This window comes from Pseudomonas sp. GW456-L13, assembly GCF_017350115.1.
GTDB lineage: Bacteria > Pseudomonadota > Gammaproteobacteria > Pseudomonadales > Pseudomonadaceae > Aquipseudomonas > Aquipseudomonas jessenii.
Genome location: NZ_JACNAS010000002.1, coordinates 2,126,057 through 2,182,662, shown reverse-complemented (window position 1 = coordinate 2,182,662; position 56,606 = coordinate 2,126,057). Strand labels below are relative to the sequence as shown.

Here is a 56,606-nt window from a genome sequence, read left to right as displayed (position 1 = left end):
AGCAATAATACCGGGGTGCTTCATGTCTCGCCTGCCGATAATCGGCGTCACCGACTGCTCAAGACAGGTCGGTCGGCATGCTTATCACATCAGTGATGACACGTCCGTCCGTTCCGTGGCCCCGGCGGTTCTGGTGATCCTCCCATCCGTGACGGTTCAACCGTCCCCGTCCGATATTCTGGACGGTCGCGATGGCACCCCCATTACGGTTACTCCATTCAATATAGAACCGATTCACAATAGCGGCCTGACCATTGTTCAGGGCACCGCTCGCGATTCTGCACGCCCGGCCTCTGCAGCCGTGTTGCCAAGCACGATAATCTGCCGCGCAAACGCTCTACAACGCGACGCCGATGCGTCAAACAACGCCTGACCTCAAAAGGGTCAGACAACTCAAGCCTAGAGGCATTTATGAGTAACAACCTCGACCAGCTCACCGATTGGTTGAAAAACCACAAGATCACAGAAGTCGAATGCATGATCGCCGACTTGACCGGGATTACCCGGGGCAAGATTTCGCCGACCAACAAATTCATCGCCGAAAAAGGCATGCGCCTGCCAGAAAGCGTTCTGTTGCAGACAGTGACCGGCGACTACGTCGAAGACGACATCTATTACGAACTGCTCGACCCGGCCGACATCGACATGATCTGCCGCCCCGACCAGAGCGCGGTGTACCTGGTGCCGTGGGCCATCGAGCCGACCGCCATCGTCATCCACGATACCTACGACAAGCAAGGCAACCCGATCGAGCTGTCGCCGCGCAACGTGCTCAAGAAAGTCCTGAAACTCTATACCGACAAAGGCTGGCAGCCGATCGTGGCGCCGGAAATGGAGTTTTACCTGACCAAGCGCAGTGACGACCCGGACTACCCGCTGCAACCGCCAATCGGCCGCTCCGGTCGCCCGGAAATCGGTCGCCAGTCGTTCTCCATTGAAGCCGCGAACGAATTCGATCCGTTGTTCGAAGACGTCTACGACTGGTGCGAATTGCAGGACCTGGACCTCGATACGCTGATCCACGAGGACGGCACGGCGCAGATGGAAATCAACTTCCGTCACGGCGATGCCCTGTCCCTGGCCGACCAGATCCTGGTGTTCAAACGCACCATGCGCGAAGCCGCGCTCAAGCACGATGTGGCCGCGACCTTCATGGCCAAGCCGATGACCGGCGAGCCGGGCAGCGCCATGCACTTGCACCAGAGCGTCATCGACATCGAGACCGGCAAGAACATCTTCTCCAATGAAGACGGGACCATGAGCCAGTTGTTCCTGCACCACATCGGTGGCTTGCAGAAACTCATTCCCGAGCTGTTGCCGCTGTTCGCACCCAACGTCAACTCGTTCCGCCGCTTCCTGCCGGATACCTCGGCGCCGGTGAACGTGGAGTGGGGCGAAGAGAACCGCACCGTGGGCCTGCGGGTGCCGGATGCGGGGCCGCAAAACCGTCGGGTGGAAAACCGCCTGCCGGGCGCCGATGCCAACCCGTACCTGGCGATTGCCGCGAGCCTGCTCTGCGGTTACATCGGCATGGTCGAAGGCCTGAACCCGAGTGCGCCGGTAGTGGGGCGTGGCTATGAACGCCGCAACCTGCGCCTGCCGCTGACCATCGAAGATGCGCTGGAACGCATGGAACACAGTTCAACCATCGAGAAGTACCTGGGCAAAAATTTCATCACTGGCTACGTTGCGGTCAAGCGGGCCGAGCATGAAAACTTCAAGCGCGTGATCAGTTCGTGGGAAAGGGAATTCCTGCTCTTTGCCGTCTGATACGCCGGGCGCCGCCGCTGCCTGGCGGCGCCTTCACGTGATTTTTTTAGGAGATTCGTATGACCAGCAACAATCCGCAAACCCGTGAATGGCAAACCCTGAGCAATGATCACCACCTGGCTCCGTTCAGCGATTTCAAACAGCTGAAAGAGAAAGGCCCGCGGATCATCACCAACGCCAAGGGCGTTTACCTCTGGGACAGCGAAGGCAACAAGATCCTCGATGGCATGGCCGGCCTGTGGTGTGTCGCAATTGGTTATGGTCGCGATGAACTGGCCGATGCCGCCAGCAAACAGATGCGCGAACTGCCTTACTACAACCTGTTCTTCCAGACTGCGCATCCGCCGGTACTGGAACTGGCCAAGGCTATCGCCGACATCGCGCCTGAAGGCATGAACCACGTGTTCTTCACCGGTTCCGGCTCCGAAGGCAACGACACCATGCTGCGTATGGTTCGACACTACTGGGCGATCAAGGGCCAGCCGAACAAGAAAGTCATCATCAGCCGCAAGAACGGCTATCACGGTTCCACCGTGGCCGGCGCGAGCCTGGGCGGTATGACGTACATGCACGAACAGGGTGACTTGCCGATCCCGGGTATCGTTCACATTGCCCAGCCGTACTGGTTCGCCGAAGGCGGCGAAATGACCCCGGAAGAGTTCGGCGTGTGGGCGGCCAATCAGCTGGAAGAAAAGATTCTGGAAGTCGGCGTCGACAATGTCGGTGCCTTTATTGCCGAGCCGATCCAGGGTGCCGGTGGCGTGATCATTCCGCCAGAGACCTACTGGCCGCGCATCAAGGAAATCCTCGCCAAGTACGACATTCTGTTCGTGGCTGACGAAGTGATTTGCGGTTTCGGTCGTACCGGCGAGTGGTTCGGCAGCGATTTCTACGACCTCAAGCCAGACATGATGACCATCGCCAAGGGTTTGACCTCGGGCTACATCCCGATGGGCGGCCTGATCGTGCGTGACGAAGTGGTGGACGTGCTCAATGAGGGCGGCGACTTCAACCACGGTTTCACCTACTCCGGGCACCCGGTGGCGGCGGCTGTGGGGCTGGAAAACATCCGCATCCTGCGCGACGAAAAAATTGTCGAGCGCGTGAAGTCCGAAACGGCACCGTATTTGCAAAAGCGTCTGCGGGAATTGAACGATCACCCGCTGGTGGGTGAAGTTCGTGGGGTGGGTCTGTTGGGGGCCATCGAACTGGTCCAGGACAAGGCCACACGCAAGCGTTTCGAAGGCAAGGGCGTCGGCATGATCTGCCGTCAGTTCTGCTTCGATAACGGCCTGATCATGCGCGCCGTCGGCGACACCATGATCATCGCTCCGCCACTGGTGATTACACCGGCGGAAATCGATGAGCTGGTGACCAAGGCTCGCAAGTGTCTTGACCTGACCCTGAGTGCATTGCGGGGCTAAGTGCTAGGCTCTGAGCGGAGGTTCAAAGTTCTACATATGAAGTAGGAACTTTCGCTCAGAACTGTCAGAAAGCGTGGCCGTTTCCTTGAAAGACCGATGTGGATCTTGCCAGACTAGCCGCGGTTCCAGTTGCCCGGGTTCGGTCGCTGAACAAGTGGTTCAAAAAAGAAAAATTTGGAGCATTACGCATGAAGGCACTAGGTAAAAAGCTCGCTGGCAAGACTCTGCTTGCCATGTCCGTAATGGGTTTGATGGCCGGCGCGGTTCAGGCCGATGACAAAGTACTGCACGTGTACAACTGGTCCGACTACATCGCACCGGACACCGTCAAGAAGTTTGAAGACGAGTCGGGCATCAAGGTTGTCTATGACGTCTTCGACAGCAACGAAACCCTTGAAGCCAAGTTGCTGGCAGGCAAGTCCGGTTACGACATCGTTGTACCGTCGAACAACTTCCTGGCCAAGCAGATCAAGGCTGGCGTCTACCAGAAGCTGGACAAGTCCAAGCTGCCTAACTGGAAGAACCTGAACACCGACCTGCTCAAGGCCGTTTCCGTGAGCGACCCGGGTAACGAGCATGCCTTCCCGTACATGTGGGGTTCGATCGGTATCGGCTTCAACCCCGAGAAGGTCAAGGCTGTACTGGGTGCCGACGCGCCGACCAACTCCTGGGACCTGCTGTTCAAACCTGAAAACGCCGCGAAGTTGAAGGCGTGCGGTATCAGTTTCCTCGATTCGCCAACCGAGATGATTCCGGTGGCATTGCACTACCTGGGCTATCCAACCGACAGCCAGGACAAGAAACAACTGGCCGAAGCCGAAGCGCTGTTCCTGAAAATTCGTCCTTCGGTAGGTTACTTCCACTCGTCCAAGTACATCTCCGACCTGGCCAACGGCAACATCTGCGTGGCCGTGGGTTACTCGGGTGACATTTACCAGGCCAAGTCCCGCGCGGAAGAAGCCGGTGGCAAGGTGAAAGTCAGCTACAACATTCCCAAAGAAGGTGCCGGCAGCTTCTACGACATGGTCGCCATCCCTAAAGATGCCGAAAACGTCGAAGGCGCCTACAAGTTCATGACCTTCCTGCAGAAGCCGGAAATCATGGCTGAAATCACCAACGCCGTGCGTTTCCCGAACGGTAACGCGGCTGCAACTGCGTTGGTCGATAAAGACATCACCAGCGACCCGGGCGTTTACCCGCCGGCGGACGTGCTGGCCAAGCTGTACGCGATTGCCGACTTGCCGGCCGCGACCCAGCGGATCATGACCCGCAGCTGGACCAAGATCAAATCCGGTAAATAAGCCGGTTTGATGCAACAACCTGTTGTCGCCGCCCGCGCGGTGGCGGCAGCAGGTGTAATTAAATGACAGAAAGTTTTGCTGGAACGGTTTTTCGAGGGTAAGTTGCGCGCCGGTTTTGTTGCCGGGCAACCACGGTTGTCATGTAGCGCGGGGCAACTTGGGCCCAACTAATTTCAGAGGACCTCCACTTGCCTATTTTTTCTATGTTGCGCAATGCCATGCTGGTGGGTGCCGGGCTGACAGTTGCTGTCAGTGTCCAGGCCGCCGGTACCGTGCATATTTATAACTGGTCCGACTACATCGGCGAGACCACCCTGGCCGATTTCCAGAAAGAGACCGGTATCAAGCCGGTTTATGACGTCTTCGATTCCAACGAAACCCTGGAAGGTAAATTGCTGGCCGGGCGTACCGGCTACGACGTGGTCGTGCCGTCGAACCACTTCCTCGGCAAGCAGATCAAGGCCGGGGCATTCCAGAAGCTCGACAAGTCGCAGCTGCCGAACTATTCGAACCTCGATCCAGTGCTGCTCAAGCGCCTGGAACAGAACGATCCGGGCAACCTGTACGCCGTGCCGTACCTGTGGGGCACCAACGGCATCGGTTACAACGTCGACAAGGTCAAGGCTGTGCTGGGCGTCGATACGATTGATTCGTGGGGCGTGCTGTTCGAGCCGCAGAACATCAAGAAGCTGCAAAGCTGTGGCGTCGCGTTCCTCGACTCCGCCGATGAAATGATGCCGACAGTGCTCAATTACATGGGCCTGAACGCTAACAGCACTGATCCCAAGGACTACGAAAAGGCCACCGCCAAGTTGCTTGCAGTGCGGCCTTACGTGACCTACTTCCATTCCTCCAAGTACATCGCGGATCTGGCCAACGGCGATATCTGCGTGGCGATCGGTTTCTCCGGCGACATCTTCCAGGCCAAGAACCGCGCCGAAGAAGCCAAGAAAGGCGTGAACATCGCCTACTCGATTCCGAAAGAGGGCGGTGCGCTCTGGTTCGACATGCTGGCGATTCCGAAGGACTCGGCCAACGTCAAGCAGGCCCACGCCTTCATCAACTATTTGCTCAAGCCTGAGGTGATTGCCCAGGTCAGCGATTACGTCGGCTATGCCAACCCTAACCCGGGGTCGGACAAACTGATGGAACAGTCCATTCGCACCGACGAAGCGGTTTATCCACCGCAAGAGGTGCTCGACAAGACCTACGTGTCGGTCGAGTTACCGCCGAATATTCAACGTTTGATGACCCGCAGCTGGACCAAGGTCAAGTCGGGTAAATAGTTTCAAGGCTCAAACTATCCAAGGTTGGCTCACCTTGAGCGAACTGCACTCTTTTTTTCGGGAGTTTCGTAAATGGCAGTTGCCTCCGGCGCCTATAAGAAAGCCCTCGAGGGCGACCAGTCACCTAAACAGGTGCTGGTCAAAATCGACCGGGTCACGAAGAAGTTCGACGAGACGATTGCCGTGGACGATGTGTCCCTGGAAATCAAGAAAGGCGAGATTTTCGCCCTGCTCGGCGGTTCGGGATCGGGCAAATCCACTTTGCTGCGCATGCTCGCAGGTTTCGAACGGCCCACGGAGGGGCGCATTTTCCTCGATGGCGTAGACATCACTGATATGCCGCCATACGAGCGGCCGATCAACATGATGTTCCAGTCCTACGCCTTGTTCCCGCACATGACCGTGGCGCAGAACATCGCCTTCGGCCTCAAGCAGGACAAGATCCCGGCTGCTGAAGTTGACGCCCGCGTGGCCGAAATGCTCAAGCTGGTACAGATGAGCCAGTACGCCAAGCGCAAGCCACACCAACTGTCCGGCGGCCAGCGTCAGCGCGTGGCACTGGCTCGTTCCCTGGCCAAGCGTCCGAAGCTGCTGTTGCTCGACGAACCGATGGGCGCACTGGACAAGAAGCTGCGTTCGCAAATGCAGCTGGAACTGGTGGAGATTATCGAGCGCGTCGGCGTAACCTGCGTCATGGTGACCCACGATCAGGAAGAGGCCATGACCATGGCCGAGCGTATCGCGATCATGCACCTGGGCTGGATCGCCCAGATCGGCAGCCCGATCGACATCTACGAAACCCCGACCAGTCGCCTGGTCTGCGAATTCATCGGCAACGTGAACATCTTCGAAGGCGAAGTGATCGACGACGCCGAAGGTCACGCGATCATTACCTGCAAAGACCTGGATCGTCAGATCTACGTCGGCCACGGCATCAGCACTTCGGTGCAGGACAAGTCGGTCACCTACGCGATCCGTCCGGAAAAACTGCTGGTCACCGCCGACATGCCGACCTGCCAGTACAACTGGTCCAGCGGCAAGGTGCACGACATCGCCTACCTGGGTGGGCACTCGGTGTTCTACGTCGAATTGCCAAGCGGCAAGCTGGTGCAGTCGTTCGTGGCCAACGCCGAGCGTCGCGGGCAGCGTCCGACCTGGGGTGATCAGGTCTACGTGTACTGGGAAGACGACAGCGGCGTGGTGCTGCGCTCATGAACATGCGCAAATTCAAGCGTCGACTCAATCGAATAATTCCCGGTGGCCGTCAGATGGTCATCGGGGTTCCCTTCATCTGGCTGTTCCTGTTCTTCATGCTGCCGTTCTTCATCGTACTGAAGATCAGCTTCGCCGAAGCGGACGTGGCCATTCCGCCATACACCGAGATCTACAGCTACGCCGAGCAGAAGCTGCAGTTGCTGCTTAACCTGGGCAACTACGCGATGCTGGCCGGTGACGAGCTGTACATCGCCGCTTACCTCGGCTCGTTGAAGATGGCGCTTTTCAGCACCATCCTCTGCCTGCTGATCGGCTACCCGATGGCCTACGGCATCTCCGTTGCCCGCAAGGAAGTGCAAACGGTGCTGGTGCTGCTGATCATGATGCCGACCTGGACCGCGATCCTGATCCGCGTTTACGCGTGGATGGGCATCCTCAGCAACAACGGCCTGCTCAACGGGTTCCTGATGAGCATGGGCTGGATCGACGAGCCGCTGCAGATCCTCAACACCAACCTGGCGGTCTACATCGGCGTGGTTTATTCCTACCTGCCGTTCATGATCCTGCCGCTGTACGCCAACCTGGTGAAGCACGACCAGAGCCTGCTGGAAGCTGCGTCGGACTTGGGTTCGAGCACGTTCAACAGCTTCTGGAAAATCACCGTGCCGCTGTCGAAAAACGGCATCATCGCCGGCTGCATGCTGGTGTTCATCCCGGTGGTGGGTGAGTTCGTGATCCCGGAACTGCTCGGTGGTCCGGAAACCCTGATGATCGGTAAAGTGCTCTGGCAAGAGTTCTTCAACAACCGTGACTGGCCGGTGGCGTCTGCCCTGGCGGTAGTGATGCTGGCGATCCTGATTGTGCCGATCATCCTGTTCAACCGCAGTCAGGCCAAGGAAATGGAGGGTAAAGAATGAAGCGCTTCCGTTTCTCCAGCCTGATGCTGGTACTGGGTCTGTTGTTCATCTACCTGCCGATGCTGATCCTGGTCATCTACTCGTTCAACGCCTCCAAACTGGTAACGGTGTGGGGCGGCTGGTCGATCAAGTGGTACGTCGGCCTGCTCGACAACAGCCAACTGATGGGCTCGGTGGTGCGCTCGCTGGAAATCGCCTGCTACACCGCCATCGCGGCGGTGGCACTGGGTACATTGGCGGCGTTCGTCCTGACGCGCATTACGCGCTTCAAGGGCCGTACCCTGTTCGGTGGCCTGGTCACCGCGCCGCTGGTCATGCCTGAGGTGATCACCGGTCTGTCGCTGTTGCTGCTGTTCGTGGCCATGGCGCAGATGATCGGCTGGCCACAGGAACGCGGCATCGTCACCATCTGGATCGCCCACACCACGTTCTGTGCGGCCTATGTGGCGGTGGTGGTCTCGGCACGCTTGCGTGAGCTGGACCTGTCCATCGAAGAAGCGGCCATGGACCTCGGTGCACGGCCGTGGAAGGTGTTCTTCCTGATCACCATCCCGATGATCGCGCCATCGCTGGCAGCGGGCGGCATGATGTCGTTCGCCCTGTCGCTGGATGACCTGGTGCTGGCGAGCTTCGTGTCCGGCCCGGGCTCCACGACCCTGCCGATGGAAGTGTTCTCGGCGGTCCGTCTGGGGGTCAAACCCGAGATCAACGCCGTGGCCAGCCTGATCCTGCTGGCGGTGTCGATCGTGACCTTCCTGGTCTGGTTCTTCAGCCGTCGCGCCGAAGAAAGCCGTCGTCGTGCGATCCAGCAGGCGATCGAAGAAGCGGCAGCCGACTCGTGGAAGCAACCGGACGTGCGTCGCGCGCAGGCGCCGGAAGCGGCTTGATCCCGAATTGGGTAGACCACATTTGAGTGGACTACCCAATTCCAATGTGGGAGCGAGCTTGCTCGCGATAGCGGACTGACATTCAACATCGATGTTGACTGTGATGCCCTCATCGCGAGCAAGCTCGCTCCCACAGGTTCTTCTGCGGTCAGGAAATCCAAGGGGATTTACGAATGACCTCGACGAAGTTCATCGGCTTGAACCCCGGCTCCTGATCCACCAGCACATCAGTCTTCACATTGCCGAACGTGGTCTGCGGACGATGGCGCAAGCCGTCGGCAAACGCGCAGATGATGCACTCCTTGAATCCCTCGCCCCGTGGATGCGCATGCACCACCGCTTCGCGCTGCACGCTGGAAAACGCCGCGTAGTCCATGCCCAGCACGTCCATTTCGACGCCAGCCGTGACCAGTGCCACGGTGGGCCGCAAATGCTGAGGAACGCCCGGCGTGGTGTGCAGGGCAATCGATAGCCAGACCTGTTCGATGTCGTCATCGCTCAGTCCGTAAGGCTTGAGGAACGCCGCTGCCGCGTTGGCACCGTCGACTTCGAAGCGCTCGTTGTCGCTGCGATGACCTTGCACCAGTCCCAGGTCATGGAACATCGCACCGACGTACAGCAACTCCGGGTTGTAGGCCAGTTGCTTGCGCTCGCCGCTCAGAGCACCGAACAGGAAGACCCGACGCGAGTGGTGGTAGAGCAGGTCGGACTCGATGTCGCGGATGTATTCGGTGGTGGCCTTGGCCAGTGCGCTGTCGGGGATCTTGATGCCGGCGATGGTGGTGCTCATGGAGTTTTCCTCGTCGTGAACGCCTTGGCGGCGCTGAGGGTTTCAGTCTGTTCCGGCCCCGGAAACCGGACAATCGATCCATGGCTGCGATCCCGGCCAATGAGCGTGCATATCGCGCCAACCTCGCTTGTTGGGCGTGGATTGGCTAGGGTGCATGCAGACCCTGTAGGAGCGAGCCTGCTCGCGATGGAGGTCAACGATGACGCCGGCTGACTGGATGAACGTGGTGCCCTCACGTGCATCGCGAACAAGCTCGCTCCTACAAAGGGACGGTGCAATCAGATCCAAATGAGGCGATTCACGTCATGAGTAAAACCGTAGCCATCGTGGTGTTCGCCGGCGTTCAGTCGCTGGATGTCACCGGCCCCATGGATGTGTTTTCCGAGGCCAATCGCTTCCTTGCCCCGCAGGATCACTATCGGCTGGAGGTGATCGGCGTCGAGCGCGGGATGATGGCGTGCTCCAACGGTTTGGCACTCAATGCCCATCGGCATTTCAGCGAAGCGCTGGAGCCGTATGACCTGTTGCTGGTGGCGGGCGGGCCGCAGTTGCCGTTCATGGATTTCGGCATGGCATTCGATGGCTGGTTGCGCGATGCCTGCGCGCGGGCCAAGCGCTTCGGCTCGATCTGCAACGGCGCGTTCATGCTCGCCCGGGCCGGATTGCTGGAGGGGCGCACGGTCACTACGCATTGGCAGGACGCATCGGATCTGGCTGCGCTGTGTCCCTCTTCCCGGGTGGAAGCGGATCGACTGTATGTTGAGGACGGCGAGCTGTTCACCTCGGCCGGGGTCACAGCGGGGATCGATCTGTCGTTGTATCTATTGGGTCGGGATCACGGGCCGGAAGTTGCACTGAGCGTCGCCAAGCGGCTGGTGGTGTTCACCCAGCGTTCGGGCGGGCAGTCGCAATTCAGCCCGTTCCTCACACCCCACGCCGAAGCGGATTCGGCGGTAGCGATGGTGCAGCATTACGTGCTGGCCAACCTGACGGGCGACCTGGCCATCGCCGACCTGGCCAATGCCGCCAACATGAGTGCGCGCAACTTCTCCCGGGTGTTTGCCAGGGAAGCGAAAATCACCCCGGCCGAGTTCGTCGAGCGAGCGAGGGTCGATGCGGCGCGCACGCTGCTGGAAAGCACCCGCGCGCCGCTCAAGACCGTGGCCTATCAATGCGGTTTTCGCGATGCCCAGCACATGCGCAGTGTGTTCAATCGCAGGTTGGGGGTGACGCCGCAGCAGTTCCGGCTGAACTTTGCGGCGATGGTTTGAGCTGAATTTGTAGGCGTCTATCAGGGCCCCATCGCGAGCAAGCTCGCTCCCACAGGTTTCTCTGGTGTTCACATAATTTGTGTTCGACACAGATCCTTGTGGGAGCGAGCTTGCTCGCGATGAGGCCGGCCCGGCCAGCAAAAATCTATGGTACAACCCGCGCCGGCAACAGCTTCAACGTACTGCGGGTATTGGCCGTGACCTCTTCTTCATTGAGATGCGCCTGGAAGTACATCCCCTCGACGTAGGCCTCGGCCTGATCATCATAGTGGCTGTTGAACAGGACTCCGCTCTGGCCGACCGGGTTGATGGTCAGGCTGTGGGCCGGGTCGGCGAAGTCGATCAGGCGCCGGGTCGAAGGGCCGTAGGTGACGGGCCAGGGTGCCGGTCCGATTTTCGCCGAGAGGTTGTTCGGCACTTCATGACTGCCGGGTGCGGCGAAGGGGCCGACATTGAAGAACAGGTCCAGCGGTTTTTGCTGCCCGAGCGGATGGCCATGGGTCAATGTGTGCGCGCTGCCCCACTGCCATTGCGAGGAGTCTGCGCCGAGAGTGCTCTTGAGGTGCGCGAGGCTGGCTTGCCAGGCGACCTTCACCGTGTCGGCACGGGTTTCCTTGCCGAGGGTGCTGCGGTTGTCCCACCACGGCGAATCGGCGCTGGCGGCAAGGCGGGGGAGCGCGGCGTCGATCACCCGGGTCGAGAGCAGCGTTTCGAAGAAGTCGTTACCCAGTTCATCGCGCATCGTCGCGTCAGTCAGGTTGAACAGGAACTGGTTGAACAGCGTGGCGCTGGTCGAGTCGAGCGGGTAATCGCCTTTCCACTGGGCCAGTTGCTCCACGAGTTTGAGTTCGGCGGGATCGCTCACCACTTCGCGCAACACCGGCAACAGCGGTGCCAACAGGCGCGGGCCGTAGGCGGTAGTGGTGCCCAGTTGCAGTTTCTGGCTGTTTTCCAGGTCCCATTTGATCGCTTTGTCGCTGAGCTGGCGATTGAGTTGCTGACCGCGATCGGCAAGGTTGTAGTAGCCGGGAATCTCCATGCCGGTTGGCGACACCGGCTGGAAGTTGGCCGAGACGATGTAGCCCCGGGCCGGGTTTTCTTCCTGAGGGTTGGCGCTGAACGGGTAGAAGCCATCCTTGTCCGCCTCGGCGGTGCTGCCGTCGAGGATGAACCACGGGCGTACACCCGTCGGGCGTTTAGGCAATTGCGCCGCCGCCCACCAGCCGATATCTCCCTTGGCATTGGCCCAGACAACGTTCAGGCCCGGGGCCTGGATTTTTGCCGCGGCACCACGGGCTTTGGCCAGGGTGTCGGCACGATTGAGCTGGTAGAAACCCTCCAGGATCGGGTTCTGGCTTTCGAGAAATGCCCACCACATGGCAATCGGCGTTTTACCGACGCCGCTGCCCAAGGCATCGTTGACGATCGGGCCGTGGGGCGACTGACGCAACACCAGGGTGACTGGCGCCTGGCCCTTGACTGCGATCTGCTGCTCGCTGGTCGTCATGTCCACCCACTTGCCGCGATACCAGACCTGATTGGGGTTGTCCGGGTTGACCTTCTCGGCGATCAGGTCGAGGTCGTCATTCTGGAACATGGTGATGCTCCAGCCGAAGTCGTGGTTCATGCCCAGCGACGCAAACGGCATCAAGGCCTGATAGTGGCCGTAGAGTTCGAAGCCGGGCGCCGAGAGCTGCGCTTCGTACCACACCGACGGCGCGGAAAAACGGATATGCGGATCACCCGCCAGCAGCGGCTTGCCGCTTTGGGTCCGGCTACCCGCGACGACCCAGGCGTTGCTGCCCTCGAACTGTGGCAGGCCGTTGTCAGCCAGGGCTTGTTCGCTCAAGCGGGCGAGGGCGTTGAGGTCTTTCCAGTCGGCGCTGGCCAAGGTGGTGCCGGTCCCGTTGAGCACGCCCTTGGGCTGCCAGTCGAGATCGAAGATGTTCAGGTATTGGGGCCCCAGTTGATCGCGCACGAATGTCAGCAGGGGTTCGGTACGAAATGCCGCAGCAAAACTGTAGGCCATGTAGCCGGCGATGCTGATGGTGTCCTGGGCCGTGAACGGGCGTTTTGGAATGCCCAGCACATCGAACTCCACGGGTTTGGCGTGGCTGTCCTGATACTGGTTGATACCGTCCAGATAGGCTTGCATGGCGATGAAGGAGGGCGACTGCTTGTCGAGGTTCGCCAGGTAAGTTTCTGCGCGTTCGCGAATGCGCAGGCTGCGCATCAGTTTGTCGGTGTCGAGCAGCTTCGGCCCGAGCACTTCAGCCAGTTCGCCACGGGCCAGGCGACGCAGGACTTCCATCTGGAACAGGCGGTCCTGGGCATGCACGTAGCCGAGTGCGCGGTACAGGTCGGTTTCGTTGTCGGCGCGGATGTGCGGGATGCCACGCTCGTCGTAGCGCACGGTGACGGAGCCTTGCAGGTGTTGCAGTTCCACCATGCCCTGACGTGACGGCTGCTTGCTGTAGAGGTACCAGCCGGCTCCAGAGGCCAGCACGACGATCAGCAGAGCGAGAGCGGTCAGGCTGCGTTTCATAAGAGTCCTTGTTGTTATTGTGATTCCTGATGCCACTGTGTAACACGGGGTGCCGATTTGGCGCATCGCCCGTAGGAGGGATTCGTATTACCGCGTCTTTCCCTATTTAGTTGGATCGACAGGCCACGGGCAGTAACAACCCACGGCCAGTGTGTGCGTGGCACTCACCGCACGGCCTTCATCCAGCGCTTGCAGGATCGGCTCGATAAAGCTGTTGCTCGAGTTGCAGGTCAGGCCTTCGCTGTAGGGGCCGAAGTACGCCAGTTTGCCGCTGCGATCCCAGATCGCCACGGCCGGGCTGGCGGGGATCTGTTCTGAGCCGGGCAGGATGTCGATGGTTTTGAGGCTGCTCAAGGTGCTCGGCAATTGGCCGTGGCTACCGGGTTTTTGCACGGCATAGAATTCCACGCCATGGGGTAGGTAGCGCTCCACCAGTTCGGTCAGGTGTTGTTGATTGCCGACATTGCACGGGCAGGCCGGGTCCCAGAAATGCACAAGGCGGATGGCGCCAGGGCCGGCGAGGGATTCGGGAAGGCGTAGCGGATCACCGGAAAACATCGCGGTGTGCTCGCTGAACGCCCGCAGGTAACGCCCCTGAAACCAGTCGTAGGCCGCCCACAATACGCCAGCACACACCACGGCGAGCAGGCTGGCAAACAGGGGGGCGCGAAGGGGCGAGCGCATCGGTTCAATCCTCGAAGGGTGGCTAGCTTGCCATGCTTGCCGCGACAGATGAATATCGCAGGCCTATAAAGTCCGTTTCACGTTCTGGAATCGTCCATGCCGGCTACTTTCGACCCTGATCTTCTACGTGCAAGCCTGCTGCCATTGGCTGCCGGGCAGCCGTTGTCGGCGCAGGCGCAGGCTTACCAGCGATTCTACGGGCTGGATTTTGCCCCGCGTCAGGTGCGCAGCGGCCTTGGGCGATTCGAGGTCGACGGTTATGAGCTGGTCAGCCAGTTCTGGTGGCCCGAGCGAGCCAAGGCGACGCTGTTTGTCATCCACGGTTTCTACGACCACACCGGGCTCTATCGGCATGTGATCGAGTGGGCGCTGGACCAGGGCTTTGCGGTGATTGCCTGCGACTTGCCGGGGCATGGCCTGTCCAGTGGCGAACGGGCGAGCATCAAGGATTTCGCCGAGTATCAGGACGCATTGCAAGGGTTGTTCCGCGAGGCGCAATCCCTCGACTTGCCGCAGCCGTGGCACTTGTGCGGGCAGAGCACCGGCGGGGCGATCGTGATCGATCATGTGTTGAATGCGGGGGCGAGCAGCCCGGCCCAGGGCCAGGTGATTTTGCTGTCGCCGCTGGTGCGGCCGCGGGCGTGGGGTTGGTCGCAACTGAGTTACTACCTGCTCAAGCCTTTCGTCAAAGCCATCGCCCGGCGTTTCAGCGAGAACTCCAACGACCCGGCCTTTCTGCCGTTTCTGCAGGCCGATCCGTTGCAGCCGTTGCGCCTGCCGACAGCCTGGGTGGGTGCGTTGGCGCGCTGGATCAAACGCATCGAGGCCGCACCCATGAGCACCCGCCGGCCGCTGATCGTGCAGGGGCAGGCCGACATGACGGTGGATTGGGAGCACAACCTGGAAGTGTTGCGGGGCAAGTTTGATCGGCCGCAGGTGCTGATGCTGCCCGAGGCACGACATCATCTGGCGAATGAGACGCTGGTGATGCGGCAGGAGTATTTCGGGTTTTTGACCCGGCGGATCAAGGGTCGCAATCCCTAGTGCCTGTTCCGGCCCCATCGCGAGCAAGCTCGCTCCCACAATGGGCCGGCGTACGCAGATCCAATGTGGGAGCGAGCTTGCTCGCGATAGCGATCGGTCAGGTGCCGAAGATCACTGGGTCAGGTTCGAATTGCTCTGCCCCACCGCCAACCCCGCCCGAATCGCCGCCAGCGCCGCTTGATAATAAGCCTGGCCTTCCGCCGATTCGGCAAAGGTTGCGAACTCTTCCAGTTCGTTGTCCGACAGGTCGCGATAGACATACAGCAGTGTGTTGTTGAGGTCGCTACCGATCTGCTCCATCAGGCGCTGGCGCTGGCCGTTGAGCATGCCCTGCGCCTGACCGGCACCGAGCAATCCCGGGATCATTGAACTCAAGCTATCGGCGGCGACGCCAGCAATCGCCAGACTGACTTCCGCACCGGCCTCGCGAGCGGGCAGGGCTTGTGCCAAATGGCCGATGATCAACATGCGGCTGTCGCTGGCCTGCATCTTTGGCAGACCCTTGGCGTTTTTTGCCAGTTGGTCGCGACGGGTCGCCAGCAACTCGGCGGCGACGATTTTCTTGCCCAAGGGCGACTGGAAAAACGTCAGCGCGGGTTTGGGGTCGGCGAGGTTCTTGCGCAATTGCGCTTCGGCACGCTGGTCCACGGCCTTGGCGGAAAATCGCTGATTGCTGTTGCTGACCAGTGCCTGAAACACCGCCGGCGGCAGGCTGCCCTGGTAGCGTTGCTGAGCAGCCGAGAGGGCATCGCTGAAATGCGCGCGTTGTTCCGGCCAGCCGGCGACCTTGTACAACTGATCGTGGCCGTCTGCCCAGGCGGGCAAAACGCAGAACATCAGCAGGGATAAAAGCAAACGGCGCATAGGGACTCCAGTCAGCAGGCGACTATTCTCCGTGTGGCACCCCTGCTTGTCGAGAATTCGTATCAACCCGCTGCGCGGCTCTGTCGGATTTCCGGGCACAGGAATACTATGCGCGCCATGCAAATATCCTCTGATCACCCGCTGCTGCTACGAATCGTCGACGACCTGGCCGAGCACGGCTGGTCGCAGCAGAATATTTTCCTGCCTCAGGACTTGACCCGAGAGCTGGCGGCCGAGTGTCGCAAACGTGCTGCCGAGGGTCAGCTGGCTCCGGCCGCCGTGGGTCGTGGGCCGTCATCGGAGATCCGCGAAGGGATTCGTGGCGACCATATCCAGTGGATCGACCCCGGCCAGGCCGAGGCGTGCGACAGCTATTTGAGTTTGATGGACAGCCTGCGCGAGGCGATCAATCGCGGTCTGTTTCTCGGCCTGGAGGATTTCGAAAGCCATTTTGCGATGTACCCGCCCGGCGCCTTCTACCTGAAGCACGTCGACCGTTTTCGCGATGACGACCGGCGCATGATTTCGGCGGTGGTTTATCTCAATGACGGCTGGCTTCCCGAACACGGCGGCCAGTTGCGCATGTACCTCGACAATGATCGCGTCTACGACGTGGAACCTGTCGGTGGCTGCCTGGTGGTGTTTCTCTCCGGCGAGGTTCCCCACGAAGTCCTGCCCGCGACCCGGGATCGCCTGTCGCTGACCGGCTGGTTCCGCCGGCGCGGCAACGAGCCGTTCTGATCATGCAGAAAATTCTCGTCAGCCGCTGCCTTTTGGGCCACCGCGTCCGTTACGACGGTGGGGCCAGCGGGCCGTTCGATCAGCTTCAGCAGTGGCTTGATGAGGGGCGGGTCGTGCCGTTGTGCCCGGAGGTGGCAGGTGGATTGCCAACACCTCGGGCGGCGGCGGAAATTCCAGGCGGGCAGGGCACGCAAGTCCTCGATGGCCAGGCGTTGGTGATCACCACCGAGGGTGAGGACGTTAGTGCGCAGTTTCTGTCGGGGGCGTATCAGGCACTGGAGCTGGTAAAAAAGCATGGCATCCGCATCGCCGTCCTCAAGGCCAACAGCCCTTCCTGCGGCAATTTGCTGACCTATGACGGGACGTTCAGCGGCGTGAAAGTCAGTGGCGAGGGCGTGACGGCGGCGCTACTCAACCGTCACGGGGTGCAGGTGTTCAGTGAGCTGGAGTTGCCGCAGGCGGCACAGGCGTTGGCAATGCTCGATTAACGAGCGACACAAGACACTGTGGGAGCGAGCTTGCTCGCGATGAGGCCAGTCCAGTCAACATTGATGTTGAATGTCAGGCCGCCATCGCGAGCAGGCTCGCTCCTACAGGATCAGCTTTCACTCCAGATCTGCAACACTTCAAGGCTTGGGCACCATACCCGCATCCGCCCCCAGCCACTTCTGTTCCAGCGCTTGCAGTCGCCCGTCATCCTTGATTCGTTGCAATGCGTTTTCCAGGCTGGCTTGGAACGCCGGATTACCCTTCTGAAACGGAATCGCCAGGTTCACGGCCGGGTTGGTTTTGGGCTTCTCTTCCGTCAGCGATTGGACCAGCAAAATGGAGCGAGGCTCTTCTTTCTGCGCGATCAATTGCGCATTGGTTTGAATGTAAGGTTCGCTGAAGTCGAAACGATCCTTGAGATCTGGGGTCACTGCTATGTGGTTGATAGCGATGTCGTATTTGCCGCTTTCGACGCCGGTCAGCAGATCGCTGCCGTCGGTGACAACGAAGTCGGCCCGGACATCGAGTTCACTTGCCAACAGTTGGCCCAACTCGATTTCGAAGCCGGTGAGCTTGTCGTCATCCTTGAAATTGAACGGGGGAGTGTTGGCTTCAACGGCAATGCGCAATTCGCCCCGGTCGTTGACGTCATCAATCAATTCGGCATGAGCCAAAGGGCTCAGAAGGGGTAGCAGGCAGATCAGGCCAGGCAGAAAGCGCATGGTCACTCCTTTGAATTTATTATCGCGATCCTCTGATTCAGGCTCGCTTTGCTATGGTTGTCGAGTGCCTTCGACAACGAATGGCCATGAAGTTGTCATGGTCACGCGAATTTTACGGAAAAACTGGAGAAGAGAATGAAAACCTTTATGTCACGTGCTGCTTTGGCTGGCCTGTTGATGGGTGTTTCGGTGCTGGCCAGTGCAACGCCGGCTCCGAAGGGCGCCGAAGTGTCCATCGTGTCTCCCAAGGATGGTGCGACGGTTCCACAGACGGTCGTCGTCAAGTTCGCTGTCGAGAACGTTGCCCTGGCACCGGCGGGCAATACCACCAAGAACACCGGTCATCACCACTTGCTGATCGACGTCGACGAACTGCCAGCCGCCGGTGCGCCGATTCCCAAAGATGCCAACCACCAGCATTTCGGCAACGCGCAGACCCAGGCTGAAGTAACGCTCACGCCGGGCAAACACACCTTGCAGCTTGAACTGGGCGATAGCAACCACATGCCGTTCGATCCGCCGATCGTTTCCGAGAAGATCACCGTCAACGTCAAGTAACGTTGTAGCGTGAATGAAAAAGGGAGCCCGAAGGCTCCCTTTTTTGTCGCTCAAGTCGCGATCAGAACAGCACCCGGCTACGGATGGTGCCCTTGACGTGTTGCAGCTTCTCTTGCGCCAGGTCCGAGTACTCGGCGTCGACGTCGATCACCACGTAGCCGACCTTCTCGTTGGTCTGCAGGAACTGACCGGAGATGTTGATGCCGTTTTCGGCGAAGACTTTGTTGATCTCGCTGAGCACGCCCGGAATGTTTTCGTGGATGTGCAGCAGGCGGTGCTTGCCAGGGTGAGCCGGCAGGGCCACTTCCGGGAAGTTCACGGACGATACCGACGTACCGTTGTCGCTGTACTTGACCAGTTTTTCCGCCACTTCCAGACCGATGTTGGCCTGGGCTTCAGCGGTGGAACCACCGATGTGCGGGGTCAGGATCACGTTGTCCAGGCCACGCAGCGGGCTTTCGAACTCTTCGTCGTTGGAGCGTGGCTCCACCGGGAATACGTCGATGGCCGCGCCGATCAGGTGCTTGTCCTTGATGGCAGCCGCCAGGTGGTCCAGTTCGACCACGGTGCCGCGGGCGGCGTTGATCAGGATGCCGCCTTTCTTGATGGCGCGGATTTCCTTCTCGCCCATCATCCACTGGGTGGCGGCGGTTTCCGGTACGTGCAGCGAAACGATGTCGGACATCGCCAGCAGCTCGTGCAGGTTGCCTACCTGAGTGGCGTTACCCAGTGGCAGCTTGGTGATGGTGTCGTAGAAGTACACCTGCATGCCCAGGCCTTCCGCCAGGACCGACAGTTGAGTACCGATCGAGCCGTAACCGACGATGCCCAGCTTCTTGCCGCGGATCTCGAAGGAGTTGGCCGCGCTCTTGATCCAGCCGCCACGGTGGCAGGAAGCGTTCTTCTCAGGGATGCCGCGCAGCAGCAGGATCGCTTCGGCCAGCACCAGCTCCGCTACGGAACGGGTGTTGGAGTACGGTGCGTTGAACACCGCGATGCCGCGTTCGCGGGCCGCGTCCAGGTCGACCTGGTTGGTGCCGATGCAGAAACACCCTACAGCCACGAGCTTCTTCGCGTGATCGAAGATCTCTTCGGTCAGTTGAGTGCGGGAGCGAATGCCGATGAAGTGAGCATCAGCGATCTTTTCCTTGAGCTGGGCTTCCGGCAGAGAACCAGTGAGGTACTCGATGCTGGTGTAGCCCGCCGCCTTGAGGACGTCGACAGCCGATTGGTGGACGCCTTCGAGAAGAAGGAACTTGATCTTGCTCTTATCGAGAGAAGTCTTGCTCATCTGCGTAAACCTGTATCCCGGAGAAAAATGGCAGGAAAGGGAGCAGCCCGGAGCTGACCCGCACGGCAGGAAAGCCGTCACCGCAGAACAGCCCTTGGGCACTATCCTGCGGGGTCGTTATGCTAGCATATGCACCCCGCTAAACACTCATTCCTGCGACGTGAAGCGTTCTCAGGATGACCATGAATTGTTCGAGAGTTCTGTCGATGACCAATCCTGCCCTGATTGAAGAGCTGAAGACCCTGGTTGAGCCTGGCAAGGTGCTGACCGATGCCGACTCCCTGAATGCTTACGGAAAGGATTGGACCAAGCATTTCGCCCCGGCCCCGACCGCCATCGTGTTCCCCAAGACCACCGAGCAGGTCCAGGCCATAGTCCTGTGGGCCAACAAACACAAGGTGGCGCTGGTGCCGTCGGGTGGTCGTACCGGTCTTTCCGCAGCAGCGGTGGCGGCCAATGGTGAAGTGGTCGTGTCGTTCGACTACATGAACCAGATCCTCGACGTGAACCTCACTGACCGTACCGCCGTGTGTCAGCCGGGCGTGGTCACCGAGCACCTGCAGAACGTGGCCGAAGAAAACGGCCTGTACTACCCGGTGGACTTCGCTTCCGCAGGTTCGAGCCAGATTGGCGGCAATATCGGCACCAATGCCGGCGGGATCAAGGTGATTCGCTACGGCATGACCCGTAACTGGGTTGCCGGCATGAAAGTGGTCACCGGCAAGGGCGACGTGCTGGAGCTGAACCGCGACCTGATCAAGAACGCCACCGGCTACGACATGCGTCAGCTGTTCATCGGCGCCGAAGGCACCCTCGGGTTCGTGGTCGAAGCGACCATGCGCCTGGACCGCGCGCCGAAAAACCTCACCGCCATGGTCCTCGGCACCGCCGATTTCGACTCGATCATGCCGGTGCTGCACGCCTTCCAGAGCAAGCTTGACCTGACCGCCTTCGAATTCTTCTCCGACAAAGCCCTGGCCAAAGTCATGGCTCGTGGCGATGTGCCGGCGCCGTTCGAATCCGATTGCCCGTTCTACGCGCTGCTGGAATTCGAAGCGACCACCGAAGAAGTGGCCAACCACGCCCTGGAAACCTTCGAACACTGCGTCGAGCAGGGCTGGGTGCTGGACGGCGTGATGAGCCAGAGCGAAACCCAGTTGCAGAACCTGTGGAAGCTGCGCGAATACATCTCCGAAACCATTTCCCACTGGACGCCGTACAAGAACGACATTTCGGTCACCGTATCGAAAGTTCCGGCATTCCTGAAGGAAATCGACGCGATCGTCGGTGAACACTACCCGGATTTCGAAATCGTCTGGTTCGGCCACATCGGCGACGGCAACCTGCACTTGAACATCCTCAAGCCGGATAACCTGAGCAAGGATGAGTTCTTCGCCAAGTGCGCCACCGTCAACAAGTGGGTGTTCGAAACCGTCGAGAAGTACAACGGTTCGATCTCCGCCGAGCACGGCGTGGGCATGACCAAGCGTGACTACCTGACCTACAGCCGCTCGCCGGTCGAGATCGAGTACATGAAAGCCGTCAAGGCGGTGTTCGACCCGAACGGCATCATGAACCCGGGCAAGATTTTCGCTGTTTGATTTTCGAACTTTAAGAGCCAACGAAGCAGGAGTCGGTAATGAGCTATCAGCACCAGTATGTCGACGGTACGCGCATTCACTTCCCGTTGGGGAAAGTGGTGTGCATCGGCCGTAACTACGCCGAACACGCCAAGGAACTGGACAATCCGGTGCCGACCGAGCCACTGCTGTTCATCAAGCCGGGCAGTTGCGTGGTGCCGCTGGAAGGTGGTTTCAGCATTCCGACCGAACGCGGTTCGGTGCATTACGAAGCGGAAATCGCGGTGTTGATCGGCAAGCCGTTGTCGACCAAACCGAGCCGCGAAGAAGTGCTCGACGCCATCTCCGGTTTCGCTCCAGCCCTGGACCTGACCCTGCGCGACAAGCAGGCCGAGCTGAAATCCAAGGGCTTGCCCTGGGAAATCGCCAAGTCCTTCGATGGTGCGGCAGTGCTTGCTCCGTTCGTGTCCGGCAGCACGTTTGCCGACCTGACCGACATCGGCATCCGCCTGACCATCAACGGTGAAGTGCGCCAGGACGGCAACAGCAGCGCGATGCTCAACCCGATTGTGCCGATGATCCAGCACATGGCCGGCTGCTTCTCGTTGCAGGCCGGGGACGTGATCCTCACCGGCACGCCAGTGGGCGTTGGCCCGCTGAATGTCGGTGACGAGATCGTTCTGGAATTGCCGGGCGCCAGCAGTTTCACCAGCAGCGTTCGCTAGATGTAACACCGCTGTACCCTGTGGGAGCGAGCCTGCTCGCGATAGCGGTCTGTCATTCAATATCTTTGTTGGCTGACACGCCCCCATCGCGAGCAGGCTCGCTCCCACATTGGTTTTTCCAGGGGTTGTAAAAGGCTCACCCTGTCATTTCCCGTTTTTTTCACATCCAGTCTGGATAATTTCAGGGCTTTCGGCCTCTGAGCCGGCCCCAAACTGTGCTATTACCCCTAGCCTGAATTTCTGGAACGCATTCCCCGATGGCCACTTCTCCGCTTTCCACGCTTGAACCTGTCCGCCGTTCGCGCTTCGCCCTGCGTTGGCACACCTGGCTACTGCTGGTGGCCGTTGTCGCCTACGGCGTTGCATTCGCCATGCACTGGGATGCGCGGGCCGTGCTCTGGGTGAAAGAGCAATTCAAGAGCCCGGCCGAGCGCCAGGCGAGCATCTGGCTGCCGGACTATCGTGCGGTGATCGATGCCAAGCCGTTGCCGGGCATGGAGAAGGATGAAGCATCGGACATGGTCTACGACCCTCAGACCAAGACTCTGTTTTCGGTCATGGGCAAGAACCCGTTCCTGGTCGAATTGAACCTGCAGGGCGATGTGCTGCGCAAAATGCCGTTGGTGGGCTGGAGCAACCCTGAGGGCGTCACCGTGCTTGGCGACGGCCGGCTGGCCATTGTCGATGAGCGCGAGCATCTGATCGCTATCGTCAAGGTCGATGCCGATACCCGCGAATTGAATATGGCCGACTTCCCGAAATACGACCTCGGGCCTTCCAGCGACCAGAACAAGGCGTTCGAGGGTGTCACCTGGGACCCGAGCAATCAGCAACTGCTGCTGGGCGAAGAGCGCCCGCCGGCATTGTTTGCCTGGAAAGGTGACGGCAAGGTCCTGACCGGCGACAAGCTGAAGCTAGCCAGCCATGCACTGGACATGCGCAACCTGTCTGCCTTGGCCGTCGACCCGCGGACTGGCCACATGCTGGTGTTGTCCGCCGACTCGCACCTGTTGCTGGAGCTGGACAAGAAGGGTGAGCAGGTCAGTTTCATCACCCTGCTGCGTGGCTTCAACGGCCTGAAAAATACCATTCCCCGTGCCGAAGGCGTGACCATGGATGAAGCGGGCACGCTGTACATGGTGAGTGAGCCGAACCTGTTTTATCGCTTCGAAAAACAGAAGTAACCAACGCCTGCGCTGATTGCCTGTACGTAAAAGGCCGGCGGCCATTAAGCTTCAGTTCAGACGGGCGTGATATTTCATCCGCCTGTTTTGACCCCGAGCCCACCCGAATGCGTCGATTTGCCCGCCCCAAATCCCTGATCCTGATCCTGTCGGTGATCTTGCTGATCGCATTGATAGCGATCGCCCAGTACATGCGCCTGTTCGAGCGTACCTGGTTCAATCTGCATACGCTGTGGCAGCCGGTGAGTTCCCGGTCGATGGGCCTGGACCAATACCAGGTCGTGACCGAGGCGCAGGTGATCGATGGCCTGGCCGACAACGTTTCAGCGCTGACCTACGACCCGGTACGCAAAAGCCTGTTCACCGTCACCAACAAACGAAGCGAGCTGATCGAGTTGTCCCTCGACGGCAGGATCTTGCGTCGTGTGGCGCTGGTCGGTTTCGGCGATCCGGAGGCGGTGGAGTTCATCAGCGAAGATATCTACGTGGTCACTGACGAAAGTCAGCAGCGGCTGATCAAGATTCGTCTGGAGCAGGACACCACTTTCGTTGATGCGGCAGATGCCGAGCAGATGACCATTGGCGTTCACATGGGCGGCAACAAGGGCTTCGAGGGCCTGGCTTACGATTCAGTGGGCAAGCGCCTGTTCGTCGCCAAGGAGCGCAACCCGATGCTGATCTACGAGGTGCACGGTTTTCCGCGCTTCAATCCTGAAGAATCCTACTCGGTGCACGTGATCAACGACCCCAAGCGTGATGCCGGGATGTTCGTGCGGGACCTGTCGAGCCTGCAATACGATGAGCGCAGCGGGCATTTGCTGGCGCTGTCGGATGAGTCGCGATTGATTCTGGAGCTGGATGTGGATGGGCGGCCGCTGAGCACAATGTCATTGAGCAAGGGACGCCATGGCCTGCAAAAAACCGTGCCGCAAGCGGAGGGGATCGCCGTGGACGACGACGGTACGCTGTACATCGTCAGCGAGCCGAACCTGTTCTACGTGTTCAAGAAACCCACGCAACTCTGACCGACACCACAAAACACTGTGGGAGCGAGCTTGCTCGCGATAGCGGTCTGTCATTCAACATCTCAGTCGACTGACACGGCCTCATCGCGAGCAAGCCCGCTCCCACAGGTTTTTTCATCTGCCCACAAAAGTGTGGGTGGTCCAGGTTACTCGGCGCGCAGGGTCTTCACGCCTTCGCTGGTCCCCAGCAACAACAGATCCGCCGGGCGTGCCGCGAACAAACCGTTGGTGACCACGCCGACGATCGCATTGATCTGTGTCTCCAGCTCCACCGGATTGGTGATCTGCATGTTGAACACGTCGAGGATGATGTTGCCGTTGTCGGTCAGCACGCCTTCGCGGTAAACCGGGTCGCCGCCGAGCTTCACCAGCTCGCGGGCCACGTGGCTGCGGGCCATCGGGATCACTTCCACCGGCAGCGGGAAAGTACCGAGGACCGGCACCAGTTTGCTGGCGTCGGCGATGCAGATGAAGGTCTTGGCCACGGCCGCGACAATCTTCTCGCGGGTCAGGGCAGCGCCGCCGCCCTTGATCAGGTTCAGGTGCTCGTCGCTTTCATCGGCGCCGTCGACGTAGAACTCCAGATCGCTGACGGTGTTCAGTTCGTACACCGGAATCCCGTGGCCCTTGAGACGCGCGGCGGTGGCTTCGGAACTGGCGACGGCGCCGTCGAATGCGCCCTTGTGCTTGGCCAGCGCGTCGATGAAGCAGTTGGCGGTGGAGCCGGTGCCGACCCCGACGATGCTCTTGTCGTCGAGTTTCGGAAGGATGAAGTCGACGGCGGCCTGAGCCACTGCCTGTTTGAGTTGATCCTGGTTCATGCGGGCTCCGGGGTGCCTGGGAGGGGACGAAAGGCCGGCATTATAGGCTTCGGGGCGGGGAAGGTCATTGCCCGATTGGCAGGTCGTGACTGTTCCCTGTAGGAGCGAGCCTGCTCGCGATGGTCGTGAACGATAACGCGTAAAACCGGACAGCCAGCGGCGCCCTCGAGTTTTTCGCGAGCAGGCTCGCTCCTACAGGGTGGTCGCACGCCTGAAAGCCGGGTTAGACTCCTTGGTCCTGCCCAACCCGCTCAGTGATGCTTTCCGATGCTTGAACAGTACGTCAAAAAGATCCTCACCTCGCGCGTTTATGACGTTGCCGTAGAAACTCCGTTGCAGTCTGCCCGCCAGCTCTCCGAGCGGCTGGGCAACAGCATTTGGCTCAAGCGCGAAGACTTGCAGCCGGTGTTCTCGTTCAAGATTCGCGGCGCCTACAACAAGTTGACCCAGTTGAGCGACGAAGAACGCGCTCGCGGCGTGGTCACCGCGTCGGCGGGCAACCATGCCCAGGGCCTGGCCCTGGCGGCGAAGGTGTTGGGCGTGAAAGCGACCATCGTCATGCCCAAGACCACCCCGGAGATCAAGGTCGAAGGCGTGCGCTCCCGTGGCGGCAAAGTGGTGCTGCACGGCGACTCGTTCCCGGAAGCCCTGGCCTACTCGCTGAAACTGGTCGACGAAAAAGGCTACGTCTACATTCACCCGTACGACGATCCCCACACCATTGCCGGGCAGGGCACCGTGGCGATGGAGATTCTGCGCCAGCACCCGCAGCCATTGGATGCGATTTTCGTCCCGGTGGGTGGCGGCGGCCTGATCGCCGGCATCGCGGCGTACGTGAAGTACCTGCGCCCGGACATCAAGATCATCGGCGTCGAACCGGATGACTCCAATTGCCTGCAAGCGGCCATGGCGGCCGGCGAGCGCGTGGTACTGCCGACCGTAGGCCTCTTCGCCGACGGTGTTGCGGTGGCCCAGATCGGTCAGCACACCTTTGACATCTGCAAAGACCATGTCGATGAAGTGATCACCGTCAGCACCGATGAAATCTGCGCCGCCATCAAGGATATCTACGACGATACCCGCTCGATCACCGAACCTGCCGGCGCCTTGGGCGTGGCCGGGATCAAGAAATATGTCGAGCAGCGCGGCGTCAGCGGCCAGACCTTCGTGGCCATCGACTCCGGGGCCAACGTCAACTTCGATCGCCTGCGCCACGTCGCTGAGCGTGCGGAGCTGGGCGAGGGCCGCGAAGCGATCATCGCCGTGACCATTCCCGAGAAACCGGGCAGCTTCAAGGCGTTCTGCGAGGCCATAGGCAAGCGCCAGATCACCGAATTCAACTACCGCTACAACACCGGCAGCGAAGCGCACATCTTTGTCGGCGTGCAGACCCACCCGGAAAACGACCCGCGCAGCGCGCTGATCGCCAGTCTGAGCGAGCAGGGTTTCCCGGTGCTGGACCTGACCGACAACGAACTGGCCAAGCTGCACATCCGCCACATGGTCGGCGGGCGTGCGGCGCATGTGGTCGACGAAGTGATCCTGCGTTTCGAATTCCCGGAGCGTCCGGGTGCGCTGTTCAACTTCCTCAACAAGCTGGGCGGGCGTTGGAACATCTCAATGTTCCACTACCGCAACCATGGCGCGGCGGATGGTCGGGTCGTCGCGGGCCTGCAGGTGCCCCACGACGAGCGCCACCTGGTGCCGGCGGCGCTGGAAGAAATCGGTTACCCGTACTGGGACGAAAGCGACAACCCGGCCTATCAGCTGTTTCTTGGCTGAACGGCTACGCTGACGGGCAAGGCAATAAGGAAATCTGACAATGGAAACGTTAACTGCTCTGAAAGCGGCGCACATGGTGGCGACAGTTGTACTGCTGGCTTGTGCGCTGGGGCTGGGAGTTTGGGTTTTGCTGGCGCGGCGCAAGGGTGACGCGACGGCGGGTAGTCGCACCTTGCAGCGGCCAAGGGTGTTTGTCTGGCTGCTGATGGGCCTGGCGCTGCTGAGCATGCCGTTTACCGGCTGGTGGATGGTGCACCTGGTGGGCTGGCCGCTGGGGCAGACCTGGTTGCTGGCCTCCAGCGTGTTGTACACCGTGGCGGCACTGGCGTGGTTCTGGCTGCTGGTGCGGCTCAACAAACTGCGCAAGACACCGGGTGGCGTGGGGAAATTCACCTTTGCCTTGGCGTTGTTCAGCTTTGTCTGCTTTGTCGCCATTGCGGGGTTGATGGGCGCCAAGCCTGTGTAGGAGCAGCCGGTCGACGCTCGATTGCTCGCGAAAAACTCAAGATCGCCGCGGGGCATCAGGTGCCCCGCGTTATCGTTAACGACCATCGCGAGCAAGCTCGCTCCTACAGTAAGGCGATATCAGCCGCGCAGGCTGATCACCGGCCAGCCACGCTTTTCGGCCTCGGCCCGCAGGTTCGGATCCGGATCGACCGCCACCGGATGGGTCACCTGCTCCAGCAACGGAAAATCATTCATCGAATCGCTATAGAAGTAGCTGTCTTCCAGCGTAAACCCGGTTTCCTCCAGCCAGCGATTCAAGCGCGTAACCTTGCCCTCGCGGAAGCACGGCACGTCGGTGCTGCGCCCGGTGTAGCGGCCATCGACCATTTCGCATTCTGTGGCGATCAGGGTTTCGACCCCCAGGCGCTCGGCAATGGGCCCGGTGACGAAGCGGTTGGTCGCCGTGATGATCACCAGTTTGTCGCCGGCATCGCGGTGCTTCTTCAGCAGCTCAAGCCCCTTGGGCAGCACGATCGGTTCGATGCAGTCGCGCATGTAATCGCTGTGCCACTGATCCAGCGTGGCCATTTCAGTGCGGCCGAGTACTTCCAGGCAGAAGTTCAGGTAAGCAGCGTTATCCAGTTTGCCGGCCAGGTAATCCTGGTAGAACGCATCGTTGCGAGTCTTGTAGGCGACGGCGTCGAGAAAGCCGCGTTCGCACAGGTAATCGCCCCAAGCGTGATCGCTGTCACCGCCCAGAAGGGTGTTGTCCAAATCGAATAAAGCCAGGCGCATTGCAGTTACCCGCTGAAAAGTCAGTAAAAAGGCGACAAGAATACGGTCTTTTCACAAGAGTGCACATAAGGTAGGAACCTTCGTTGCCGCCTTCACAACCTTTGTGGAACAATGCGGCGACATGCGTTTGCGAGGTTGTTGCCGTGATCGACCCCGATGGTTTTCGCCCCAATGTCGGGATCATTCTGACGAATGACGCCGGCCAGGTGCTATGGGCTCGCCGAATCAATCAAGATGCCTGGCAGTTTCCGCAGGGGGGAATCAACCCCGAAGAGACGCCGGAAGACGCCTTGTACCGCGAGCTGAACGAAGAAGTAGGCCTTGAGCGCGAAGATGTTGAAATTCTCGCCTGCACCCGGGGCTGGTTGCGCTATCGTTTGCCGCAACGTCTGGTACGTACCCACAGCCAACCGCTGTGCATCGGCCAGAAACAGAAATGGTTTCTCCTGCGCCTGGTCTCCAACGAGCAGCGGGTGCGGATGGATTTGACCGGTAAACCGGAATTCGATGGCTGGCGCTGGGTCAGCTATTGGTATCCGTTGGGCCAGGTGGTGACATTCAAGCGCGAGGTGTATCGACGCGCTCTCAAAGAGCTTGCCCCGCGCCTTTTAGCGCGCGACTGACGACGGAGTTCGACCCCGAGCCATGCTCAATACGCTGCGCAAGATCGTCCAGGAAGTTAACTCCGCCAAGGATCTCAAGGCGGCGTTGGGGATTATTGTGTTGCGCGTCAAAGAGGCCATGGGCAGCCAGGTCTGCTCGGTCTACCTGCTTGATCCGGAGACCAACCGGTTCGTACTGATGGCCACCGAGGGCTTGAACAAGCGCTCGATCGGCAAGGTCAGCATGGCCCCCAACGAAGGTCTGGTGGGTCTGGTCGGCACGCGTGAAGAACCCCTGAACCTCGAAAACGCCGCGGACCACCCGCGCTATCGCTACTTCGCCGAAACCGGTGAAGAGCGTTTCGCTTCGTTCCTCGGCGCGCCGATTATCCACCACCGTCGCGTCGTCGGCGTGTTGGTCATCCAGCAAAAAGAGCGTCGCCAGTTCGATGAAGGGGAAGAAGCCTTCCTCGTGACCATGAGCGCGCAGTTGGCCGGCGTTATCGCCCATGCCGAGGCCACAGGCTCCATCCGTGGCCTGGGTCGTCAGGGCAAGGGCATCCAGGAAGCCAAGTTCGTCGGTGTGCCGGGCTCGCCGGGTGCCGCGGTCGGTACTGCGGTGGTCATGCTACCGCCCGCTGACCTGGACGTGGTGCCGGACAAGACCATCACCGACATCGACGCCGAACTGGGGCTGTTCAAGACCGCCATCGAGGGCGTGCGCGCCGACATGCGCACCTTGTCCGCCAAGCTTGCCACGCAGTTGCGCCCGGAAGAGCGGGCCTTGTTCGACGTCTACCTGATGATGCTCGACGATGCTGCGCTGGGCAGCGAAGTGACCACCGTGATCAAGACCGGCCAGTGGGCCCAGGGTGCGTTGCGCCAGGTGGTCACCGATCACGTCAACCGTTTCGAATTGATGGACGACGCTTACCTGCGCGAGCGTGCATCCGACGTCAAGGATCTCGGTCGTCGCTTGCTGGCTTATTTGCAGGAAGAGCGTCAGCAAACCCTGGTCTACCCCGACAACACCATTCTGGTCAGCGAAGAACTGACGCCGGCGATGCTCGGCGAGGTGCCGGAAGGCAAGCTGGCCGGCCTGGTGTCGGTACTCGGTTCCGGTAACTCCCACGTCGCGATCCTGGCCCGCGCCATGGGCATCCCGACCGTGATGGGCCTGGTCGACCTGCCGTACTCCAAGGTCGACGGCATCCAGATGATCGTCGACGGCTACCACGGCGAGGTCTACACCAACCCGAGTGAAGTGCTGCGCAAGCAGTTCGCCGAGGTGGTCGAGGAAGAGAAACAACTGGCCCTGGGGCTGGATGCGCTGCGCGATCTGCCGTGCGTGACGGTCGATGGCCACCGCATGCCGCTGTGGGTCAACACCGGCCTGCTGGCGGATGTGGCGCGTGCGCAGAAGCGTGGTGCCGAAGGCGTGGGCCTGTACCGCACCGAAGTGCCGTTCATGATCAACCAGCGTTTCCCGAGCGAAAAGGAACAACTGGCGATCTACCGCGAGCAACTGTCTGCGTTCCACCCGCAACCCGTCACCATGCGCACCCTGGACATCGGCGGCGACAAGTCACTGTCGTACTTCCCGATCAAGGAAGACAACCCGTTCCTCGGCTGGCGCGGCATTCGCGTCACCCTCGACCACCCGGAAATCTTCCTGGTGCAGACCCGTGCCATGCTCAAGGCCAGCGAAGGCCTGAACAACTTGCGGATTCTGCTGCCGATGATCTCCGGCACCCATGAATTGGAAGAAGCGCTGCACCTGATCCACCGCGCCTGGGGCGAAGTACGCGACGAAGGCTGCGACGTGCCGATGCCGCCGATTGGCGTGATGATCGAGATTCCGGCGGCGGTGTACCAGACCAAAGAACTGGCGCGGCAAGTGGATTTCCTGTCGGTCGGTTCCAACGACCTGACCCAGTACCTGCTGGCCGTGGACCGCAACAACCCGCGAGTGGCCGACCTCTACGATTACCTGCACCCGGCGGTGCTTCAGGCGCTGCAGAACGTGGTGCGTGATGCCCATGCCGAAGGCAAGCCAGTGAGCATCTGCGGTGAAATGGCCGGTGATCCGGCGGCGGCGGTGCTGTTGATGGCGATGGGGTTCGACAGCCTGTCGATGAACGCCACCAACTTGCCGAAAGTGAAGTGGATGCTGCGCCAGATCAACCTGAGCAAGGCCAGGGAATTGCTGGCGGAGCTAATGACCATCGATAACCCGCAAGTGATTCACAGCTCGTTGCAGCTGGCGCTGAAGAACCTCGGGTTGGCGCGGATGATCAATCCGGCAGCAATCAAGCCCCTCTAAAACGCTGATGGCCCCATCGCGAGCAAGCTCGCTCCCACACTGGATCTGTGAACGCCGCAAATCCCCTGTGGGAGCGAGCTTGCTCGCGATGAGGCCTGTGCTGGCAACACAAGACTAAAGCTTGATCTCCACTTCCCCAAGATGCCCGCCATACGGCCCGAAACTCCTTTCGACCATATGCAGCGCCCCATCCGCCTGCACAATCAACGCCGTACTCGCCCGCGTTCCATAACTCTGGCTGGCAATGAACACGCTCGACAACAACGTTTCGGTGACCAGCCCCACTCCGGTATCCGGCAACTCGGCAAACGGCGCGGTCTGCGCATCGCTCAACAACGCCAGCAGCGCCTGAGGCTGCGGATCATCCAGCACCTCGCTCAATGCAGCCTTGGCCTTGAGCAGCTTCGGCCACGGCGTATCCAGCCCGGCGTTCGACACGCCGTAGACTCCCGGTTGCAGCATCACGGCTTCCGTCTCCCGGGCGTTGAAGTGCCAGAGCTCGTTCCTGTTGCCAACCAGTAGATTGAAACCGCCATATTCAGGCGAACGTCTGACAACGTCGGCCAAATAGTCATCAATCGAGCAATCGCCCTCGAGGAATCGCGCGACCAGCTCCCCACGAGACTTGCGTCCCGGTGGTCGAAGGGGATCGCGGATGTTGGTCAGCGCCGCAAATCGTCCGTTGGCACCGACACCGAGCCAGGTGCCACCGGCCTCGAGGTCGCGCCCGGCATGCACATGCGGGGCTTCGGGCCATGGCGCCAGGGGCAGGCTGGGGCGGGCGTAGAATTCATCGCGATTGGCCGCCACGACCAGCGGCTGGGCATGACCCGGTCGCCAGGCAAAAACAATCAGGCACATCAGGCTGTCCTTGTGTGTTTTTTGCTCACTCTACGCAGACATCGCTCATCGATCCATCGCCTTGCGCAGTGGAGCTTGAGGCCATGCATCCGTTACCATGCCGCTCCGGTTTTGGGGATGCGGGCGGGACGACATGGAATTTCTGCTCTATCTGGCGCTCGGCGCCTGTGCAGGTGTACTCGCCGGGCTGTTTGGCGTGGGCGGCGGGATCATCATCGTCCCGGTACTGGTGTTCAGCTTCAAGGCCCAAGGGTTCGATCCGTCGATCCTCACGCACCTGGCGGTGGGTACCTCCCTGGCGACGATCATCTTTACCTCGGTCAACGCGGTACGCGAGCATCATCGCCGTGGCGCCGTGCGTTGGCCGATCTTCATGTGGATGACCGTCGGCATTCTGGTCGGTGCCGGGTTTGGCGCGCTGACGGCCGAAGCGATTTCCGGCCCCAACCTGCAGAAGCTCATTGGTGTTTTCGCCCTGGTGATCGCCGCTCAGCTGGCGCTTGAGGTCAAACCCAAGGCCAGCCGAACCGTGCCGGGCAAACTCGGTCTGACCGTGGCCGGCAGCGTGATTGGCTGGGCTTCGGCGATTTTCGGCATTGGCGGCGGTTCGTTGACCGTGCCATTCCTGACCTGGCGCAGTGTGCCGATGCAGCAAGCCGTGGCCACTTCATCGGCCTGCGGTCTGCCGATTGCCCTGGCCAGTGCATTAAGTTTCATGATTCTGGGCTGGCACGATCCGTTGCTCCCGGCCCATAGTCTCGGTTTCATTTATTTGCCGGCGTTGCTGGGCGTTGCCCTGACCAGCATGGTGTTCGCCCGCTTGGGCGCGCGATTGGCCCACAGGTTGTCGCCGAGGTTGCTGAAACGGCTGTTTGCCGCTTTGCTGTTCTGCGTTGGCCTGAACTTTCTAGTCTGAAGCATCTGCTCTGACGGGCAGCGCAATCCTGGCTTAATCCTGAGGTGGCAGCGTCGCCCGGGAATTTTTAAGATTTGAACTCTAACGAGGAGTCGCAATGCTGCCTTACCCGCAGATCGACCCGGTGGCCCTGGCCATCGGTCCGCTGAAAATCCACTGGTACGGTCTGATGTACCTGATCGGCATCGGCGGCGCCTGGCTGCTGGCCTCCCGCCGGTTGAACCGCTTCGACCCGACCTGGACCAAGGAAAAACTCTCCGACATGGTGTTCTGGATGTCGATGGGGGTGATTGTCGGCGGGCGCTTGGGTTATGTGCTGTTCTACGATCTGGGCGCCTATCTGGCCAACCCGACGCTGATCTTCGAAGTGTGGAAGGGCGGTATGTCGTTCCACGGCGGTTTCATCGGCGTGATGCTGGCGGCATTGTGGTTCGGCAAGAAGAACAACAAGTCGTTCTTCCAGCTGATGGATTTCGTTGCGCCGATGGTGCCGATTGGCCTGGGCGCCGGGCGCATCGGCAACTTCATCAACGCCGAGTTGTGGGGCAAGGCAACCGACGTGCCGTGGGCGATGGTCTTTCCGACCGATCCGGCGCAACTGGCGCGTCATCCGTCGCAGCTGTACCAGTTCGCCCTCGAAGGCGTGGCACTGTTCCTGATCCTGTGGCTGTTCTCGCGCAAGCCGCGGCCGACTATGGCGGTATCGGGGATGTTCGCGCTGTTCTATGGCATCTTCCGTTTCATCGTCGAGTTCGTCCGCGTACCGGACGCCCAGTTGGGCTATCTGGCCTGGAACTGGCTGACCATGGGGCAGGTACTGTGCGTGCCGATGATCGTCGGCGGGCTGTTCCTGATCTGGCTGGCGTATCACCGCGCCCCGGCGACTCCAGCGGCAGCCGTATAAAATTCGAACCCCGCAGCGATGGTTGCGGGGTCAAGGACACAGGTAATTCATGAAGCAATATCTCGAACTGGTCGCCCACGTCATCAAGAACGGCACCAAACAGGCCAATCGTACCGGCGTGAACACCATCAGTTTTCCCGGTGCGATGCTGCGTTATGACTTGCAGGAAGGTTTCCCGGCGATCACCACGCGCAAAATGGCCTTCAAATCGGCTATCGGCGAAATGTGCGGATTCCTGCGTGGCGTAAATAACGCTGCCGAATTCCGCGCCCTGGGCTGCAAGGTCTGGGACCAGAACGCCAACGAAAACGCCCAGTGGCTGGCCAACCCGTTCCGTCAGGGCGAAGACGACCTCGGCGAAATCTACGGCGTGCAATGGCGCAAATGGCCGGCGTACAAGCAGATTCCGCTCAGCAACCCGGCTGCCATCGAGCAGACCCTGAGCCAGGGTTATCGCCAGATTGCCGAAGGCGAGGAAGACGGTCAGGCCTACGTGGTGCTGTACAAGGCCATCGACCAGGTTCGCCAGTGCGTCGATACCATCATCAAGGACCCGGGCAGCCGCCGCATCCTGTTCCACGGCTGGAACTGCGCCCAGCTCGATGAAATGGCCCTGCCGCCGTGCCACCTGCTGTACCAGTTCCACCCGAATGTCGAGACCAAAGAGATCTCTTTGACCCTCTACATCCGCTCCAACGACCTGGGCCTGGGCACGCCGTTCAACCTCACCGAAGGCGCTGCGCTGCTGAGCCTGATCGGTCGCCTGACCGGCTACACGCCGCGCTGGTTCACCTATTTCATCGGTGATGCCCACGTCTACGAAAACCACCTGGACATGCTCAACGAACAGCTCAAGCGCGAGCCGTTCCCGATGCCGAAACTGGTGATTTCCGACCGTGTGCCGGAGTTTGCCAAGACGGGTGTTTACCAGCCGGAATGGCTGGAGCTGGTGGAACCGGGCGATTTTTCGCTGGAAGGCTACGAACACCACGCGCCGATGACCGCGCCGATGGCGGTCTGACGCTTCACGCCATCCCCCTGTAGGAGCGAGCTAGCTCGCGATGGACTCAAGGACGACGCGTTTTTTCAGGCAATACGCGTCATCGTTCACGACCATCGCGAGCAAGCTCGCTCCTACAGGGGGGAGGTGTTGTTTTCAGTGGCCGTGACTACGGCCCACATGGGAATGCTCCACCTCCGTCGCCACCACCCCACCGCTCACTTCCAGCCGCTGCAAAATCCCGCATTGATCGATACTTGGCCCTTCGCCGCAGCGTTGGCGCAGGTCGAGCAGTTGCGTCTGCAAGGCCAGCAAGCCGTCGATCCGCGCCTTTACATGGTGGATGTGTTCGTCAATCAGCGCGTTGACGCTTTCGCACTGATCCTGCGGACTGTCGCGAAACGCCAGCAGGCTGCGGATTTCTTCGAGCGTCATGTCGAGGGTGCGACAGTTGCGGATGAAGGTCAGGCGCTCGGCGTGGGCCTGGGTATAGACGCGATAATTGCCATCACTGCGGGCCGGTTCCGGCAGAAGGTTCTCGCGCTCGTAGTAGCGGATCGTTTCCACGGCGCAGTCCGTGAGTTTCGCCAACTCTCCAATTTTCATGACGCCAATCTCCAAAACTCCAGAAAGGGTGCTTGACCCTATAGTGGCTACAGGGTCTTTACTTGGCAACAGGCACTCTTATGGACGCAACCAATGAGCGATTCCCTGCACTCCCACAAACCCGGGGCTGAGCACGAGCACAGCCACAAGCTCAAGCCCGTGCAAAAACATGGCCACGGCGGTCACGGCGACGCCTGCTGCTCATCTAAAGCGGCAGTGCCTGCGCTGGTAAAACTGAGCGAATCGCCGACGCCCGGAGCCCGACTGAGCAGTTTCCGCATCGAGGCAATGGACTGTCCAACTGAACAGACGCTGATTCAGAACAAGCTAAGCAAACTGACCGGCGTGCAGCAGCTTGAGTTCAATCTGATTAATCGGGTGCTCGGCGTAACCCACGATTTGCCCGGTATCGAGCCGATCGTCGAGGCCATCAAATCCTTGGGCATGCAGGCCGAGCCGATGGACCAGGGTGATGAAACCCCAGCGCCCGCGCCCCGGAAAAAGCCGTGGTGGCCCCTGGCACTGTCCGGTGTTGGTGCATTGCTGGCAGAAGTTATCCACTTCACCGGTTTCGCGCCGAACTGGGTGGTGGCGGTTATCGCGCTGGTCTCGATTCTCAGTGGTGGCCTCGGTACTTACAAAAAAGGCTGGATCGCCCTTAAAAACCGCAATCTGAACATCAACGCGCTGATGAGCATTGCCGTGACCGGCGCGGTGCTGATCGGCCAGTGGCCGGAAGCGGCGATGGTGATGTTCCTGTTCACCGTGGCCGAGTTGATCGAAGCCAGGTCCCTTGACCGAGCGCGCAATGCCATCAGCGGGTTGATGCAGATGACGCCGGACACGGCAACGGTGTTGCAGGCTGACGGGGTCTGGCTTGAGCAGGATGTCAAAAACATTGGGCTCGGCGCGCGGGTGCGGGTGCGCCCCGGCGAGCGTATCGGCCTGGACGGCGAAGTGCTGTCCGGTCGCTCGACCATCGATCAGGCGCCAATCACCGGTGAAAGCCTGCCGGTGGAAAAAACCGTCGGCGACAAAGTCTTCGCCGGCACCATCAATCAGGCCGGGTCCCTGGAGTACGAGGTGACCGCCGCGGCGGATAACTCGACCCTGGCCCGCATCATCCACGCCGTCGAACAGGCCCAGGGCGCGCGGGCGCCGACCCAGCGTTTCGTCGACAGTTTCTCGAAAATTTACACCCCGGCAGTGTTCGTCCTGGCCCTGGCCGTGGCGGTGATCCCGCCATTGTTCATGGGCGAGTTGTGGTTCGACTGGATCTACCGGGCGCTGGTGCTGCTGGTGGTGGCCTGCCCGTGTGCGCTGGTGATTTCCACGCCGGTGACCATCGTCAGCGGCCTCGCGGCGGCGGCGCGTAAAGGCATTCTGGTCAAGGGCGGCGTTTATCTGGAGGGCGGTTACAAGCTCGACTACCTGGCCCTGGACAAGACCGGCACCATCACCCACGGCAAACCGGTGCAGACCGATTACCTGTCGCTGGACCCGACCGCCGACGACTCGGCGCCCGCCATTGCCGCCGCGTTGGCCGGGCGCTCGGATCACCCGGTTTCCCTAGCCATCGCCAAGGCGGCTGTGGATAACCAGACCGCGACGCTGATTGTGGATAACTTCGAAGCGCTGGGCGGGCGCGGGGTGCGCGGCGAGATCAACGGCCAGCTCTACCATCTGGGCAATCATCGTCTTGTGGAGGATCTGGGCCTGTGTTCGCCAGCGCTGGAAGAAAAACTGTTTGCCCTGGAAAAGCAGGGCAAGTCGGTGGTGCTGCTGCTTGATTCGTCCGGCCCGTTGGCGCTGTTTGCCGTGGCGGACACGGTAAAAGAGTCCAGCCGCGAAGCGATCCGCCAACTGCATGTCCTGGGTATCAAAACCCTGATGCTCACGGGCGATAACATCCACACCGCGCAGGCCATTGCAGCACAAGTCGGCATCGACGAGGCCAAGGGCGATCTGTTGCCGGGGGACAAACTGCAGGCTATCGAAACTCTCTATGCTCAAGGGCATCGGGTCGGCATGGTTGGCGACGGCATCAATGATGCGCCTGCACTGGCGCGTTCCGAAATCGGCTTCGCCATGGCCGCTGCGGGCACCGATACCGCGATCGAAACCGCCGATGTCGCCCTGATGGACGACGATCTGCGCAAAGTTCCGGCATTCATTCGCCTGTCCCGGCAGACTTCGAGCATCCTCAAACAGAACATCGCCCTGGCTTTGGTCATCAAGGCGATCTTTCTTGGGGTAACCTTTGCCGGGATCGCTACCATGTGGATGGCAGTGTTCGCCGATATGGGCGTGAGTTTGCTGGTGGTGTTCAACGGTTTGCGCCTGCTGCGCAAGTAAAGGATGAGGGACGGTTGTGCTGAGTGCCGAGCTGAAGGCGTTTTACATGGTGGCCCGCCTGGGCAGCATTACCCAGGCTGCCAAAAAGCTCGGCCTGAGCCAACCGACGGTGACGACGCAGATCCGCAACCTCGAAAGTCAGTACTCGGTCGAGCTGTTCTATCGCGGCGGCCGGCGTCTCAGCGTCAGTGAGGAGGGCGCGCGGCTGCTGCCTATGGTCAAGGTGCTGATGCAACAGGAAGCCGACATCGAGTTTTTCCTGCGTAACTGCGGCCAGGTCCAGGGCGCGTTGCGTATTGCCGCCACGGCGCCGTACTACATCCTCGACCTGGTGAAAACGTTCCGCGAACGCCTGCCGCAGGTGGAGGTGTCGGTGGAAATCGGCAACTCCCAGCAAGTGCTCGAAGCATTGGAGGATTACCGTGTCGATGTCGCCGCCTCTTCGCAGTTACTGGAGGATGCGCGGTTGATTCGCCGGGTACTCGGCAGCGATCCGCTGGTGCTGGCGGTGCATCGCAATCATCCGCTGGCGGTTCACGATCACGTACCGCTCGGTGCCTTGGCCGGGCATACCCTGCTGATGCGTGAACCGGGCTCAACCACCCGTCGCCTGACCGAAGAGTTGCTGGCCAGTGCCGGGGTGTGTTTCGGCCCGCTACTGGAGATCGGTAGCCGCGAATCGATCCGCGAAGCGGTGCTGCGCAACATCGGTATCAGCATCATTGCCCGTCAGGAAGTGCCCCATGATCCGCAATTGCGGGTGCTGACCATCGAGAATGCGCCGCAGATTCCCGAATACCTGTACTGCCTCAAGGAGCGCAAAAACGCGCGGCTGCCGGCGGCGTTTCTTGGGTTGGCGCAGGAAATGTCGCCGGCCTGAATTCTGTGGTGCCTGTACCGACCTCATCGCGAGCAAGCTCGCGATGAGGCCAGTTCAGGCAACACAAGACTTAAACCAAAATCCTCGAATACCACTATCGGCAGTTTTTGCCTTACTGCCACATGACGGACTCATTACAACTCTAGGATGGCCCCCATCTGCTCGATGAGGTCCGTCCATGAACAACTCGATCGCAACTGCCCTGACCAACCCCGGCGCACCGATGAAAGTGCGCGGTGTACAGAAGCGTTTTGGCGCCTTCACCGCGCTGGATAACGTGTCCCTCGACGTAGCGGCCGGTGAGCTGGTGTGTCTGCTGGGGCCGTCGGGCTGTGGCAAGACCACCTTGCTGCGCTGCATCGCCGGTCTGGAGAAGCAGGACAGCGGCGAGTTGTACCTGGGCGATCGCGACGTTTCCCACCTGGCGCCCCAGGCGCGGGACTACGGCATTCTGTTCCAGTCCTACGCGTTGTTTCCCAATCTCACCGTCGAAGCGAACATTGCCTACGGCCTCGCCGGCAGCGGTCGTGACGAAGTGCGCCGTCGAGTCGGCCAGATGCTGGAACTGGTCGGCCTGGGCGGCAGCGAGAAAAAGTATCCCGGCCAGTTGTCCGGCGGCCAGCAGCAGCGGGTTGCACTGGCTCGCGCCCTGGCCCCGGCACCTTCGCTATTGCTGCTGGACGAACCGATGTCGGCCCTCGATGCCCGGGTGCGCGAGCATCTGTGTACCGAACTGCGCCAACTGCAACGCAACCTCGGCATCACTACCCTGATGGTCACCCATAATCAGGACGAGGCCATGCTGATGGCCGACCGTATCGCCGTGATGAACAACGGCAAGGTCGAGCAGTACGCCACGCCGCAGGAAATCTACAACCGCCCGGCCACGCCATTCGTGGCGGAGTTCGTCGGCCAGGGTAACTGGCTACCCTTCCAGCGCAACAGCGACAGCCACGCCCAGGTCGGCGGGATGAACATGCGTCTGGCCGAAGGCAGCGCCAAGTCCGCGTCGGGCCGTTTGTTCTGCCGACCGGAAGCGATCAACGTCAACCCGCTGGTGCACGAGGAAAACCTTTTCCCGGCCAAGGTTCGTGAAATCACCTTCCTCGGCAATCGCTGCCGCATGAGCTTCGAGCTCGATCAGTTGCCGGGGCACCCGCTGTTGGCGGAGTTGGCGCCAGAAGCCATGCCGCGCCTTGGTGCCCAGCAGATCATGGTCGCCTTGCCGCCGCGTAGCCTGCAGGTGTTTGCCTGATGAGCGCGAACATCGCGCTGCCGCTGCCGCACAAGCAGGTTCGGCAGACCACCCGCGCCGAGATCGGTGACCGGTTGTTCGTGGTCGGCGGCAAAGTCCTCATGCTGGTGTTGTTGGGCGTTGCCGTATTGATGCCGTTGCTGGCGATCTTCTGGCGCGGTTTCAGCGCCGAGGCCGGGCAGGGCGGTGGCTGGGTCGCAGCGAAAGAGCTGGTGACCAGCGAGAACTTCCACTGGTTGCTCGGTAACAGCCTGAAGGTTTCCCTCAGTGTCGCGGCCATTGTCGTACCGCTGGCCTACCTGTTTGCCTACGCGCTGCAACGAACCTTGATTCCCGCCAAAGGCATTTGGCGAGGCATTTCCCTGCTGCCATTGATGGCGCCGTCGATGTTGCCCGGCATCGCGCTGGTTTATCTGTTCGGCAACCAGGGCATGCTGCGTGGCCTGCTCTCGGACAACATCTACGGCTTCTGGGGCATTGTGCTTGGCGAAGTCATCTACACCTTCCCGCACGCCTTGATGATTCTTCTGTCGGCCCTGTCCCTGGCCGATGCGCGACTGTTCGATGCCGCCTCCAGCATGGGCGCGAGTCCTGCAAAAGCCTTCCGCAGCATCACCTGGCCGGCGACCCGTCAGGCCGTGTTTGCCGCATTCTGTCTGGTGTTCACCCTGACCATCACTGACTTCGGCGTACCAGTGGTTGTCGGTGGCGACTATCAAGTGTTGGCGCTGGAGGCCTACAAGGCGGTGGTCGGCCAGCAACAGTTCGGTCGTGGCGCGTTGATCGGCATGGTGTTGCTGCTACCGGCGCTGTTCAGCTTCGGGGTCGATGCCTGGTTGCGTCGGCGTCACGGTGATTCCATGAGCGGTCGTGCCCAGGTGTTCAAACCCGCGCCGTCGAAGCTGCGCGACAGCTGCTACCTGGCCATCGTCCTGCTGATCTGCGCCGCGTTGCTGCTGGTGTTCGGCATGGCGGTGTTCTCGTCCCTGGTGAAGTTCTGGCCGTACAACCTGTCGCTGTCGCTCAACCATTATCAGTTCAACGAAACCGCCGGCGGTGGCTGGCTGGCCTATGGCAACAGCCTGAAGATGGCCTTGGGCACGGCGTTGATCGGCAGCCTGCTGATCTTCACCGGCGCCTACCTGATGGAAAAAACCAAGGGTCAGCGCGGCCTGAACTTGACCCTGCGCATGCTCAGTTTCGTGCCGATGGCGGTGCCAGGCCTGGTGCTTGGGTTGGGCTACGTCTTCTTCTTCAACCTCACCGGCAACCCGCTGCATGTGCTCTACGGGACCATGACACTGTTGATTGTTTGCACCATTGCTCACTATTTGACCACCGCACAAATGACCGCCACTACCGCGCTGCGTCAACTCGATGCCGAGTTCGAAGCCGCCGCGCTGTCGCTCAAGGCGCCGCTGTACCGCCACTACCTGCGCGTCACCGTGCCGATCTGCCTGCCGGCGCTACTGGACATCGTGCGCTACCTGTTCGTCTCGGCCATGACCACCGTTTCGGCGGCGATCTTCCTCTACAGCCCCGACACCATCCTCGCGGCAGTGGCGGTGCTGAACATGGATGACGCCGGCAACGTCGGCGGTGCGGCGGCGATGTCGACTCTGATCCTGATTACCTCGGCGGGCGTGTCCCTGCTGCTGGCCTGGGCCTCGCGCGGTTTGCTGCGCCGCTCCCAGGCCTGGCGGCAGACGACACCCGGTCATTGAATCTGCACAACCCCTCAACTCAAAAACAGGAAAAGATCATGTTCAAGCCTATGGCCCTGGCCGCTGCTGTCCTCACCGCTTTCAGCCTGAACGCCTTTGCGGCGAAAACCGAGTTGACGGTGTACACCGCTCTCGAAGCCGAACAACTGAAGACCTACAAGCAAGCGTTCGAAAAGGCCAACCCGGACGTCGAAATCAAATGGGTGCGTGATTCCACCGGCATCATCACCGCCAAACTGCTGGCCGAAAAAGCCCGTCCGCAGGCTGACGCCGTGTGGGGCCTGGCCGCTTCGAGCCTGGCGATTCTCGATCAGCAAGGCATGCTGCAAAGCTACGCACCGAAAGACCTGGGCAAGATCGGCGCCAACTACCGCGACGCGGCCAACCCACCAGCCTGGGTCGGCATGGACGTGTGGGCCGCGACCATTTGCTTCAACACCGTCGAAGCCGAAAAGCAGGGCCTGACCAAGCCCGTGAGCTGGCAGGACCTGACCAAGCCTGAGTACAAAGGCAAGATCGTCATGCCAAACCCGGCCTCGTCCGGCACCGGTTTCCTCGACGTCAGCGCCTGGCTGCAGACCTTCGGCGAGAAGCAGGGCTGGGCCTACATGGATGGCCTGCACCAGAACATCGGCCAGTACGTTCACTCCGGTTCCAAGCCTTGCAAACTGGCGGCTGCTGGTGAATTCCCGATCGGTATTTCCTTCGAGTACCCGGCTGTTCAACTGAAACGCCAGGGCGCACCGCTGGACATCATCCTGCCGAAGGAAGGCCTGGGCTGGGAGATCGAAGCGACTGCCGTGATCAAGGGCACTGCCCACGAAGAGGCGGCGAAGAAACTGGCTGACTTCTCGGCCAGCCCTGAGGCGATGGAGCTCTACAAGGAAAACTTCGCCGTGCTCGCCCAGCCTGGCATCGCCAAGCCACAGACCGAACTGCCGGCCGACTACGAACAGCGCCTGATCAAGAACGACTTCGCCTGGGCCTCGAAGAACCGCGACGAGATCCTGACCGAGTGGCGCAAGCGCTATGACGGCAAGTCCGAGAAAGTGGCGGCCAAATAAGATCTTTATCGGCTGAAAGGGCCTCATCGCGAGCAAGCTCGCTCCCACAGGAGTACGCATTCCAATGTGGGAGCGGGCTTGCTCGCGAAAGCGGTTTCAAATTCAGGACAAGACCCCATGACACAACACAACGACATGCTGATCGTCGGCGCCGGCATCCTGGGCTTGTCCCACGCGTATGCCGCCGCCAAGCGCGGTCTCAAGGTCACGGTTTTCGAGCGCAGCGAAACGCCCCTCGGCGCTTCGGTGCGCAACTTCGGCCAGGCACTGGTCACCGGCCAGCCGCCGGGGCCGATGCTGGAACTGGCCCGCGCCAGTCGCGGAATCTGGGGTGATTGGGCCCAGCTCGCCGGCCTGCAACTCAAGCGCAATGGCTCGTACCTGTTCGCCCGCACCGAGGCGGAAGAACAGCTGCTGCAAGCCTTTTGCGATGGCCGCGCGGTGGAGCACGGTTACCGTGTCGACCTGTTGCGCGGTGCCGCATTGCGCGATTTGTACGACGGTCAGTTCCGCCATCATCGCGCGGCGTTGCATGGCATGGACGATCAGCAGTTGTATTCCCGCGAAGCGATTCCGGCGTTGATCGATTTCCTGCGCCGCGACCTGGGGGTCAAGTTTCACTTTTCTACCCAGGTGCGCGATATCGAGCCGGGTCGCCTGCACAGCACCGCCGGCAGCTTCAGTGCCGAGCAGATCATTGTCTGCTCCGGCCACGATTATCAGACGTTACTGGCCGAACAGATCGCTGAGCTCGAGCCGCAAATCTGCCGCCTGCAAATGCTCCGCGCCCGACCGCAAATCCACCTCAACCTGCAACACGCGTTGCTCACCGGTTTGAGTTGCGTGCACTACGACGCCTTCGCCGACTTGCCGGAGGCCGCGGCGGTGCAGGCAGACATTCTGCGGCACACGCCGCACCTGCACGAAAACGGCATCCACCTGCTGATCAGCCCGACGCCCTATGGCGAGTTGATCATTGGCGATTCGCACCATTACGGCAGCGATCCGTCGCCCTTCAATGCCGAGCAGGTCGATGACTGGATGATCGAGCTGGCCGAGCAAACTCTGGGCTGCAAGGTGCAGGTGGTCGAACGCTGGCAGGGGGTCTATGGTTCACGGGGGCCGGGACCGTTTTCGTTCCTGCGCCCGGCAAAAGGCCTGAGCGTGGCGTTGATGCACACCGGTGTCGGCATGAGCGTCGGGCCGGCGATGGCTGAACGAAACATCGCAGCTGTGTTGGGGGAAATCTGATGGGGCGCAATGAACAAGTCGTCGCCGAAGTATTCAGTCTGTACGAGCGTTTTGGCGACAGCGATTACATCGGTGAACCGGTTTCGCAGATCGAGCACATGTCCCAGGCGGCGGAACTGGCCATGGCCGAAGGCTTCGACGATGAAGTGGTGCTGGCGGCGTTCTTTCATGACATCGGGCATATCTGTGGCGAAAGCGCGGAGAACATGGGCGGCTTCGGCGTTGTCAGCCATGAGCGTCTGGGCGCGGATTATCTGCGCCGTGCCGGCTTCAGCGAGCGTATGGCTCGGCTGGTCGAATACCACGTGCAGGCCAAGCGTTACCTGACGCTCAAGGAGGCGGGATACTACGAGCGCTTGAGTGAAGCCAGTCGCCGAACCCTGGAATATCAGGGCGGGGTGATGACGGTTGAAGAGGCTGAGATCTTTGAAAAGGATCCGCTGTGCGCGGTCAGTTTGCGCATGCGACAGTGGGATGAGTTGGCCAAGGAGATGAACGTGCCGCTTCTCGATCTCGATATTCTGAAGCGCAAGGCTTTAGGCCTTTTGCCCAAGGCGGCTTGAACGACAAGTGTTGCTGAAACCCCCTACAAGATGAAGAGACTATTCGCGCAGAACGTTTCAGCGGGACGGGATAGCTTGATCGACCCTATATTGATTTGAGCTATCCACATGCGTTATTTGAAAGTCACTGCCCAGGACCGAAGCGCGAACGGCAGGGCTGACACCGTGCTCCTGCATTTCTTCGAAGAGACTAACGGTGCCGAAGATCTGCTCGTTCACAAGGCATATGCACTGGATATCACTGCCGATGGCAAAGTTGATTTTCAGATTGGCGATGTGAACAACGACGGTAAGGAAAACACCAAGGACGAACGGTTACTCAAATCGTTTGCAGACGCGTTCCTGCGGCTCAAGTGGTTCAATCGTGGAAATACCTGGGACCGTTATCTCAAGATATTTACAGAGGACTTTGCCAAGGACGACTCGCCAGACACCGTACGTCTGCACTTTCATGAGGGTGTCGGCAAACCGTCAGATCAAAGCATCGTTTACACGGCCTCTGCCTACGACACCAATAACGACGGCAAGCTGGATTGGGTGATCAATTACGATATGGATAACGATGGCGATCAGGATGCAGTGGACCAACAGCTTGCCTCGGTGCTAAGCGCCACGTATCTGAAGTTCAACTGGCGCTGATCAACCGTATCAAAGCTGCTGCGCCAACACCTCAACCTGCTCTTGGCGCTCCGCCTGATTCAACTTCGGATGCGCATTGAGCGACGACCACTGCGGATGCGCCCGCGCCTTGTTCAGGGCCTCGGGCAGTTTGCCTTCGCGCCAGGTTTTATCCTGTGGCGTGGCCACCTGAATACTGTCCATCGCCGCGTGCCCACGGGCATTGAGCGCTTGCAGCAATTGTCGCTGGCGCAACGCCAACAGGCGCAGCACGTTGTCATCCACCGTCAGTTCGCGCTGGCCCTTGATCTTGCCGAGCAAGCGGCTGCCATAACTGCGGGCGGTTTGCAGCGCGCCGCCGGCAATCGCTCCGGCTAATGCCGCCGCGCCTAGCGTGATGCCGCCCACCAGCAAATCGACCCCGGCCCCGGCAGCGGCACCTGCGGCGATACCGCCACCGACCCGAACGCCCAGTTGTTTCAGGGTTTCCGGGTTGAACAAATCGTCGCCCCAACGACCGTCGAGCAGCGGCAAATCACTGGCCGCGGCATCCTGTGGGCGGAAGGCGTACAGCTTGAGCAGGGACTCGACGCAACGCTGCTCACGCTGGCGCACGGCTTTGCGCAGTTCGCTGATCGCCTGTTGTTCCTGCTCGGCTTCACTGACCACACTGCGTCGGCAGGCTGCGCAATCGATCAATAATTCGGCAATCAATCGCTCTGCGCTTTGTTGGCGAGCCAGACGCTGGGCTTGCTGATCGGCGATCAGTCGTTCGAGCTGCGGCCGGGCAGTTTCCAGCAGCAGGGCGAGACTTTCATAGAGTCGACGCTCGCCATCCTCCGGCGGCGCGACGCTGTCGAAGCGCACCAAGGCATGCAAGCCCAGCCGCGCCAGCGCTTCACGCCATGCCGGTTCGCGGTGGTTGGCGCTGCTGACGAAATTCAGCACCGGCAGCAAGGGCTTGCCGCAACCGGCCAGCACTTCCAGCTCGTCGCGATACTTGGCGAGCACCGGCTCTCGGGCGTCGATCACGTAGAGCCCGGCGTCCGACGCCAGCAACTGGCGGAGCACTTTGGCCTCCTGTTCGAAGCGTTGCCGGGCTTCGCTGCCATCCAGGAAACGCGCCAGCCGCGCCGGGCCGTCGAGGCGTTCGCCAGGCCGCTCCAGGCGTTCGAGGTAGTCGAGCAGGGCGATGGCGTCTTCCAGGCCGGGAGTGTCGTAGAGATCGAGCAGCGGCTCGCCGTCCACCGAAAGACGGGCGCCTTCGACGTGCCGTGTAGTGCTGGGACGATGGGACACTTCACCGAAGCCGACGTCGCGGGTCAGGGTGCGCAGCAGTGAGGTTTTGCCGACGTTGGTGTGGCCGACCACGGCGAGTTTCAGGGGATTAGTCATGACCCGTCTCCAGCCAGTTCATCGGTGCACAATCGGCAAACGGCAGCTCAAGCTGTTGCAGCGCCACGTGCCAGTCGCCCAGACGTTCCGCGTCCAGTGCTTCACCGGGGGGCGCCTGCAACAACCACACGCGGGTGGCGCTGGCGCTGCGGGCCAGTTCGGCAATCAGGGCCAGGCTGCCGCGATCCGGCGAGCGCCGTGGATCGCACGCAATGGCCAGGCGTGCCGGGGGAAAGCGGGTCAATTGTTCGAGGAGTTTGTGTCGCGATTCGCGGCTGTCGAGGATGCCAGCGTTGCTCACGTTTTTCGGCAATTGCGGTGGCCACGGGCGGTCGTCGTCCAGCTCGATGGCGACCAATAGAGCACCATCACTTTGTTGTTCGCTGACGCCGCTTTCCACGCGATGCAGTTGCTCAGGCGCCGCATCGCTGATGCCGAGACGCTCGCTGGTGGGCATCAAGCGTTCGCGAAGCTGTGCGTAGCCGGGCAGGCTCAAATCCAGGCGGAGCGCCGTTTGCCCGGATTTCCAGCGCCACAGGCAAAACAGTGCGAGCAGCAGGCGCGGCAAAATCCCATAGACCAGCAGAACGCCAACCAGCCATGCTGCCCAGGCCTGGCGGGCGCTTTCGATACTCAGTGCGGCGTCGCCGCTGGCACGGATCATCTGCTCGGTGGGAACACTGAAACCGAGCAGGGCCGGCAGGGCGCCAAGCGCCTGGGTTACGGCAATAAAGGTGTCGGCACTGAGGATGGTGGTTTCCCAGACGAAGCCGTAACGCCGGGTTGCCATCAGTGTCAGCAGAATGACCAAGGCGCTGATCATCGCCAGCAACCACAGGCCGTTGACCAATACGCCGATGGCCCAGCGATTGAGCTTCTGCCGTTGCAACAACAGGAGCAGGGCGGGGGCCAGTTGCGCGGCCTTGGCGTCCCGGGCGAGTTTTTCACTTAGCCACAGCCATAGTCGCCCGAGGCTGGCGCCGTGTTCTCCGGCAAACGCCAGGCCCAGGGCCCAACTCAGCAGCAGGATCAGGTTGAGCCCGAGCAGGCTGCCCAAGGCCCAGAACACATTCACCGGGTGCAGGCCATCGCCCATTGCGGCAAAGGCCAGGCCGGCGCCGCTGATCACCGCCAGCACCGCCATTACGATCAGCGCCAGTCGTGCGCCTTGCAGCCAGTGTTTGAGGGCCGTAACCAAGCCATCACGTTCAGCCAGCCACAGGGCCCGGCGTTGAATGCGCGACGGCAAATCACCGCCGACGCTGCGGGCCAGCCGGTTGGCTTCAAGGTCTTCCAAGGGGCCTGCGTGTTCTTCGCGCAGTCGGATGGTTTCTGTCAGCCAGAGGGTATTGAGTTCAGTCACGCGGCATCCCGTCGCTTAATTGAGCTGTGAGCATAACCGCTGTGACGCTTATCGGCGAAAGCGAGGCTCTGGTATCCTCGCCGACATGACTAAATCACTCCCCCTCAGCCTGATCGCAGCCCTCGGTGAAAACCGTGTGATCGGCGTCGACAACAGCATGCCCTGGCACTTGCCGGGGGACTTCAAATATTTCAAGGCCACCACCCTCGGCAAGCCGATCATCATGGGGCGCAAGACTTGGGATTCCCTCGGCCGCCCGTTGCCGGGCCGCTTGAACATCGTGGTCAGCCGTCAGGCGGATCTGCAGCTCGAAGGCGCGGAGGTTTATCCGTCGCTGGAAGCCGCCGTTGTCCGCGCCGAAGCATGGGCGAAGGAACAGGGCGTTGATGAGTTGATGCTGATTGGCGGTGCGCAGTTGTACGCGCAAGGCTTGGCACAGGCTGATCGGTTGTACCTGACTCGCGTGGCGCTGAGCCCGGAAGGGGATGCGTGGTTTCCGGAGTTTGATTTGGGCCAGTGGAAGCTGGTTTCCAACACCGAAAATCCGGCGGTGGATGACAAGCCGGCCTACAACTTCGAAGTCTGGGAAAAGGTTTAAAAGCATCGTCGGATCGCCGCCCGGAGCAAGCTCGCTCCCACAGTGTTTTGAGGTGAATCACAAATTGTGTGAACACCACAGATCCCTGTGGGAGCGAGCTTGCTCGCGATAGCGGTCTAACTGACGCTACTCAAGCCTGCGCCAACGCCGAATGCTCATCCGCATCCAGCAATTCTTTATCAGTCTGCTGCATCACCTGACTGGTAATCGCCCCAGCCGTGATCGAACCACTCACATTCAACGCCGTACGCCCCATATCAATCAACGGCTCGACCGAAATCAGCAACGCCACCAGTGACACCGGCAAGCCCATCGCCGGCAGCACGATCAGCGCCGCAAACGTCGCACCGCCACCCACTCCGGCCACACCGGCCGAGCTCAGCGTGACAATCGCCACCAGCGTCGCGATCCACAATGGGTCCAGCGGGTTGATGCCTACAGTCGGCGCCACCATCACCGCCAACATCGCCGGGTACAGACCGGCACAACCGTTCTGGCCGATGGTCGCGCCGAACGAAGCGGCGAAACTGGCGATGGACTGCGGGATGCCCAAACGACTGGTCTGCGCCTCGATGCTCAACGGAATCGTCGCAGCGCTGGAGCGGCTGGTGAAGGCAAACGTCAGCACCGGCCAGATCTTGCGGAAGAAGCGTAGCGGATTGATCCCGGCGGCCGACACCAGCACGCCATGCACCACAAACATCAGGCCAAGGCCGATGTAAGACACCACGACGAAACTGCCGAGCTTGATGATGTCTTGCAGGTTGGAGCCGGCGACCACTTTGGTCATCAGCGCCAGCACGCCGTACGGGGTCAGCTTCATCACCAGACGCACCAGGCGCATCACCCAGGCTTGCAGGGTGTCGATGGCGTTGATCACTTTCTGACCTTTCTCGGCATCATCCTTGAGCAGTTGTAGCGCCGCGACACCCAGGAACGCAGCGAAAATCACCACACTGATGATCGACGTCGGCTTGGCTCGCGCCAGATCGGCGAACGGGTTTTGCGGAATGAACGACAGCAACAGCTGCGGCACATTCAGGTCGGCGACCTTGCCGGCGTAATCGGTCTGGATGGTTTGCAGACGCGCCATTTCCTGGGTGCCGGCCACCAGGCCTTCGGCGGTCAGGCCGAACAGGTTGGTCAGGCCGATGCCGATCAACGCCGCGATGGCCGTGGTGAACAGCAGCGTGCCGATGGTCAGGAAGCTGATCTTGCCCAGCGATGAGGCGTTGTGCAGGCGGGCCACGGCGCTGAGGATCGAGGCGAACACCAGCGGGATCACGATCATTTGCAGCAATTGCACATAACCGTTGCCCACCAGATCGAACCAGCCGATCGAGGCTTTCAGCACCGGATTACCGGCACCGTAGACAGTGTGCAAGGTCACACCGAATGCCACGCCCAGCACCAGTGCGAGCAGGACTTTTTTCGCCAGGCTCCAAGTGGTGTGGCGGGTTTGCGCCAGGCCCAGGAGCAGGGCGAGGAACACCAGCAGATTGAGAATCAGCGGCAGATTCATTGGAACTCCCATTAGACTTTTGCCAGCTGCCTTCCGGGGCAGCTGCGAACCGGCAAGCCTAACAGCTTGAAAACTAATGAATTAATATCAAAAACGCATGGTGTCCGTCGTTTTTGGAATAAGTGGGTGTCGCTGTCAGAAATGCAACTGGCGCGAAATGGACACAGGCAGTCGCTGACAGACGAGGACTGTCACACTTATTTGTTAGCGTCGATCTCTTTCACATTCAGGGAGAAACGCCGATGAAGTTCGCACCGAAATTACTGGCTGCAGCACTTTGCCTGGGCCTTGCCGGCCAGGTTTTCGCAACGGATCTGAAACACTGGCCAGCCGATCAGGCCAAGGCACTGGACGCGATGATCGCGGCCAACGCCAACAAAGGTAACTACGCGGTGTTCGACATGGACAACACCAGTTACCGCTATGACCTGGAAGAGTCGCTGCTGCCGTTCATGGAGAACAAGGGCCTGATCACCCGCGACAAGCTCGATCCCTCCCTGAAACTGATGCCGTTCAAGGACACCGCCGACCACAAGGAAAGCCTGTTCAGCTACTACTACCGCCTCTGTGAACTCGACGACATGGTTTGCTATCCATGGGTCGCCCAGGTGTTCTCCGGCTTTACGCTCAAGGAGCTCAAGGGCTACGTCGACGAGATGATGGCGTCCGGCAAACCAGTGCCGGCCACTTATTACGAAGGCGATGTGGTCAAGAAGCTCGACGTCAACCCGCCGAAAATCTTCACTGGCCAGCAAGAGCTGTACAACAAACTGATGGAGAACGGCATCGAGGTCTACGTGATGACCGCCGCCTCCGAAGAGCTGGTGCGCATGGTCGCGGCCGATCCGAAGTACGGCTACAACGTAAAACCGCAGAACGTGATCGGCGTGTCGTTGCTGCTCAAGGATCAGAAGACGGGCGAGCTGACCACTGCGCGCAAGCAGATCACCGCCGGCAAGTATGACGAGAAGGCCAACCTCGGCCTCGAACTGACCCCGTACCTGTGGACCCCGGCAACCTGGATGGCCGGCAAGCACGCGGCGATCCTGACCTACATCGACGAGTGGAAAAAACCGGTGCTGGTCGGCGGCGATACCCCGACCAGTGATGGTTACATGTTGTTCCACAGTGTTGACGTGGCCAAGGGCGGCATCCACCTGTGGGTCAACCGCAAGGACAAGTACATGACCCAGATTAACGGCATGATGGCCAAGAATGCCGCGGCCCAGGCCAAGGAAGGGATGACGGTGACTGCCGACAAGAACTGGGTGATCGTCAAGCCTGAAGAAATCCAGTAATTGTAGGAGCGAGCTTGCTCGCGATGGTCGTTAACGATGACGCGTGCTGTCTGATTTGGCGCGGTGTCCTTGCGTTCATCGCGAGCAAGCTCGCTCCTACAGTTTGATCGGTGTTGTTCCCCAATCCAGTGTTCAGCGCAGATCCATTGTGGGAGCGAGCTTGCTCGCGATGAGGCCAGTCGGTGCAATGAAAGCCTCTGTTTGATCGCCATCTCCTGACAGTCGCAACCTACGCTTTCTTGCGTAAGGGACTACGACTACGCCAGAATCCGCCGGCTTGTGCGCCTTACTCCCGGACTCTACCGTCTACCTGTCGCTGAACATCAGTGATCGGGTTTGGTAGCCTGGCTGTGTAGGGTGCAAAGCATCATGATTTGCAGACGTTCTTGCGTCTCTGCTTTTTATGGTGGTCATGCACAGGGCGCTTTCGGGCGCGCCGGTTTCCTTACACCCCGGTCTACCAACCTGCGCATGGCCGCCACCTTCGTTTGGTAGCGAGGGTGATGGCTCCTTGTCTTATGGTGTAAGGAGTTTTATCAATGCTGAAAATTACCCCCGATCCTCCCGAATCAAACAACCTCTCCGCCCACATCAACGCCACCCCGCGCAAACCCAGCCGAACATTCCTGATCGCGCCCGGCCTCGACACCGAAACCCTGTTGGCCCACGCCTGCGAATCACTCGCCTCGGCCAATGTCATGGCCAACGATTTCGCCGGCCTGCTGGAAGGCTCCCAACGCAGCACGATGCTGGGGATTGCGCAGGTCATCATGCTGGGCGAACTGGCGGTGAATCAGGCTCTCGATAATCTCGATCCGCAGGAATAGTTCTGCCCTTGTAGGAGCGAGCCTGCTCGCGATGGTCGTTAACGATAACGTTGGAAACCTGACACCCAGCGGCGTTCTCCAATCCATCGCGAGCAGGCTCGCTCCTACAGGTGAAAGGTGACCGGCAGAAACAAAAATGCCCCGCACTTGGCGGGGCATTTTTTGTCCGACGGTTAAGCCTTACAGCCCGTCAAGCATCGCCTTGTTGCGCACCGCACCTTTGTCGGCGCTGGTGGCCAGCAGGGCGTAGGCTTTCAGCGCGGTGGTCACTTTACGTGGACGCACTTCCACCGGTTTCCAGCCTTTCTTGTCCTGCTCCACTCGGCGTGCGGCCAGTTCTTCGTCGCTGACCAACAGGTTGATCGAGCGGTTCGGAATGTCGATCAGCACTTTGTCGCCGTCCTGCACCAGGCCGATTGCGCCACCAGCAGCTGCTTCAGGCGAAGCGTGGCCGATGGACAGGCCCGAGGTGCCGCCGGAGAAACGGCCGTCGGTGAGCAGGGCGCAGGCTTTGCCCAGGCCTTTGGATTTCAGGTACGAAGTCGGGTAGAGCATTTCCTGCATGCCCGGGCCGCCTTTCGGGCCTTCGTAGCGAATGATGACGATGTCGCCTTCTTTCACTTCATCGGCGAGGATGCCGCGTACGGCGCTGTCCTGGCTTTCGAAGATCTTAGCGTTGCCTTCGAACACGTGGATCGATTCGTCGACGCCAGCGGTTTTCACCACGCAGCCATCCAGAGCGATGTTGCCGTAGAGCACGGCCAGGCCGCCTTCTTGCGAGTAAGCGTGCTCGACACTGCGGATGCAGCCGTTTTCACGGTCGTCGTCCAGGGTTTCCCAGCGGGTCGACTGGCTGAATGCGGTTTGCGTCGGGATGCCCGCAGGACCGGCCTTGAAGAAGTGATGCACGGCTTCGTCGTTGGTCTGGGTGATGTCCCACTTGGCGATGGCTTCTTCCATGCTGCGGCTGTGCACGGTCGGTAGCTGGGTGTGCAGCAAGCCACCACGGGCCAGCGAACCGAGGATGCTGAAGATCCCGCCGGCACGGTGCACGTCTTCCATGTGGTACTTCTGGATGTTCGGCGCGACCTTGCACAGTTGCGGCACGTTGCGAGAAAGACGGTCGATGTCGCGCAGGTCGAAATCGATCTCGGCTTCCTGGGCGGCGGCCAGCAGGTGCAGGATGGTGTTGGTGGAACCGCCCATGGCGATGTCCAGGGTCATGGCGTTTTCGAACGCCTGGAAGTTGGCGATGTTGCGCGGCAGTACCGACTGGTCGTTCTCGCCGTAGTAACGCTTGCACAGCTCGACGATGGTGCGGCCGGCCTGCAGGAACAGCTGCTCACGGTCGCTGTGGGTGGCCAGGGTCGAACCGTTGCCCGGCAATGCCAGACCCAGCGCTTCGACCAGGCAGTTCATCGAGTTGGCGGTGAACATGCCGGAGCACGAACCGCAGGTCGGGCAGGCGCTACGCTCGTACTCGGCGACTTTCTCGTCAGAAGCGCTGGAGTCGGCGGCGATCACCATGGCGTCGACCAGGTCGAGGCCGTGGGAGGCGAGTTTGGTCTTGCCGGCTTCCATCGGGCCGCCGGAGACGAAGATCACCGGGATGTTCAGGCGCAGGGACGCCATCAGCATGCCAGGGGTGATCTTGTCGCAGTTGGAGATGCACACGATGGCGTCGGCGCAGTGGGCGTTGACCATGTACTCGACGGAGTCGGCGATGATCTCGCGGCTCGGCAGCGAATACAGCATGCCGTCGTGGCCCATGGCGATGCCGTCGTCCACGGCGATGGTGTTGAATTCTTTTGCCACACCGCCAGCGCGTTCGATCTCGCGGGCGACCAGTTGGCCCAGGTCCTTGAGGTGGACGTGGCCCGGTACGAACTGGGTGAAGGAGTTGGCAATGGCGATGATCGGCTTCTTGAAGTCGTCATCTTTCATCCCCGTGGCGCGCCACAGTGCGCGGGCGCCGGCCATGTTGCGGCCGTGGGTGGATGTTTTCGAGCGGTAATCAGGCATGAAGCACTCCGGGCGGCTAATCAGGTATCAAAAGGGAAGTGAGCTTCTATTGACGTCTGGAACACTCAGAAATGGCCGCGTGTCCGGAAGTTGCCGATAACTTTGCGGGATCGCCGCGCGCTTCAGCTTGAGCTCATAAACCCGCCGGGGATGACTGGCGATGAATGTTCGCGATTCTACACGGCTGGCGGCTGGAGGGAATGGCTGCAAGCATTCACAAGACGTTCGGCGACCACCCCTGTAGGAGCGAGCTTGCTCGCGACGAACCCGAGAACACTGCGGGGTGCCAGGCTACCCGCGTCATCGTTGACCACCATCGCGAGCGAGCTCGCTCCTACAGGGATTAGCGTTGTGCATCAGAGCCGCATGGCATCCCACAGCGGGTAGTCTCCAACCCGAGTCACGAGCCCGGTCCGCAAAGGGTTGGCGATGATGTATCGGGCGGCTGATTTCAGGTCTTCCTCGCGACGCAGGGCCCGGTCGAAGTAACCCTTTTGCCATAGCGTTTCGTGGCGACCTCTTTGCTGGTTGATGGCGCGAGCACTTCTTGATTTGGCCGCTTGCATCAGTTTCGGCAAATCACCGTTGTGCAATTCAACCAGCCAATGAAAGTGATCCGGCATGACAACCCAGGCTATTGAGGTGGCATTGCCGGCTTCATGAGCTCTTCTGAATTCGCTCACTACCAAGCGTCCAACGTACAAATCATTGAAGATCGGTTGCCGTTCATGGGTGACTGCTGTCAGGAGATAGATGCGACCGGATTCCGAGCGGCGGCCTGTGCGTAAGCGATGGGCTTTCGGGGTGTTGGACATTCCGTTGTCCTCTTCTGTGGTTAGAAGGGAAACGGTAGGCGTGGGGTGGGAGGTTGTCGCTTCGACAGTGGATCTGGATGTGTCGTGCACCCTGTAGGAGCGAGCTCGCTCGCGATGAACCCGAGAACACCACGGGGTGCCAGGTATCCCGCGTTATCGTTGACGACCATCACGAGCAACCAAGCGTCGACAGGCTGCTCCTGCAGTCAGTGCCCTATCCTGGCATTCGTCAGCAACCCCAAAAGGCTGAAGGCGATGAAGCTAACCGCGATGGTCATCAGCAAATTGTCCCCGGTTTGTGCGAGCGCAGCGCTGCTGAGCGCGGCGGTGATGAACATAATGCTATTGCCCGCAGAGGCTGCCGTTCCAGCGCTGTTTGAGAACAGCAACATCGCTGCGGAAATAGCGGCAGGTCGCACCAGGGTGACTGCCAGGGCACTGATCAGCATCGGTATAAGCAGGGTGATAGTTGTCATCGCTTCATAACGGACGATCAATGCTAACAACACACCGGCGACACCCAGCAATCCAAGCCCGGTGTTGATTTGCAGCGTGAGGGAGATATGTTTCTGCACGGCGCTGGCAACTATCCCGCCAAGGAAATAGGCCAACCCATACACCATAAGCACCAGCGCGTACTGGTATTCGGATAACTTGAACTCATCCATGAAAATCAGCGGCGTTACGCTGATCAACGCGAAATAACAAGCAAACACTAATGCGGCAATCCACCAGTAGCGAATGAAGTCTCGATTTCCAGCAATGGATTTCAGCGTGCGTAGCACGGAAACGGATGTTCTTTGATGGCTGACTGCTTTGGAGGGCAGTATTACTTGGGCATGGATGAACATGCCGAGCGCCATGAGTGCAAAACCATAAAAGCTTCCCTGCCAATCGAACGTGGTTTGCAACCATGATCCCAATAGCGGCGACAGTGCAACAAAGGAGCCGCTCAGTGTCATGTAGTAAATTCGCACTCGGGCCCGATCCTGTTCTTCGAACAAGTCTTCCACCAGTGCATGACCCAGCACAAAGAAACCACACCCGATTGCCTGGATGGCGCGAAATAGCAGGAAGCCCGGATAGTCCGTAGCCAGCACGCACCCTATCGAGCCGAGCGTAGAAACAACGATGCAACCAAGAAGAACTTCCTTACGCCCCCACTTATCTGAGAGCGGGCCGGTTATTAATTGAGAAATTGCAAAAACCAGCGTGAACAGGCTGGTGGATAGGGCGATTTCTGCGGTTGAAGTGTTGAATTCCTCGGCCAAGGCAGGAAAAGAAGGCAGGAGGATATTCAGCGGGAAAAAACTGATTAACGAAATATTGGTAATGAGGATAAAGCGGGAGGCCCGTTGGCGTTTCAGGTCGCCACTTAGAGCTGGGTAAGAGGACTCAGACATTGTTTTTGTTTTCCGGAGTGATCAAGCGGTCATGCTTGAAACCAGAAACCGATACTAGTCTGGGACGCAGGGAATACAATCAAAAGCGTTGTAGGGAGTTTCCCGTTTTGATGCGGGATTATCCCGAAGGAAATAACCCCGTAGGAGCGAGCTTGCTCGCGATGAACCTGAGAACGCCGCGGGGCATCAGGTTCCCCGCGTTATCGTTGACGACCATCGCGAGCAAGCTCGCTCCTACAGTGGTCTGGGTTGTTAGCTGTTTGGCAACAACCGGCAGGTAATG

The 56,606-nt window shown here is 60.3% G+C and carries 51 protein-coding genes (1 of these 51 cut by a window edge); 34 read left to right on the top strand and 17 right to left on the bottom strand.

Annotated elements, in window-relative coordinates; all coding sequences use genetic code 11:
- Positions 1 to 411: 411 nt before the first annotated feature.
- The 7 genes from J4D25_RS24130 (at position 412) to J4D25_RS24100 (ending at position 8,800) form a co-directional block, all read left to right on the top strand.
- Complete coding sequence (locus J4D25_RS24130) at positions 412 to 1,770, top strand: glutamine synthetase family protein (protein ID WP_057712849.1); 1,359 nt, start codon at positions 412 to 414, stop codon at positions 1,768 to 1,770.
- Positions 1,771 to 1,829: 59 nt separating this feature from the next.
- Positions 1,830 to 3,194, top strand: coding sequence for an aspartate aminotransferase family protein (locus tag J4D25_RS24125; RefSeq protein WP_057712850.1), 1,365 nt, complete (start codon positions 1,830 to 1,832; stop codon positions 3,192 to 3,194).
- A gap of 188 nt (positions 3,195 to 3,382) precedes the next feature.
- Positions 3,383 to 4,495 carry a polyamine ABC transporter substrate-binding protein gene (locus J4D25_RS24120; protein WP_057712851.1) on the top strand — a complete coding sequence of 371 codons (1,113 nt, stop codon included), beginning with the start codon at positions 3,383 to 3,385 and terminating at the stop codon, positions 4,493 to 4,495.
- 188 nt (positions 4,496 to 4,683) lie between these two features.
- The gene (locus J4D25_RS24115; protein WP_057712852.1) at positions 4,684 to 5,781 is read left to right on the top strand and encodes a polyamine ABC transporter substrate-binding protein; all 1,098 of its coding nucleotides are present in this window, start codon (positions 4,684 to 4,686) and stop codon (positions 5,779 to 5,781) included.
- A 72-nt stretch (positions 5,782 to 5,853) separates the two neighbouring features.
- Complete coding sequence (locus tag J4D25_RS24110) at positions 5,854 to 6,996, top strand: ABC transporter ATP-binding protein (protein WP_057712853.1); 1,143 nt, start codon at positions 5,854 to 5,856, stop codon at positions 6,994 to 6,996.
- Between the two features lie 35 nt (positions 6,997 to 7,031).
- Positions 7,032 to 7,913, top strand: coding sequence for an ABC transporter permease subunit (locus J4D25_RS24105; protein ID WP_191622238.1), 882 nt, complete (start codon positions 7,032 to 7,034; stop codon positions 7,911 to 7,913).
- On the top strand, positions 7,910 to 8,800 hold the full coding sequence (locus J4D25_RS24100) for an ABC transporter permease subunit (protein WP_057712854.1): 891 nt from the start codon (positions 7,910 to 7,912) through the stop codon (positions 8,798 to 8,800). Before J4D25_RS24105 ends, J4D25_RS24100 begins: the two co-directional genes overlap by 4 nt.
- A 148-nt stretch (positions 8,801 to 8,948) precedes the next feature.
- On the opposite strand, the gene J4D25_RS24095 is transcribed toward J4D25_RS24100, so the two are convergent.
- Positions 8,949 to 9,590 carry an HD domain-containing protein gene (locus J4D25_RS24095; protein ID WP_057712855.1) on the bottom strand — a complete coding sequence of 214 codons (642 nt, stop codon included), beginning with the start codon at positions 9,588 to 9,590 and terminating at the stop codon, positions 8,949 to 8,951.
- Between the two features lie 305 nt (positions 9,591 to 9,895).
- Here J4D25_RS24095 and J4D25_RS24090 point away from each other — a divergent pair, with 305 nt between their 5' ends.
- Complete coding sequence (locus J4D25_RS24090; protein ID WP_057712856.1) at positions 9,896 to 10,861, top strand: GlxA family transcriptional regulator; 966 nt, start codon at positions 9,896 to 9,898, stop codon at positions 10,859 to 10,861.
- A gap of 145 nt (positions 10,862 to 11,006) precedes the next feature.
- Here J4D25_RS24090 and J4D25_RS24085 read toward each other — a convergent pair whose 3' ends face one another.
- Positions 11,007 to 13,406 (bottom strand): penicillin acylase family protein, encoded by a 2,400-nt coding sequence (locus tag J4D25_RS24085; RefSeq protein WP_057712857.1) that lies wholly within the window; start codon positions 13,404 to 13,406, stop codon positions 11,007 to 11,009.
- Positions 13,407 to 13,508: 102 nt separating this feature from the next.
- Positions 13,509 to 14,090: a DUF6436 domain-containing protein gene (locus J4D25_RS24080; RefSeq protein WP_057712858.1), complete on the bottom strand. Its 582-nt coding sequence runs from the start codon at positions 14,088 to 14,090 to the stop codon at positions 13,509 to 13,511.
- Between the two features lie 96 nt (positions 14,091 to 14,186).
- Between J4D25_RS24080 and J4D25_RS24075 the strand changes: the two genes are divergently transcribed.
- Entirely contained in the window at positions 14,187 to 15,134 is a 948-nt protein-coding gene (locus J4D25_RS24075; protein ID WP_057712859.1) for an alpha/beta hydrolase, read from the top strand.
- Between the two features lie 111 nt (positions 15,135 to 15,245).
- Here J4D25_RS24075 and J4D25_RS24070 read toward each other — a convergent pair whose 3' ends face one another.
- Entirely contained in the window at positions 15,246 to 15,998 is a 753-nt protein-coding gene (locus tag J4D25_RS24070) for a DUF2059 domain-containing protein (RefSeq protein WP_057712860.1), read from the bottom strand.
- 108 nt (positions 15,999 to 16,106) lie between these two features.
- Between J4D25_RS24070 and J4D25_RS24065 the strand changes: the two genes are divergently transcribed.
- Complete coding sequence (locus J4D25_RS24065) at positions 16,107 to 16,739, top strand: 2OG-Fe(II) oxygenase (protein WP_057712861.1); 633 nt, start codon at positions 16,107 to 16,109, stop codon at positions 16,737 to 16,739.
- 2 nt (positions 16,740 to 16,741) lie between these two features.
- Positions 16,742 to 17,227: a DUF523 domain-containing protein gene (locus J4D25_RS24060; protein ID WP_057712862.1), complete on the top strand. Its 486-nt coding sequence runs from the start codon at positions 16,742 to 16,744 to the stop codon at positions 17,225 to 17,227.
- Positions 17,228 to 17,365: 138 nt separating this feature from the next.
- On the opposite strand, the gene J4D25_RS24055 is transcribed toward J4D25_RS24060, so the two are convergent.
- Entirely contained in the window at positions 17,366 to 17,950 is a 585-nt protein-coding gene (locus J4D25_RS24055; protein ID WP_057712863.1) for a transporter substrate-binding domain-containing protein, read from the bottom strand.
- 135 nt (positions 17,951 to 18,085) lie between these two features.
- Between J4D25_RS24055 and J4D25_RS24050 the strand changes: the two genes are divergently transcribed.
- Complete coding sequence (locus J4D25_RS24050; protein WP_057712864.1) at positions 18,086 to 18,508, top strand: DUF4399 domain-containing protein; 423 nt, start codon at positions 18,086 to 18,088, stop codon at positions 18,506 to 18,508.
- A 61-nt stretch (positions 18,509 to 18,569) separates the two neighbouring features.
- Here the strand turns inward: J4D25_RS24050 and serA are convergent, their stop codons facing one another.
- Entirely contained in the window at positions 18,570 to 19,799 is a 1,230-nt protein-coding gene (gene serA / locus J4D25_RS24045) for a phosphoglycerate dehydrogenase (protein WP_007976393.1), read from the bottom strand.
- Between the two features lie 206 nt (positions 19,800 to 20,005).
- Here serA and J4D25_RS24040 point away from each other — a divergent pair, with 206 nt between their 5' ends.
- From J4D25_RS24040 to J4D25_RS24025, 4 genes are all read left to right on the top strand, one after another.
- Entirely contained in the window at positions 20,006 to 21,400 is a 1,395-nt protein-coding gene (locus J4D25_RS24040; protein WP_032829505.1) for an FAD-binding oxidoreductase, read from the top strand.
- Between the two features lie 38 nt (positions 21,401 to 21,438).
- On the top strand, positions 21,439 to 22,104 hold the full coding sequence (locus J4D25_RS24035) for a fumarylacetoacetate hydrolase family protein (protein ID WP_056726437.1): 666 nt from the start codon (positions 21,439 to 21,441) through the stop codon (positions 22,102 to 22,104).
- Between the two features lie 257 nt (positions 22,105 to 22,361).
- The gene (locus tag J4D25_RS24030) at positions 22,362 to 23,288 is read left to right on the top strand and encodes an SdiA-regulated domain-containing protein (protein ID WP_057712865.1); all 927 of its coding nucleotides are present in this window, start codon (positions 22,362 to 22,364) and stop codon (positions 23,286 to 23,288) included.
- 107 nt (positions 23,289 to 23,395) lie between these two features.
- A complete protein-coding gene (locus J4D25_RS24025; protein WP_057712866.1) occupies positions 23,396 to 24,313 on the top strand; it encodes an SdiA-regulated domain-containing protein in 918 nt (305 codons plus the stop codon).
- Positions 24,314 to 24,459: 146 nt separating this feature from the next.
- On the opposite strand, the gene rpiA is transcribed toward J4D25_RS24025, so the two are convergent.
- Positions 24,460 to 25,134 (bottom strand): ribose-5-phosphate isomerase RpiA, encoded by a 675-nt coding sequence (gene rpiA, locus J4D25_RS24020; RefSeq protein WP_046039153.1) that lies wholly within the window; start codon positions 25,132 to 25,134, stop codon positions 24,460 to 24,462.
- 267 nt (positions 25,135 to 25,401) lie between these two features.
- Between rpiA and ilvA the strand changes: the two genes are divergently transcribed.
- Both ilvA and J4D25_RS24010 read left to right on the top strand, forming a co-directional pair.
- Positions 25,402 to 26,916, top strand: a complete 1,515-nt coding sequence (gene ilvA, locus J4D25_RS24015; RefSeq protein ID WP_057712867.1) for a threonine ammonia-lyase, biosynthetic — start codon at positions 25,402 to 25,404, stop codon at positions 26,914 to 26,916.
- Between the two features lie 40 nt (positions 26,917 to 26,956).
- The gene (locus J4D25_RS24010; RefSeq protein WP_057712868.1) at positions 26,957 to 27,382 is read left to right on the top strand and encodes a DUF2269 domain-containing protein; all 426 of its coding nucleotides are present in this window, start codon (positions 26,957 to 26,959) and stop codon (positions 27,380 to 27,382) included.
- Between the two features lie 119 nt (positions 27,383 to 27,501).
- On the opposite strand, the gene J4D25_RS24005 is transcribed toward J4D25_RS24010, so the two are convergent.
- Complete coding sequence (locus J4D25_RS24005; protein WP_057712869.1) at positions 27,502 to 28,158, bottom strand: HAD family phosphatase; 657 nt, start codon at positions 28,156 to 28,158, stop codon at positions 27,502 to 27,504.
- Between the two features lie 143 nt (positions 28,159 to 28,301).
- On the opposite strand from J4D25_RS24005, the gene J4D25_RS24000 reads away from it, so the two are divergent.
- Entirely contained in the window at positions 28,302 to 28,781 is a 480-nt protein-coding gene (locus J4D25_RS24000) for an RNA pyrophosphohydrolase (RefSeq protein WP_053163553.1), read from the top strand.
- Between the two features lie 22 nt (positions 28,782 to 28,803).
- Entirely contained in the window at positions 28,804 to 31,083 is a 2,280-nt protein-coding gene (ptsP, locus tag J4D25_RS23995; RefSeq protein WP_057712870.1) for a phosphoenolpyruvate--protein phosphotransferase, read from the top strand.
- Positions 31,084 to 31,197: 114 nt separating this feature from the next.
- Here the strand turns inward: ptsP and J4D25_RS23990 are convergent, their stop codons facing one another.
- Entirely contained in the window at positions 31,198 to 31,944 is a 747-nt protein-coding gene (locus J4D25_RS23990) for an NRDE family protein (RefSeq protein WP_057712871.1), read from the bottom strand.
- A gap of 133 nt (positions 31,945 to 32,077) precedes the next feature.
- Between J4D25_RS23990 and J4D25_RS23985 the strand changes: the two genes are divergently transcribed.
- The 3 genes from J4D25_RS23985 (at position 32,078) to J4D25_RS23975 (ending at position 34,785) form a co-directional block, all read left to right on the top strand.
- Positions 32,078 to 32,860, top strand: a complete 783-nt coding sequence (locus J4D25_RS23985) for a sulfite exporter TauE/SafE family protein (protein ID WP_057712872.1) — start codon at positions 32,078 to 32,080, stop codon at positions 32,858 to 32,860.
- 97 nt (positions 32,861 to 32,957) lie between these two features.
- Positions 32,958 to 33,764, top strand: coding sequence for a prolipoprotein diacylglyceryl transferase (gene lgt / locus J4D25_RS23980; RefSeq protein ID WP_057712873.1), 807 nt, complete (start codon positions 32,958 to 32,960; stop codon positions 33,762 to 33,764).
- A 49-nt stretch (positions 33,765 to 33,813) separates the two neighbouring features.
- The gene (locus tag J4D25_RS23975) at positions 33,814 to 34,785 is read left to right on the top strand and encodes a thymidylate synthase (RefSeq protein ID WP_057712874.1); all 972 of its coding nucleotides are present in this window, start codon (positions 33,814 to 33,816) and stop codon (positions 34,783 to 34,785) included.
- A gap of 135 nt (positions 34,786 to 34,920) precedes the next feature.
- Here J4D25_RS23975 and cadR read toward each other — a convergent pair whose 3' ends face one another.
- Complete coding sequence (gene cadR, locus J4D25_RS23970; protein ID WP_057712875.1) at positions 34,921 to 35,370, bottom strand: Cd(II)/Pb(II)-responsive transcriptional regulator; 450 nt, start codon at positions 35,368 to 35,370, stop codon at positions 34,921 to 34,923.
- A 93-nt stretch (positions 35,371 to 35,463) separates the two neighbouring features.
- Here cadR and J4D25_RS23965 point away from each other — a divergent pair, with 93 nt between their 5' ends.
- The 8 genes from J4D25_RS23965 (at position 35,464) to J4D25_RS23930 (ending at position 45,101) form a co-directional block, all read left to right on the top strand.
- Positions 35,464 to 37,725, top strand: a complete 2,262-nt coding sequence (locus J4D25_RS23965) for a heavy metal translocating P-type ATPase (protein WP_057712876.1) — start codon at positions 35,464 to 35,466, stop codon at positions 37,723 to 37,725.
- Positions 37,726 to 37,741: 16 nt separating this feature from the next.
- The gene (locus tag J4D25_RS23960) at positions 37,742 to 38,605 is read left to right on the top strand and encodes a LysR family transcriptional regulator (protein ID WP_057712877.1); all 864 of its coding nucleotides are present in this window, start codon (positions 37,742 to 37,744) and stop codon (positions 38,603 to 38,605) included.
- A gap of 178 nt (positions 38,606 to 38,783) precedes the next feature.
- Positions 38,784 to 39,860, top strand: a complete 1,077-nt coding sequence (locus J4D25_RS23955; RefSeq protein ID WP_057712878.1) for a putative 2-aminoethylphosphonate ABC transporter ATP-binding protein — start codon at positions 38,784 to 38,786, stop codon at positions 39,858 to 39,860.
- Complete coding sequence (locus J4D25_RS23950; RefSeq protein WP_057712879.1) at positions 39,860 to 41,584, top strand: putative 2-aminoethylphosphonate ABC transporter permease subunit; 1,725 nt, start codon at positions 39,860 to 39,862, stop codon at positions 41,582 to 41,584. The genes J4D25_RS23955 and J4D25_RS23950 overlap by 1 nt, the downstream gene beginning before the upstream one ends.
- A 38-nt stretch (positions 41,585 to 41,622) precedes the next feature.
- Entirely contained in the window at positions 41,623 to 42,648 is a 1,026-nt protein-coding gene (locus tag J4D25_RS23945; RefSeq protein WP_057712880.1) for a putative 2-aminoethylphosphonate ABC transporter substrate-binding protein, read from the top strand.
- A gap of 117 nt (positions 42,649 to 42,765) precedes the next feature.
- Entirely contained in the window at positions 42,766 to 43,899 is a 1,134-nt protein-coding gene (locus J4D25_RS23940; RefSeq protein WP_057712881.1) for a TIGR03364 family FAD-dependent oxidoreductase, read from the top strand.
- Positions 43,899 to 44,462, top strand: coding sequence for a phosphonate degradation HD-domain oxygenase (locus tag J4D25_RS23935; RefSeq protein WP_057712882.1), 564 nt, complete (start codon positions 43,899 to 43,901; stop codon positions 44,460 to 44,462). Before J4D25_RS23940 ends, J4D25_RS23935 begins: the two co-directional genes overlap by 1 nt.
- 108 nt (positions 44,463 to 44,570) lie before the next feature.
- A complete protein-coding gene (locus J4D25_RS23930; protein WP_057712883.1) occupies positions 44,571 to 45,101 on the top strand; it encodes a hypothetical protein in 531 nt (176 codons plus the stop codon).
- Between the two features lie 9 nt (positions 45,102 to 45,110).
- Here J4D25_RS23930 and J4D25_RS23925 read toward each other — a convergent pair whose 3' ends face one another.
- The gene (locus tag J4D25_RS23925; RefSeq protein WP_057712884.1) at positions 45,111 to 46,475 is read right to left on the bottom strand and encodes a GTPase/DUF3482 domain-containing protein; all 1,365 of its coding nucleotides are present in this window, start codon (positions 46,473 to 46,475) and stop codon (positions 45,111 to 45,113) included.
- Positions 46,468 to 47,838: a DUF2868 domain-containing protein gene (locus tag J4D25_RS23920; RefSeq protein ID WP_057712885.1), complete on the bottom strand. Its 1,371-nt coding sequence runs from the start codon at positions 47,836 to 47,838 to the stop codon at positions 46,468 to 46,470. The genes J4D25_RS23925 and J4D25_RS23920 overlap by 8 nt, the downstream gene beginning before the upstream one ends.
- An 85-nt stretch (positions 47,839 to 47,923) precedes the next feature.
- Between J4D25_RS23920 and J4D25_RS23915 the strand changes: the two genes are divergently transcribed.
- Positions 47,924 to 48,436 carry a dihydrofolate reductase gene (locus tag J4D25_RS23915; protein ID WP_057712886.1) on the top strand — a complete coding sequence of 171 codons (513 nt, stop codon included), beginning with the start codon at positions 47,924 to 47,926 and terminating at the stop codon, positions 48,434 to 48,436.
- A 130-nt stretch (positions 48,437 to 48,566) separates the two neighbouring features.
- Here J4D25_RS23915 and J4D25_RS23910 read toward each other — a convergent pair whose 3' ends face one another.
- Entirely contained in the window at positions 48,567 to 49,958 is a 1,392-nt protein-coding gene (locus J4D25_RS23910; RefSeq protein WP_057712887.1) for an L-cystine transporter, read from the bottom strand.
- Between the two features lie 242 nt (positions 49,959 to 50,200).
- Between J4D25_RS23910 and J4D25_RS23905 the strand changes: the two genes are divergently transcribed.
- Positions 50,201 to 51,256 (top strand): phosphorylcholine phosphatase, encoded by a 1,056-nt coding sequence (locus tag J4D25_RS23905; protein ID WP_057712888.1) that lies wholly within the window; start codon positions 50,201 to 50,203, stop codon positions 51,254 to 51,256.
- 539 nt (positions 51,257 to 51,795) lie between these two features.
- Entirely contained in the window at positions 51,796 to 52,083 is a 288-nt protein-coding gene (locus J4D25_RS23900) for a DUF6124 family protein (RefSeq protein WP_057712889.1), read from the top strand.
- Between the two features lie 180 nt (positions 52,084 to 52,263).
- Here the strand turns inward: J4D25_RS23900 and ilvD are convergent, their stop codons facing one another.
- The 4 genes from ilvD to J4D25_RS23880 form a co-directional block, all read right to left on the bottom strand.
- Entirely contained in the window at positions 52,264 to 54,105 is a 1,842-nt protein-coding gene (ilvD, locus tag J4D25_RS23895) for a dihydroxy-acid dehydratase (protein ID WP_057712890.1), read from the bottom strand.
- A 356-nt stretch (positions 54,106 to 54,461) separates the two neighbouring features.
- Positions 54,462 to 54,920 (bottom strand): transposase, encoded by a 459-nt coding sequence (locus J4D25_RS23890; RefSeq protein WP_057712892.1) that lies wholly within the window; start codon positions 54,918 to 54,920, stop codon positions 54,462 to 54,464.
- Between the two features lie 206 nt (positions 54,921 to 55,126).
- A complete protein-coding gene (locus J4D25_RS23885) occupies positions 55,127 to 56,323 on the bottom strand; it encodes an MFS transporter (RefSeq protein WP_057712893.1) in 1,197 nt (398 codons plus the stop codon).
- Between the two features lie 252 nt (positions 56,324 to 56,575).
- Positions 56,576 to 56,606, bottom strand: the final stretch of a protein-coding gene (locus tag J4D25_RS23880) for a class I SAM-dependent rRNA methyltransferase (protein ID WP_057712894.1). It continues 1,166 nt past the right edge of the window; the window shows 31 of its 1,197 coding nt (coding positions 1,167–1,197); the start codon falls outside the window, past its right edge; it ends in the stop codon at positions 56,576 to 56,578.

What these genes read in the sequence shown, in the direction of transcription:
- J4D25_RS24130 (WP_057712849.1), top strand. Translation starts at nt 412, where the DNA reads ATGAGTAACAACCTCGACCAGCTCACCGATTGGTTGAAAAACCACAAG.
- J4D25_RS24125 (WP_057712850.1), top strand. Translation starts at nt 1,830, where the DNA reads ATGACCAGCAACAATCCGCAAACCCGTGAATGGCAAACCCTGAGCAAT.
- J4D25_RS24120 (WP_057712851.1), top strand. Translation starts at nt 3,383, where the DNA reads ATGAAGGCACTAGGTAAAAAGCTCGCTGGCAAGACTCTGCTTGCCATG.
- J4D25_RS24110 (WP_057712853.1), top strand. Translation starts at nt 5,854, where the DNA reads ATGGCAGTTGCCTCCGGCGCCTATAAGAAAGCCCTCGAGGGCGACCAG.
- J4D25_RS24100 (WP_057712854.1), top strand. Translation starts at nt 7,910, where the DNA reads ATGAAGCGCTTCCGTTTCTCCAGCCTGATGCTGGTACTGGGTCTGTTG.
- J4D25_RS24095 (WP_057712855.1), bottom strand. Translation starts at nt 9,590, where the DNA reads ATGAGCACCACCATCGCCGGCATCAAGATCCCCGACAGCGCACTGGCC.
- J4D25_RS24090 (WP_057712856.1), top strand. Translation starts at nt 9,896, where the DNA reads ATGAGTAAAACCGTAGCCATCGTGGTGTTCGCCGGCGTTCAGTCGCTG.
- J4D25_RS24085 (WP_057712857.1), bottom strand. Translation starts at nt 13,406, where the DNA reads ATGAAACGCAGCCTGACCGCTCTCGCTCTGCTGATCGTCGTGCTGGCC.
- J4D25_RS24080 (WP_057712858.1), bottom strand. Translation starts at nt 14,090, where the DNA reads ATGCGCTCGCCCCTTCGCGCCCCCCTGTTTGCCAGCCTGCTCGCCGTG.
- J4D25_RS24075 (WP_057712859.1), top strand. Translation starts at nt 14,187, where the DNA reads ATGCCGGCTACTTTCGACCCTGATCTTCTACGTGCAAGCCTGCTGCCA.
- J4D25_RS24070 (WP_057712860.1), bottom strand. Translation starts at nt 15,998, where the DNA reads ATGCGCCGTTTGCTTTTATCCCTGCTGATGTTCTGCGTTTTGCCCGCC.
- J4D25_RS24065 (WP_057712861.1), top strand. Translation starts at nt 16,107, where the DNA reads ATGCGCGCCATGCAAATATCCTCTGATCACCCGCTGCTGCTACGAATC.
- J4D25_RS24060 (WP_057712862.1), top strand. Translation starts at nt 16,742, where the DNA reads ATGCAGAAAATTCTCGTCAGCCGCTGCCTTTTGGGCCACCGCGTCCGT.
- J4D25_RS24055 (WP_057712863.1), bottom strand. Translation starts at nt 17,950, where the DNA reads ATGCGCTTTCTGCCTGGCCTGATCTGCCTGCTACCCCTTCTGAGCCCT.
- J4D25_RS24050 (WP_057712864.1), top strand. Translation starts at nt 18,086, where the DNA reads ATGAAAACCTTTATGTCACGTGCTGCTTTGGCTGGCCTGTTGATGGGT.
- serA (WP_007976393.1), bottom strand. Translation starts at nt 19,799, where the DNA reads ATGAGCAAGACTTCTCTCGATAAGAGCAAGATCAAGTTCCTTCTTCTC.
- J4D25_RS24040 (WP_032829505.1), top strand. Translation starts at nt 20,006, where the DNA reads ATGACCAATCCTGCCCTGATTGAAGAGCTGAAGACCCTGGTTGAGCCT.
- J4D25_RS24035 (WP_056726437.1), top strand. Translation starts at nt 21,439, where the DNA reads ATGAGCTATCAGCACCAGTATGTCGACGGTACGCGCATTCACTTCCCG.
- J4D25_RS24030 (WP_057712865.1), top strand. Translation starts at nt 22,362, where the DNA reads ATGGCCACTTCTCCGCTTTCCACGCTTGAACCTGTCCGCCGTTCGCGC.
- J4D25_RS24025 (WP_057712866.1), top strand. Translation starts at nt 23,396, where the DNA reads ATGCGTCGATTTGCCCGCCCCAAATCCCTGATCCTGATCCTGTCGGTG.
- rpiA (WP_046039153.1), bottom strand. Translation starts at nt 25,134, where the DNA reads ATGAACCAGGATCAACTCAAACAGGCAGTGGCTCAGGCCGCCGTCGAC.
- ilvA (WP_057712867.1), top strand. Translation starts at nt 25,402, where the DNA reads ATGCTTGAACAGTACGTCAAAAAGATCCTCACCTCGCGCGTTTATGAC.
- J4D25_RS24010 (WP_057712868.1), top strand. Translation starts at nt 26,957, where the DNA reads ATGGAAACGTTAACTGCTCTGAAAGCGGCGCACATGGTGGCGACAGTT.
- J4D25_RS24005 (WP_057712869.1), bottom strand. Translation starts at nt 28,158, where the DNA reads ATGCGCCTGGCTTTATTCGATTTGGACAACACCCTTCTGGGCGGTGAC.
- ptsP (WP_057712870.1), top strand. Translation starts at nt 28,804, where the DNA reads ATGCTCAATACGCTGCGCAAGATCGTCCAGGAAGTTAACTCCGCCAAG.
- J4D25_RS23990 (WP_057712871.1), bottom strand. Translation starts at nt 31,944, where the DNA reads ATGTGCCTGATTGTTTTTGCCTGGCGACCGGGTCATGCCCAGCCGCTG.
- J4D25_RS23985 (WP_057712872.1), top strand. Translation starts at nt 32,078, where the DNA reads ATGGAATTTCTGCTCTATCTGGCGCTCGGCGCCTGTGCAGGTGTACTC.
- lgt (WP_057712873.1), top strand. Translation starts at nt 32,958, where the DNA reads ATGCTGCCTTACCCGCAGATCGACCCGGTGGCCCTGGCCATCGGTCCG.
- J4D25_RS23975 (WP_057712874.1), top strand. Translation starts at nt 33,814, where the DNA reads ATGAAGCAATATCTCGAACTGGTCGCCCACGTCATCAAGAACGGCACC.
- cadR (WP_057712875.1), bottom strand. Translation starts at nt 35,370, where the DNA reads ATGAAAATTGGAGAGTTGGCGAAACTCACGGACTGCGCCGTGGAAACG.
- J4D25_RS23965 (WP_057712876.1), top strand. Translation starts at nt 35,464, where the DNA reads ATGAGCGATTCCCTGCACTCCCACAAACCCGGGGCTGAGCACGAGCAC.
- J4D25_RS23955 (WP_057712878.1), top strand. Translation starts at nt 38,784, where the DNA reads ATGAACAACTCGATCGCAACTGCCCTGACCAACCCCGGCGCACCGATG.
- J4D25_RS23950 (WP_057712879.1), top strand. Translation starts at nt 39,860, where the DNA reads ATGAGCGCGAACATCGCGCTGCCGCTGCCGCACAAGCAGGTTCGGCAG.
- J4D25_RS23945 (WP_057712880.1), top strand. Translation starts at nt 41,623, where the DNA reads ATGTTCAAGCCTATGGCCCTGGCCGCTGCTGTCCTCACCGCTTTCAGC.
- J4D25_RS23940 (WP_057712881.1), top strand. Translation starts at nt 42,766, where the DNA reads ATGACACAACACAACGACATGCTGATCGTCGGCGCCGGCATCCTGGGC.
- J4D25_RS23935 (WP_057712882.1), top strand. Translation starts at nt 43,899, where the DNA reads ATGGGGCGCAATGAACAAGTCGTCGCCGAAGTATTCAGTCTGTACGAG.
- J4D25_RS23930 (WP_057712883.1), top strand. Translation starts at nt 44,571, where the DNA reads ATGCGTTATTTGAAAGTCACTGCCCAGGACCGAAGCGCGAACGGCAGG.
- J4D25_RS23925 (WP_057712884.1), bottom strand. Translation starts at nt 46,475, where the DNA reads ATGACTAATCCCCTGAAACTCGCCGTGGTCGGCCACACCAACGTCGGC.
- J4D25_RS23915 (WP_057712886.1), top strand. Translation starts at nt 47,924, where the DNA reads ATGACTAAATCACTCCCCCTCAGCCTGATCGCAGCCCTCGGTGAAAAC.
- J4D25_RS23910 (WP_057712887.1), bottom strand. Translation starts at nt 49,958, where the DNA reads ATGAATCTGCCGCTGATTCTCAATCTGCTGGTGTTCCTCGCCCTGCTC.
- J4D25_RS23905 (WP_057712888.1), top strand. Translation starts at nt 50,201, where the DNA reads ATGAAGTTCGCACCGAAATTACTGGCTGCAGCACTTTGCCTGGGCCTT.
- J4D25_RS23900 (WP_057712889.1), top strand. Translation starts at nt 51,796, where the DNA reads ATGCTGAAAATTACCCCCGATCCTCCCGAATCAAACAACCTCTCCGCC.
- ilvD (WP_057712890.1), bottom strand. Translation starts at nt 54,105, where the DNA reads ATGCCTGATTACCGCTCGAAAACATCCACCCACGGCCGCAACATGGCC.
- J4D25_RS23890 (WP_057712892.1), bottom strand. Translation starts at nt 54,920, where the DNA reads ATGTCCAACACCCCGAAAGCCCATCGCTTACGCACAGGCCGCCGCTCG.
- J4D25_RS23885 (WP_057712893.1), bottom strand. Translation starts at nt 56,323, where the DNA reads ATGTCTGAGTCCTCTTACCCAGCTCTAAGTGGCGACCTGAAACGCCAA.